At 38.0% G+C, this 57,671-nt stretch carries 59 protein-coding genes (1 of these 59 running past the window's edge); 10 read left to right on the top strand and 49 right to left on the bottom strand.

Features of this window, described 5'->3' with window-relative positions:
* Positions 1-3,215 carry the 3' portion of a DEAD/DEAH box helicase gene (locus G413_RS0106575; RefSeq protein ID WP_022790125.1) on the top strand. It extends 43 nt beyond the left edge of the window, so only the last 3,215 of its 3,258 coding nucleotides appear in the window; its start codon lies off the left edge, out of view; its stop codon occupies positions 3,213-3,215.
* 67 nt (positions 3,216-3,282) lie between these two features.
* Here the strand turns inward: G413_RS0106575 and deoC (G413_RS0106570) are convergent, their stop codons facing one another.
* The 4 genes from deoC (G413_RS0106570) to G413_RS0106555 form a co-directional block, all read right to left on the bottom strand.
* A complete protein-coding gene (gene deoC / locus G413_RS0106570; RefSeq protein ID WP_022790124.1) occupies positions 3,283-4,011 on the bottom strand; it encodes a deoxyribose-phosphate aldolase in 729 nt (242 codons plus the stop codon).
* Positions 4,012-4,117: 106 nt separating this feature from the next.
* A complete protein-coding gene (locus tag G413_RS0106565; protein WP_022790123.1) occupies positions 4,118-4,876 on the bottom strand; it encodes a DeoR/GlpR family DNA-binding transcription regulator in 759 nt (252 codons plus the stop codon).
* A 31-nt stretch (positions 4,877-4,907) separates the two neighbouring features.
* Positions 4,908-6,368 carry a ribosomal protection-like ABC-F family protein gene (gene abc-f, locus G413_RS0106560; RefSeq protein ID WP_022790122.1) on the bottom strand — a complete coding sequence of 487 codons (1,461 nt, stop codon included), beginning with the start codon at positions 6,366-6,368 and terminating at the stop codon, positions 4,908-4,910.
* Positions 6,369-6,594: 226 nt separating this feature from the next.
* Positions 6,595-7,128 carry a biotin transporter BioY gene (locus tag G413_RS0106555; protein WP_022790121.1) on the bottom strand — a complete coding sequence of 178 codons (534 nt, stop codon included), beginning with the start codon at positions 7,126-7,128 and terminating at the stop codon, positions 6,595-6,597.
* Positions 7,129-7,248: 120 nt separating this feature from the next.
* Between G413_RS0106555 and G413_RS0106550 the strand changes: the two genes are divergently transcribed.
* Positions 7,249-8,043 carry a Cof-type HAD-IIB family hydrolase gene (locus G413_RS0106550; RefSeq protein WP_022790120.1) on the top strand — a complete coding sequence of 265 codons (795 nt, stop codon included), beginning with the start codon at positions 7,249-7,251 and terminating at the stop codon, positions 8,041-8,043.
* Between the two features lie 96 nt (positions 8,044-8,139).
* Positions 8,140-8,952, top strand: a complete 813-nt coding sequence (locus G413_RS11155) for a putative ABC transporter permease (protein WP_162138400.1) — start codon at positions 8,140-8,142, stop codon at positions 8,950-8,952.
* A gap of 158 nt (positions 8,953-9,110) precedes the next feature.
* Here G413_RS11155 and rpiA read toward each other — a convergent pair whose 3' ends face one another.
* The 3 genes from rpiA to deoC (G413_RS0106530) are packed head-to-tail and all read right to left on the bottom strand — an operon-like array spanning position 9,111 to position 11,331.
* Positions 9,111-9,776 carry a ribose 5-phosphate isomerase A gene (rpiA, locus tag G413_RS0106540; RefSeq protein WP_022790118.1) on the bottom strand — a complete coding sequence of 222 codons (666 nt, stop codon included), beginning with the start codon at positions 9,774-9,776 and terminating at the stop codon, positions 9,111-9,113.
* 2 nt (positions 9,777-9,778) lie between these two features.
* Positions 9,779-10,645 (bottom strand): SDR family oxidoreductase, encoded by an 867-nt coding sequence (locus G413_RS0106535; RefSeq protein ID WP_022790117.1) that lies wholly within the window; start codon positions 10,643-10,645, stop codon positions 9,779-9,781.
* Complete coding sequence (deoC, locus tag G413_RS0106530; RefSeq protein WP_022790116.1) at positions 10,642-11,331, bottom strand: deoxyribose-phosphate aldolase; 690 nt, start codon at positions 11,329-11,331, stop codon at positions 10,642-10,644. The genes G413_RS0106535 and deoC (G413_RS0106530) overlap by 4 nt, the downstream gene beginning before the upstream one ends.
* 115 nt (positions 11,332-11,446) lie before the next feature.
* Between deoC (G413_RS0106530) and G413_RS0106525 the strand changes: the two genes are divergently transcribed.
* A complete protein-coding gene (locus G413_RS0106525) occupies positions 11,447-12,145 on the top strand; it encodes a GntR family transcriptional regulator (protein ID WP_022790115.1) in 699 nt (232 codons plus the stop codon).
* Positions 12,146-12,240: 95 nt separating this feature from the next.
* On the opposite strand, the gene G413_RS0106520 is transcribed toward G413_RS0106525, so the two are convergent.
* Positions 12,241-13,554 (bottom strand): hemolysin family protein, encoded by a 1,314-nt coding sequence (locus tag G413_RS0106520; RefSeq protein WP_022790114.1) that lies wholly within the window; start codon positions 13,552-13,554, stop codon positions 12,241-12,243.
* A 226-nt stretch (positions 13,555-13,780) separates the two neighbouring features.
* On the opposite strand from G413_RS0106520, the gene G413_RS0106515 reads away from it, so the two are divergent.
* Positions 13,781-14,527 (top strand): TatD family hydrolase, encoded by a 747-nt coding sequence (locus G413_RS0106515; RefSeq protein WP_022790113.1) that lies wholly within the window; start codon positions 13,781-13,783, stop codon positions 14,525-14,527.
* Positions 14,528-14,590: 63 nt separating this feature from the next.
* A complete protein-coding gene (locus G413_RS0106510; protein ID WP_022790112.1) occupies positions 14,591-16,126 on the top strand; it encodes a nitrite/sulfite reductase in 1,536 nt (511 codons plus the stop codon).
* On the opposite strand, the gene G413_RS11765 is transcribed toward G413_RS0106510, so the two are convergent.
* The 17 genes from G413_RS11765 to G413_RS0106425 form a co-directional block, all read right to left on the bottom strand.
* A complete protein-coding gene (locus G413_RS11765) occupies positions 16,106-16,654 on the bottom strand; it encodes a biotin transporter BioY (RefSeq protein ID WP_022790111.1) in 549 nt (182 codons plus the stop codon). The two genes, G413_RS0106510 and G413_RS11765, sit on opposite strands and share 21 nt — an antisense overlap.
* Complete coding sequence (locus G413_RS0106500; protein WP_022790110.1) at positions 16,632-17,684, bottom strand: precorrin-2 dehydrogenase/sirohydrochlorin ferrochelatase family protein; 1,053 nt, start codon at positions 17,682-17,684, stop codon at positions 16,632-16,634. The genes G413_RS11765 and G413_RS0106500 overlap by 23 nt, the downstream gene beginning before the upstream one ends.
* Positions 17,656-19,038: a uroporphyrinogen-III C-methyltransferase gene (gene cobA, locus G413_RS0106495; RefSeq protein WP_022790109.1), complete on the bottom strand. Its 1,383-nt coding sequence runs from the start codon at positions 19,036-19,038 to the stop codon at positions 17,656-17,658. The genes G413_RS0106500 and cobA overlap by 29 nt, the downstream gene beginning before the upstream one ends.
* On the bottom strand, positions 19,035-19,916 hold the full coding sequence (gene hemC / locus G413_RS11145; RefSeq protein ID WP_022790108.1) for a hydroxymethylbilane synthase: 882 nt from the start codon (positions 19,914-19,916) through the stop codon (positions 19,035-19,037). The genes cobA and hemC overlap by 4 nt, the downstream gene beginning before the upstream one ends.
* Before the next feature lie 84 nt (positions 19,917-20,000).
* The gene (locus G413_RS0106485; RefSeq protein WP_022790107.1) at positions 20,001-20,357 is read right to left on the bottom strand and encodes a Spx/MgsR family RNA polymerase-binding regulatory protein; all 357 of its coding nucleotides are present in this window, start codon (positions 20,355-20,357) and stop codon (positions 20,001-20,003) included.
* Positions 20,357-21,310 (bottom strand): ribose-phosphate diphosphokinase, encoded by a 954-nt coding sequence (locus G413_RS0106480; RefSeq protein WP_022790106.1) that lies wholly within the window; start codon positions 21,308-21,310, stop codon positions 20,357-20,359. The genes G413_RS0106485 and G413_RS0106480 overlap by 1 nt, the downstream gene beginning before the upstream one ends.
* Before the next feature lie 57 nt (positions 21,311-21,367).
* Entirely contained in the window at positions 21,368-22,357 is a 990-nt protein-coding gene (locus tag G413_RS0106475; RefSeq protein ID WP_022790105.1) for a bifunctional UDP-N-acetylglucosamine diphosphorylase/glucosamine-1-phosphate N-acetyltransferase GlmU, read from the bottom strand.
* A 94-nt stretch (positions 22,358-22,451) separates the two neighbouring features.
* On the bottom strand, positions 22,452-23,723 hold the full coding sequence (locus G413_RS0106470) for a hypothetical protein (protein WP_022790104.1): 1,272 nt from the start codon (positions 23,721-23,723) through the stop codon (positions 22,452-22,454).
* A 23-nt stretch (positions 23,724-23,746) separates the two neighbouring features.
* Positions 23,747-24,280 carry a ComF family protein gene (locus tag G413_RS0106465; RefSeq protein WP_022790103.1) on the bottom strand — a complete coding sequence of 178 codons (534 nt, stop codon included), beginning with the start codon at positions 24,278-24,280 and terminating at the stop codon, positions 23,747-23,749.
* An 83-nt stretch (positions 24,281-24,363) separates the two neighbouring features.
* Entirely contained in the window at positions 24,364-25,512 is a 1,149-nt protein-coding gene (locus tag G413_RS0106460) for a helicase-related protein (RefSeq protein ID WP_027969096.1), read from the bottom strand.
* Positions 25,513-25,589: 77 nt separating this feature from the next.
* Entirely contained in the window at positions 25,590-26,759 is a 1,170-nt protein-coding gene (locus tag G413_RS0106455) for an aminotransferase class I/II-fold pyridoxal phosphate-dependent enzyme (protein ID WP_022790101.1), read from the bottom strand.
* 56 nt (positions 26,760-26,815) lie between these two features.
* Entirely contained in the window at positions 26,816-27,034 is a 219-nt protein-coding gene (rpmE, locus tag G413_RS0106450; protein ID WP_022790100.1) for a 50S ribosomal protein L31, read from the bottom strand.
* A gap of 98 nt (positions 27,035-27,132) precedes the next feature.
* A complete protein-coding gene (locus G413_RS0106445) occupies positions 27,133-28,023 on the bottom strand; it encodes a DUF362 domain-containing protein (protein WP_022790099.1) in 891 nt (296 codons plus the stop codon).
* A 15-nt stretch (positions 28,024-28,038) separates the two neighbouring features.
* Positions 28,039-29,091 carry an aldo/keto reductase gene (locus tag G413_RS0106440; protein WP_244910589.1) on the bottom strand — a complete coding sequence of 351 codons (1,053 nt, stop codon included), beginning with the start codon at positions 29,089-29,091 and terminating at the stop codon, positions 28,039-28,041.
* 58 nt (positions 29,092-29,149) lie between these two features.
* Positions 29,150-29,626 carry a flavodoxin gene (locus G413_RS0106435; protein WP_022790097.1) on the bottom strand — a complete coding sequence of 159 codons (477 nt, stop codon included), beginning with the start codon at positions 29,624-29,626 and terminating at the stop codon, positions 29,150-29,152.
* 102 nt (positions 29,627-29,728) lie between these two features.
* Positions 29,729-30,580, bottom strand: a complete 852-nt coding sequence (locus G413_RS0106430) for an aldo/keto reductase (protein WP_022790096.1) — start codon at positions 30,578-30,580, stop codon at positions 29,729-29,731.
* Between the two features lie 14 nt (positions 30,581-30,594).
* Positions 30,595-31,446 carry an aldo/keto reductase gene (locus G413_RS0106425; RefSeq protein ID WP_022790095.1) on the bottom strand — a complete coding sequence of 284 codons (852 nt, stop codon included), beginning with the start codon at positions 31,444-31,446 and terminating at the stop codon, positions 30,595-30,597.
* Positions 31,447-31,579: 133 nt separating this feature from the next.
* Here G413_RS0106425 and G413_RS11140 point away from each other — a divergent pair, with 133 nt between their 5' ends.
* The gene (locus G413_RS11140) at positions 31,580-32,422 is read left to right on the top strand and encodes a LysR family transcriptional regulator (protein ID WP_022790094.1); all 843 of its coding nucleotides are present in this window, start codon (positions 31,580-31,582) and stop codon (positions 32,420-32,422) included.
* A gap of 16 nt (positions 32,423-32,438) precedes the next feature.
* On the opposite strand, the gene G413_RS0106415 is transcribed toward G413_RS11140, so the two are convergent.
* The 8 genes from G413_RS0106415 to G413_RS0106380 all read right to left on the bottom strand — a co-directional run bounded on the left by G413_RS0106415 (position 32,439) and on the right by G413_RS0106380 (position 37,730).
* Positions 32,439-32,981 carry a DNA-3-methyladenine glycosylase I gene (locus G413_RS0106415; RefSeq protein WP_022790093.1) on the bottom strand — a complete coding sequence of 181 codons (543 nt, stop codon included), beginning with the start codon at positions 32,979-32,981 and terminating at the stop codon, positions 32,439-32,441.
* Complete coding sequence (locus G413_RS0106410; RefSeq protein ID WP_022790092.1) at positions 32,978-33,508, bottom strand: methylated-DNA--[protein]-cysteine S-methyltransferase; 531 nt, start codon at positions 33,506-33,508, stop codon at positions 32,978-32,980. The genes G413_RS0106415 and G413_RS0106410 overlap by 4 nt, the downstream gene beginning before the upstream one ends.
* A 63-nt stretch (positions 33,509-33,571) precedes the next feature.
* On the bottom strand, positions 33,572-34,081 hold the full coding sequence (locus G413_RS11135) for a dihydrofolate reductase family protein (protein ID WP_244910588.1): 510 nt from the start codon (positions 34,079-34,081) through the stop codon (positions 33,572-33,574).
* On the bottom strand, positions 34,062-35,522 hold the full coding sequence (locus G413_RS0106400) for a C69 family dipeptidase (protein WP_022790091.1): 1,461 nt from the start codon (positions 35,520-35,522) through the stop codon (positions 34,062-34,064). The genes G413_RS11135 and G413_RS0106400 overlap by 20 nt, the downstream gene beginning before the upstream one ends.
* A gap of 12 nt (positions 35,523-35,534) precedes the next feature.
* Positions 35,535-36,227 (bottom strand): DNA/RNA non-specific endonuclease, encoded by a 693-nt coding sequence (locus G413_RS0106395; RefSeq protein WP_022790090.1) that lies wholly within the window; start codon positions 36,225-36,227, stop codon positions 35,535-35,537.
* 9 nt (positions 36,228-36,236) lie between these two features.
* Positions 36,237-37,031: a glycoside hydrolase family 25 protein gene (locus G413_RS11130; protein WP_081637636.1), complete on the bottom strand. Its 795-nt coding sequence runs from the start codon at positions 37,029-37,031 to the stop codon at positions 36,237-36,239.
* 83 nt (positions 37,032-37,114) lie between these two features.
* Positions 37,115-37,549 (bottom strand): transketolase C-terminal domain-containing protein, encoded by a 435-nt coding sequence (locus G413_RS11125; protein ID WP_022790088.1) that lies wholly within the window; start codon positions 37,547-37,549, stop codon positions 37,115-37,117.
* On the bottom strand, positions 37,527-37,730 hold the full coding sequence (locus G413_RS0106380; RefSeq protein WP_081637634.1) for a hypothetical protein: 204 nt from the start codon (positions 37,728-37,730) through the stop codon (positions 37,527-37,529). Before G413_RS0106380 ends, G413_RS11125 begins: the two co-directional genes overlap by 23 nt.
* 20 nt (positions 37,731-37,750) lie before the next feature.
* Between G413_RS0106380 and G413_RS11120 the strand changes: the two genes are divergently transcribed.
* Both G413_RS11120 and G413_RS11115 read left to right on the top strand, forming a co-directional pair.
* A complete protein-coding gene (locus tag G413_RS11120) occupies positions 37,751-38,488 on the top strand; it encodes a hypothetical protein (protein ID WP_022790086.1) in 738 nt (245 codons plus the stop codon).
* Positions 38,475-39,272 (top strand): DeoR/GlpR family DNA-binding transcription regulator, encoded by a 798-nt coding sequence (locus G413_RS11115; protein WP_022790085.1) that lies wholly within the window; start codon positions 38,475-38,477, stop codon positions 39,270-39,272. Before G413_RS11120 ends, G413_RS11115 begins: the two co-directional genes overlap by 14 nt.
* Before the next feature lie 60 nt (positions 39,273-39,332).
* On the opposite strand, the gene G413_RS0106365 is transcribed toward G413_RS11115, so the two are convergent.
* The 16 genes from G413_RS0106365 to G413_RS11110 form a co-directional block, all read right to left on the bottom strand.
* On the bottom strand, positions 39,333-40,418 hold the full coding sequence (locus G413_RS0106365) for an ABC transporter substrate-binding protein (RefSeq protein WP_027969095.1): 1,086 nt from the start codon (positions 40,416-40,418) through the stop codon (positions 39,333-39,335).
* Positions 40,399-41,205, bottom strand: a complete 807-nt coding sequence (locus G413_RS0106360) for an ABC transporter permease (protein WP_027969094.1) — start codon at positions 41,203-41,205, stop codon at positions 40,399-40,401. The genes G413_RS0106365 and G413_RS0106360 overlap by 20 nt, the downstream gene beginning before the upstream one ends.
* On the bottom strand, positions 41,202-42,035 hold the full coding sequence (locus G413_RS0106355; protein WP_022790084.1) for an ABC transporter permease: 834 nt from the start codon (positions 42,033-42,035) through the stop codon (positions 41,202-41,204). Before G413_RS0106355 ends, G413_RS0106360 begins: the two co-directional genes overlap by 4 nt.
* On the bottom strand, positions 42,036-43,616 hold the full coding sequence (locus tag G413_RS0106350) for an ABC transporter ATP-binding protein (RefSeq protein WP_022790083.1): 1,581 nt from the start codon (positions 43,614-43,616) through the stop codon (positions 42,036-42,038).
* A 22-nt stretch (positions 43,617-43,638) separates the two neighbouring features.
* Positions 43,639-44,172, bottom strand: coding sequence for a helix-turn-helix domain-containing protein (locus G413_RS0106345; protein ID WP_022790082.1), 534 nt, complete (start codon positions 44,170-44,172; stop codon positions 43,639-43,641).
* A 399-nt stretch (positions 44,173-44,571) separates the two neighbouring features.
* The gene (locus tag G413_RS0106340; RefSeq protein ID WP_027969093.1) at positions 44,572-45,318 is read right to left on the bottom strand and encodes an SDR family NAD(P)-dependent oxidoreductase; all 747 of its coding nucleotides are present in this window, start codon (positions 45,316-45,318) and stop codon (positions 44,572-44,574) included.
* 21 nt (positions 45,319-45,339) lie between these two features.
* Positions 45,340-45,897, bottom strand: coding sequence for an elongation factor P (gene efp, locus G413_RS0106335; RefSeq protein ID WP_022790080.1), 558 nt, complete (start codon positions 45,895-45,897; stop codon positions 45,340-45,342).
* A 72-nt stretch (positions 45,898-45,969) separates the two neighbouring features.
* Positions 45,970-47,199, bottom strand: a complete 1,230-nt coding sequence (gene pnuC, locus G413_RS0106330) for a nicotinamide riboside transporter PnuC (protein WP_022790079.1) — start codon at positions 47,197-47,199, stop codon at positions 45,970-45,972.
* Positions 47,200-47,348: 149 nt separating this feature from the next.
* Positions 47,349-48,053: a pseudouridine synthase gene (locus G413_RS0106325; RefSeq protein ID WP_022790078.1), complete on the bottom strand. Its 705-nt coding sequence runs from the start codon at positions 48,051-48,053 to the stop codon at positions 47,349-47,351.
* Positions 48,038-49,381, bottom strand: a complete 1,344-nt coding sequence (locus tag G413_RS0106320) for an RsmB/NOP family class I SAM-dependent RNA methyltransferase (protein WP_022790077.1) — start codon at positions 49,379-49,381, stop codon at positions 48,038-48,040. The genes G413_RS0106325 and G413_RS0106320 overlap by 16 nt, the downstream gene beginning before the upstream one ends.
* A gap of 182 nt (positions 49,382-49,563) precedes the next feature.
* Positions 49,564-50,577 carry an alpha-hydroxy-acid oxidizing protein gene (locus G413_RS0106315; protein ID WP_022790076.1) on the bottom strand — a complete coding sequence of 338 codons (1,014 nt, stop codon included), beginning with the start codon at positions 50,575-50,577 and terminating at the stop codon, positions 49,564-49,566.
* Between the two features lie 3 nt (positions 50,578-50,580).
* Positions 50,581-51,063, bottom strand: coding sequence for a GNAT family N-acetyltransferase (locus G413_RS0106310; RefSeq protein WP_022790075.1), 483 nt, complete (start codon positions 51,061-51,063; stop codon positions 50,581-50,583).
* A gap of 196 nt (positions 51,064-51,259) precedes the next feature.
* Positions 51,260-53,125 (bottom strand): DUF2075 domain-containing protein, encoded by a 1,866-nt coding sequence (locus G413_RS0106305; RefSeq protein WP_022790074.1) that lies wholly within the window; start codon positions 53,123-53,125, stop codon positions 51,260-51,262.
* Positions 53,122-53,436: a nucleotide pyrophosphohydrolase gene (locus G413_RS0106300; protein WP_022790073.1), complete on the bottom strand. Its 315-nt coding sequence runs from the start codon at positions 53,434-53,436 to the stop codon at positions 53,122-53,124. The genes G413_RS0106305 and G413_RS0106300 overlap by 4 nt, the downstream gene beginning before the upstream one ends.
* Positions 53,437-53,479: 43 nt before the next feature.
* Positions 53,480-53,872: a (deoxy)nucleoside triphosphate pyrophosphohydrolase gene (locus tag G413_RS0106295; RefSeq protein ID WP_022790072.1), complete on the bottom strand. Its 393-nt coding sequence runs from the start codon at positions 53,870-53,872 to the stop codon at positions 53,480-53,482.
* An 11-nt stretch (positions 53,873-53,883) separates the two neighbouring features.
* A complete protein-coding gene (locus G413_RS11110) occupies positions 53,884-56,733 on the bottom strand; it encodes a DUF3427 domain-containing protein (protein WP_022790071.1) in 2,850 nt (949 codons plus the stop codon).
* Positions 56,734-57,440: 707 nt separating this feature from the next.
* Here G413_RS11110 and G413_RS0106285 point away from each other — a divergent pair.
* On the top strand, positions 57,441-57,671 hold a 231-nt coding region (locus G413_RS0106285), incomplete at its 3' end, for a transposase (protein WP_022789467.1).

Below are 57,671 nucleotides of genomic sequence, written 5' to 3'. Positions count from 1 at the left end.
GCACGTTGGCACTTGCCAGAAAATATTTGAAACAAGGATGTTTAAAACGAATCGTCGTCAATGAAATAGAAAAAAATGCCATCTATAAAGTAGAGGGTACCATACAAGTAAGCGCCTATGAAAATATTTGTCACTTTTTTATCAATGTTCCTTTACATTCTGTATATTCCACGCATTGCGAATGTCCGTGGTATTTTGATGATGAACATATCTGCGCACATATCGGAATGTTAATGATCTATTTGACAAAAGTCGATATTCAAAATTTTCCTTATGCCTCACAAAAAGAGTCATCCCCCGCTTCTCTTTACAATGAAGATTATCTGGCTCGCCGCAAAAGAATAGAAGAAGAACTAAAAAGAATTCAAATGGAAGAATCGTATCAGCGAACACGCGATCTGATTCTCCAACAAAAAGATAACCAGGATCATCTGCTGCAACTCGAGTTGCAGACACAACAATATGATGTGGTTCCGGTGGTTTCCTATTTGGATTTTGATGCCTTTTTATTGAGCTTTACCGTAGGCGCACAAAAACAATATACGATCAAAAACATCCCTGATTTTCTTCATCGGATCGATACCGAACAATATCACAGTTATGGCAAACAGCTAGGCTTTATTCATACAAAAAACGCATTTACACCCCAATCTCAAAAATACATCGATTTTATGCGTATGGCGTATTCTGTACCGGATTATGATCGATATTATTATCGCTACAATAATACACGCTATATTCGTATTCATACTTTACTGCCTGCTTTTTATACAACCTTTAAAGACGATATGCATGTACCCATTCGAGAAGAAGATTTTGTATTGCCGATCCATATTGAAAAAGAAGAAAAGCATTACACCATTTCTTTAGTTTGGGATCAAGAAGAACATATTTTGACCGGCGACCATCAAATATTTGCGCTGCGCGACAGACCTTTTGAGATCATTCATTATACCGTTTGTCCGCAATCTTCGATCATCACATTATTTTGCGCTGTATCTGAAAATCCTCTTCATATTCCATTTGATGAATATCAAGACTTTGAACGCTACCTTTTAAATCCTGCCAAAGAATATTTGAAAATCACAAAAGGACAAGAATGGCTGCCTGTGTCGAACTCTCTTTCTATCCATCATCCCATTGTCTATGGCGATATGGATGAAAATGAGACAGTTTCATTTCACGTCACCGGTAAAGATGAACAGGCAAACACCGTTGAGCTTTTATATAATGATCAAATCAACTATGACTGGACCATCGAATTGATTCAAAAGCTGTTAGAGTCATATGCAACATGGGTGGATAAAGATGCACACACCATCTATATGGGACTAGAAGATGAGCGAACCTTTGACTTTCTTCAACAAGGCATCACACAGCTGCAGAAATATTGTGATGTGTACATCAGCGATGCCTTAAAAAAGTTAGGCAAGCGAACCAAATATAACCTGCAGACCGGTATTCGTATTGACAATGGCTTGTTGGAGATTCAATTAGAATCCACAGATTTTGATGTCAATGAAGTGCCTGCCATCTTACAGGCATATCATCGTAAAAAACGCTACTTTAAACTTAAAAACGGACAGCTTTTACATCTGGAATCCGATCAATTTCAGGAATTAGATGAACTGATGCAAGACTTTGATATTCACGAAGACAAAATCAAAGAGGGAAAACTGCAACTGGAACTCTATCGAACCTTAGGTATGAATGAAAGACTCAATCATGCACAAGCGCTGCAAGTGTACAAAGAGGATTCCTTAACAGATTACATTCAAGGCTTTGAACAGCGAAAATCTAAGATTTCCTGTAATCCACATTATGCTTCTATTTTAAGAGATTATCAAAAAAGAGGAGTCGAATGGCTTTTAATGTTATATCAATACAACTTAAATGGAATTCTTGCCGATGAGATGGGATTAGGAAAGACATTACAGGTCATTGCACTTTTAGATTCCATACAAGACCCAGACAAACACACGTTGATTGTTTGCCCGGCCTCCTTGATGTATAACTGGGAAGATGAAATCCATCGTTTTTCAGAATCTCTTTCCTGCATCAGCATTACCGGCACAAAAGAAGAACGTAAAAAAAGACTGCATGATATTTCCAAACACGACATCCTCATCACATCTTATGACTATTTGCGCAGAGATATCGATGAATATCAGGATCTCACATTTGAATATGTAGTACTGGATGAAGCGCAGAACATCAAAAACCAGAAGACGAAAAATGCGACCAGTGTAAAAAAACTGCATTCACGACACCGATTGGCTTTAAGTGGTACACCGATTGAAAACTCATTAGCTGAGCTTTGGTCCATCTTTGACTTTTTAATGCCTGGCTACTTATTCTCGTACCCTTATTTTAAGACACAATATGAAAGTCCGATCGTGTTAAATCAAAATGAAGACAGCATTCAAAAGCTGCGTTCTTTCGTCTCTCCCTTTATTTTAAGGCGAAACAAAAAAGAAGTGTTGAAAGAATTGCCGGATAAAGTAGATCATCAGTATTTAATTGATTTCTCAAAGGAAGAAGAAAAGCTGTATCTTGCCAACTTAACACAAGCCAGTAAAGAAATGCAGGCGAAAATGAAAGAGCCTCATATCGATCATATTGCGGTATTGGCTGCCTTAACGAAACTGCGACAACTGTGTTGTGATCCAAGACTTTTATATGACAATATCCTAAAGCCATCTTCCAAAGTACAGGCTTGTATGGAATTAGTACAGATTTTAACCGAACACAATAAAAAAGTTTTATTATTTTCTTCTTTTACTTCTTTGATTGACCTGCTGACACAAGAGTTAGAACAAAATCAGATTTCCTACTATATCTTGACAGGCAGTACATCCAAAGAAGAAAGACGAAAGCTGGTTCATGCGTTTCAAACCGATACGACACAAGTTTTCTTGATTTCTTTAAAAGCCGGCGGTACAGGATTAAACCTCACGGCTGCCGAAGCCGTGATTCACATTGATCCCTGGTGGAATCTCTCGGCCCAAAATCAGGCCACAGATAGAGCGCATCGCATTGGGCAAAATGCCAATGTGCAGGTGTATCGACTCATCATGAAGAATTCGATCGAAGAAAAAATTGTCAAAATGCAGGAGCGAAAAAAGGATCTGGCTGATACCTTTATCGAGGGAAACGATGGATCTTTGTCAAAAATGTCTAAAGATGAAATTTTAAGTCTATTTCAAAGAGATTAATGTTTTTAAAACGTACAAAAAAAGATCGAGAAGATTATCAAATTCTCGATCTTTTCATATTTTATCATTAACGTTTTAAATCCAGAACGACCGGTACCGATTTATAGCCGACACCCATACGATCAATACCCATATCGATCAATTGTAAAAAGTGTTCTCTGGTACGAATGCAGCCGCTTCCTTTGACTTTGCATACATCCTGTACCTCTTCCTGCATGATTTTTATAATTTCCGGAGTGGCACCATGTGCTTCAAAGCCAGTCAGGAAGCCTGTACTTGTTTTGACAAAATCCGCATGGGCATCCATGGCACAATGACAAGCCTTACGCACCTGCTCTTCATTTAAGGCATCCGTTTCGAAAATCACCTTCACCGGAATGTCCTTTTCATGGCATACATCAACGACCGCTTTAATATCTTGAGTCACCGCATCATATTTTCCACTGCGAATCCAGCCAAAGTTTGCCACAACATCCAGTTCTCCAATCACATCGGCATAATGATCCACCAAGATCTTAGCCTGTGCCACCTTAGACTCTGTCGAACTTGTCCCAAACGGGAAGTCACAGACCGGACAAAGTTTTGTTTCAGACCCTTCTACATAGGGCTTACAAAGTTCCATGTACCCTGGATTGATACAGATTGTGGCACAGCCCAGCTCAACACCATCCTTTGTCAATTCGACAATCTGATCTTCCGTAAATTCAGGCTTTAAAACTGAATAATCGATGTAGGAAGCCAATTCCTTTAAACTCATTTCACTTGCTTTTTTATTTGGATGTTTCATACGTTTCATGCATTCAAAAAGAATGCTTTCCTCCTGATTTCACTCTAGCATTCTTTTCTTTATTTGTAAATATTTAATGTTTGTTTTTGTATTTATTTTTTCGTTTTTGTTCGTTTTATACCAAAATGTAATTTTCCGGTAAGGTTTCCATATCCAGTTCCTTGCTCTGATCACAAATGATCGCATCAAAATCATCACTATCAATAAAGCTGCAAAAACCTTTAATGGCAATTTTCGAACGATCGATCAATAAATACTTTTGGGCCGATAAAGACATGGCCTTTTGTTTTACAGCCATCGTATCCATCTCTGCTGTATAAACCAGCTTACGATCCAAATCAATACCCGCACAACTCAAAAAAGCCAAATCAAAATTAAATCGATCCAGTTCACTGATCGTAATGGGCCCCACACTCATGGCATATTCAGGAATATAGCGTCCTCCGACCACAAACAATTCCGATTCTGTCCCAGAAAACGCATCCACGATCAAATGAGAATGAGTTACGATCTTAATTTTCTTCTCTTGAATATACGGAAGGATTGGTACGATGCTCGTTCCCCCATCCAAAAAGATACAATCGCCATCTTTGACAAAAGTTGCGGCTTTTTTACATACGATATCTTTTTCATAAAAGAACTCTTTTCTCTCTTTCATTGTTTTTTCATCTTTTGTCGATAAGATCACTTTCGGATGAACACTTTTGGCCCCGCCATGCACTCTTAACAACAGCCCTTGTTTTTCCAGTTCTTCACAATCTCGCCGAATCGTAGTTTCCGTCACCTGCATCGTAACGGATAATTCTTTCGTACTGATAAAACCTTTTTGATTTACGATCTCCACGATCTTTTCAAAGCGTTCACTTGCTAGCATACAACCACCTGTTCTTATTGTACACGAAAGATCAAAGAACTACGACTTTTGTTGCTACATTTTCACGAAACGCTATATCGTGTTCAACGATCAAAATTGTTGCCTGACTGGACAAGATCATTTTTTCAATCTGCATACGTGTATAAATATCAATAAAGTTTAAGGGTTCATCCCATATATAGAGATGCGCTTTTTCACAAAGGCTTCTTGCGAGCATGACTTTTTTCTTCTGCCCATCGGAATACGATTGAATCTCTTGATCAAACTGCCAACGCTCAAATCCCATTTTCCTTAATAAGGTTCGATACAAAGTTTTATCAATTTCATACTGCTTCGCATATTGACTCAATGTTCCCTGTAAAAAAGATGCATCCTGCGATACATAAGATACAATCAAATTCGATGCCCATTGAATCTTGCCACGATGCTCTCTTTTTGGATCCACCAATAGTTTGAGTAAACTGCTCTTTCCGCATCCGTTTTTCCCATCCAAAAATATACGCTGTCCTTTTTCAATCAAAAAGCTTTGTGGCTTTCCGATGACTTTGCCATCATAAAGTGGAGTTACTTCGTCCAACGATATCAGAACTGAAGCAGGATGATTTAAAGGTTTCATCTGTAGGCTTTCCATTTCCTCTACATTTTTTAAAAGATCTTCTTTTTGTTCAATGGCTGCCTGTTGACGCTTTGCGATATTTTTACTTCTTTGCATCATCTTCGCCGATTTATGACCGACAAACCCTTTGTCCGCAGCACCAATCTTGGATGCTTCGATTTTATCCGACCACATCGAAGTTCGTAAAGCAGAAGATTTTAATCGACGAATATCTTTACGCAATCGCTTATCTTCCTGAAGCTCTTTTTCCTGTTGTGTTTCAAATCGGTCAAACCAGGATGAATAATTTCCGGCCTGTACTTCAATCGTCTGACGATTGATCGCAAGAATATGATCGACGCAGCCATCTAAGACCTTTCGATCATGCGATACTAAAATAAATCCTTTTTTTCTTTGCAGATAATGCATCAATACGACTCTGGCTTTGGCATCTAAATGATTGGTGGGTTCATCGATCAATAAAAAATTTCCAGGTTTCAAAAACAAGACCGCCAATAAGACTTTCGTCTGCTCTCCTTGGGATAATGTTGAAAACTCTCTCCACAAAACGTCATCTTCTACCTGCAGATAAGAAAGCTCTCTTTGTATTTGCCAATCTTCGACAAGCGGATAGATAGATCGCACGACATCGATGGTCCATTGTTCTTGATCTGCCACGACAAAAGGGAAATAATCAAAAGATACAGAAGAACGAATCTTTCCTTGGTACGGATATTTTTTCATCAACAACGATAGAAATGTTGTTTTACCGCGTCCATTTCTTCCCACTAGTCCTAACTTCCAATCGGTATCTATAGAAAAACTGACATCATCAAACAACATTTCCTGTTGACTGTCATACGAAAAGCTTAAATGTTCTACCTGAATCATAGACATACTAACATTCCTCCTTTGCACAAAAAAACGGCACTGAAACAGTACCGAATGTTTTTATAAATTTTGTTTTCAATTGGTTTATGCATTGACTATCAGACTAAAAATACACACTTCCATCACAAAAAACGGTTCTGTTTTTGTTTGTTTATCGTAAAGTATCCTCTTGTCTGATCATCTTCATGCTATCACCGGATACAATATAGCACAAGTAAGCCGTAGATACAATCTATAATGCTGAAATATAGAATCGTAGACGACCGGCCAATCGATAAGCCAGAAAAAGTTTAATACAATCCGGAAGAATAAAAGGAACCACACAGGTCATCAAAACACTGCCGATTGTCAAAATCGAGTCTTGTTGCTGACTGACAAGCAAAAACCAGGTTGTCCCAAATCCATAACAAATGACTAGACCCATCAAAGCAAATAAAAGGCTGATCTTCTTACAAGGACTCCATACCCGTTGTGTTCCCCATAAAAGAAGAGCACTCAAAAGAAAGCCGACAATATAGCCGCCCGTTAATCCAAAAATCACGTGTACTCCGCCTTGAAATCCAGAAAACACCGGCATTCCTAATAAACCACACAAAATATAAACAAAGACGTAAATGGAACCTCTTTTGCCACCCCACAAAAAACATAGGAAGAATACCGCAAAGGACTGCATCGTAAAAGGAACAGCTAACGGAATAGAGATCCAGGAACAAATGGATAATAGAGCAATCGATAAGCCACCATAGGTTATTTCTTTAATTGTCATATCATTCTAACCTTTTTTCTTTCCATAAGCTGCATTATATACTATTTGTTTTGAAGTTCAAAATAAAAGAATCTTTCTTGTTAAGATTATAATGTTATAATGTTTAAAGGAGATTAAACTATGGAAAAATTACATCAAAAAATTAAAGCTATATTTTTAGACATTGATGGCACTTTCTTTGATCATGTCACAAATCAAATTTTGCCATCTTCGATGGAAGCCATACAAAAGGCAAAAGAGAATGGATATAAAATCGCATTATGTTCTGGCAGACCGTTGAAAATGGCACAGGAACTTTGCGTATTTAACGATATAGAATGGGATGGGTTTATAGGAAGCGCCGGTAATACTGTGTACGATGAACATTTAAACCTCATTCAAAAAAATGGTTTTACCAATCAAGAGCTGCAAACCATATTTGCGATAGCCCATCAAAAACACCTCTGCCTGTACGTTAACGGAAGTCACGCCTTTTTGACCGAAGACGATTCAAAAGCAAAAGAAGTTCTAGCCCGTTTCCACGTACAGATTCCTAACCAAATTCGCCCCTGGAAACCCGAAGACAACGTTGAAATGACCAGCATGTTTGAAGGCTATGATTATGACTACTCTGACTTTTTATGTATTCCTTCCCTGCGCCTGCAAAAATCATCCGGATGCATCGTCGATTTGATTAAAGAAGGCGTCAATAAATATACCGGCATTCAATCTATGATGCATTATTGGGGCCTACATGAAAATGACTACATGGCTTTTGGTGATTCTTTAAACGATAAAGAAATGCTGCAAAACGCCAAATTAGCCATTGCGATGAGAAATGGGGACACTTCCTTATTTCCATATGCAGATTTCATCTGTGATGCCAGCTATCAGGACAGTATTCAAAAAACCCTACAACAATTTCAGTTCATTTAAGACTTCTATTCAGAGAATGCACCTTTCATGGTACAATAAACATAGTTTTTAAATCGGAAAGGTGCAAATATGACATTATTTTATGAGTTTGTTATTATGGCATTTATTTTTTCTATCCTTGGCTGGATCATGGAAGTTACACTGAAATTCATACAATACCACCGTTTCATTAACCGCGGCTTTTTAATTGGCCCTTATTGCCCCATCTATGGCTTTGGGGTTGTCGGTGTTACGATTCTGGTTGGTGGCTTGATCGGTCGAGAAGGAACCTATGCCGAAACCTTTATGGCAGGTTTTGTGATCTGTGGATTTCTTGAATATATGACTAGTTTCTATATGGAAAAAATGTTCCATGCCCGATGGTGGGATTATTCTTCCAAACCTATGAACCTTAATGGCAGAATATGGATCGGCAATCTAATTTTGTTTGGTTTGGCTTCGTTAATTATCGTAAAATGGATTGCTCCCCATTACTTTGACTTTATAGAAACATGGAACCCTTTCCTTTTAGGCGTATTCGCATGGGCCATCCTTGTTTGTATGCTTTTTGATTATGTAATTTCGCATTTCTTAATGAATATCGTTAAGAAAGAAATTGATACCACCGATGGAGATAATACCGAAGAAATTTCAATACAAGTACATGCATTGCTACAAAACAAGAACTTATTATTACGACGGATTTATCAAGCCTATCCTGAGTTTAAAGTACTTCCTTCCCGCTTGACAAAGAAATATAAGAAACTGAAAAAAGATTACAAAACAGCTCAGAAGGAATGCCGGAATCTATTGCACCAGAAATTCCGTACGAACTTCAATTCTGAGCAATTAAAGCAAGCACAACAAAGATTGGAAGAAGCTTATCAAGAACTCAATCGACTAACCGGACGATTCAAAAAACGTTATTAGGCAGAAAACAATCAAACTAAATGACATCAAAAAAGCTACCTGAGCCTTTATAAAGCCTGGTAGTTTTTTTTGATGAGTCACTAACATTCAGGACAATGTATTGAACTGCCCTTTTTCATACCGATTATAACAAGCCTTTCAAAGCATACAGGCAGAGTTTACTTTCTTAAAAATTCAACCCTATCTTCTCTTGCCAACAAAATACCGGTCACTTCTTTGACAAATAAACTGACTTCTACAACACCTGTTATGGATTTCAATAAATCATACAATGTTTTGGGATCTATATACGATGAAAGATATACATCGATCAAAACATTTCCATGTTCACTGAATAGAAATCCGTCTTTTTTATTTGTTTGGCGATATGCAAAGATAAAATTCAACTCTTTCAATCTTTCACAGATAAAAGAATAAGCTTCTGGTAAAACTTCCAGTACGATTGGATGTGTATATTTTAACGTTTGCGCATATTTGGTTTCATCAACCATCAAGATATATTCCTTAGCCATTGAAGCTGTGATTTTTTCCAGTGTATGAATTCCGCCTCCACTTTTTAGAGCACAAAATTGTGCATCCACTTCATCACATCCGTCAAAGGCCATATCTAGCGAATGAATCCATTGCAGCGGCACAACATCCATGCCTTTTTGCACACACAGCATCGCCGTTTTGGCAGATGGTGTAACAATCTTTAAGTTTCGATTCTTTTCTTTGATTTCTTCAATCAGATACTGGATGGTCTGCCCACCGCCTAAACCGACGATCATCCCCTCTTTGATCAGACTTTGCGCATACCTTGCACACCTTTGTTTAGAATTCATTCTTACTTCCATCCAAAGTCTTTTAGTAATTCATCCACATTGGATTCAAATGTGCCAAATGTAATTCCTTTCGATGCCAGTTTTGATGCATCCAAGCGATAATCTCTAAAACGATCGCTGTATCTTTCCGTATTTGGAAGTATATATTTCTCAATGGCTTCTTGATTGGCTCCTAATTCTTTGGCAACGTAGACGGCGCTTTCATAAGTCGTCTTATCATTGCTGGCGGCAACATGATAAATCCCTGTTTCTAACTCAGAAATTTGTTGAAACTGCTTTGCCAAATACTTGGCATAAGTCATTCCTCGTTTTTCGTTACATGTAAACAAAGTTGGCTTTTGATGCAACAAAGCATTCATAACATTCTTTACAATGCTCGGACTGGCTTTGATTCCATCAAAAGATAATCCCATCATCCATGTATAACGTAAAATAATGTAGTCTTGTAACTGGTCTTGAATCTTTTGTTCACATTCGATTTTGTTTTGTCCATATACCGTTACCGCCTTTAAAGAATCCTCTTCTTTGAAAGGTCCATGTTCTTCTTTCCCATTAAAAGATTGTTCCGTTCCACAAAAGATCAAACGTGCATGATTTCTTTTACAGGCATCAATGATTTTTTGCGTAGATTCCACATTGATACGATGTGCCATTTCTGGATTTTCTTCACATACTGCGGTTGTCGCATTCGCCGCCGTATGAAAACAAATGTCAAAATCCTGTGTTTTCAAAAACGATTCTACACTTTCCGGATTATTTAAATCCGCATCCTTTCTTGTCATGCAGACCCATTCAAAAACATCCTGATTTTCTTTTCGGATATAACTGGCTAAATAACCGTTAGCGCCTGTTACTAAGATTTTTTTCATTTTGTGGCCTCCTCAAATTCTTTTAAGATCTGAATACTGGAACTGGTTCCGATACGCGTAGCGCCGGCATCAATCATAGCCTTACACGTCTTCCAGTCACGAATTCCACCGGCAGCCTTAACCTGCACCGCATCTTGTACTGTATCCTTCATCAGTTTTACATCTTCTACCGTAGCACCGCCTGTACCAAATCCTGTACTTGTCTTAATGAAATCTGGTTTTACTTCTTTGGCAATCTCGCTTAACTTCTGAATCTCTTCTTTCTCTAAATAACAGTTTTCAAAAATGACTTTGATCAATATGTTTTTTTCTTTACAAATTGCCGTCATTTTTTCCATTTCTTCCCGAATATACGCCCAGTTATGCATTTTAGCCTGTCCTACATCAATCACGTAATCGATTTCGTCAGCGCCTTGTTCAATCGCATAGTTGCACTCGAACAGCTTTGTTTCCAATCCGCATTGTCCTAGCGGAAATCCGATAGCGGCTCCTACATGCACATCGGTTCCTTCCAACTCCTTTTTACAGAAAGCTGTCCATGCCGTGTTGATCGCAACCATAGCCGTATTCATAGTTTTGGCCTGCTCGCAAAGCGATTTTAAATCATCGCTGGTGGCATACGCTTTTAAAAACGTATGATCAAATAACTTTGCCAATGATTCTTTTGTCAATTTTGATGAATCCATAAATAGATCCTCCTTCTATGTCAAGGAAAATGTATCATTATGTAAATATTATGTCAATATAAATTGACATAAATTCATAAAATGTTTATATTATGTATAGAAAGAGAGTTTTACTATGTCTGCCATTTATTTACAAATACAAAAAGACCTTTTACAAAAGATTAAAACCGGTGTGTATCCTGTCGGAGACACGATTCCTGCCGAAACCATATTAGCCAAAGAATATCAAGTCAGTCGTCCTACCGTCCGGCAAGCCATTTCGCTTTTAGTCGAACAAGGAATCTTAGAAAGAAAGCGAAAACGCGGAACCATTGTCTGTCCGCCAAAAATTGATCAATCTTTTACACAACGAATCAACAGTTTTGATTCCGAAATGCATCAAAAAGGGCATACCAGCCAAACACAGGTTTTGGCCTTTTATAAAGAACCAGCATCTGATGAAGTCAAACGCGTACTACGTTGTGAATATGTTTTTAAATTGGTTCGCCTTCGTTCTATCGACGATACACCTAATGTATTTGTCACAACCTATATGCCCTATGAATTATTCTCCCATTTTGAAACCATTGATTTCGCCAGAGATTCTTTTTATGAGCAATGTAAAAGAAGCGGACATCCTATTACATCCATTACCCGCCATTTAGAAGTGGCAGCAGCCGATGAAACACTGGCAGATCTGCTCCAAATTCAAGTAGGAAGCCCTTTATTCTATTTTCACTCCTATGGTTATGACGACAAGGGAATCCCCATCGAATATTCCATTTCCAAATACAGAGGCGACACCAATTCTTTTACATTTCATCTAGCACAATAAACCTTATTTTCTGTTTTTCCTTCATCAATTTTGCCATTCAAAAAAACTTCCTGTCTTTCGCAAAATAAATGTGACCGACAGGAAGCTTTATTTCCTTACTCTTCTTCATTGTCTTTTTCAAGAACCTGCACAATAGCTTCTTCTACACGATGATCGTTACCCATCCGTGCTTTGATCATCATATCTTGAGTTTTTATATCGAAACATGTATTCGAATCTGGCAAGGTTCCTCCTAAAGCATCTAAGACATAACCACTGAAAGTATCATACTCTTCATCACTCAGTTGTAATCCCAGGATCTTATTAACGTCTTCCACCATCGCATCGCCTTGAATCCGCCAAGTATGATCTTCTAAAAGAACGATGCCTTCTGACTCATTGGAATGACCTTCTTCTTCCAAATCCTCTACCAGCAGCACCAGCAAATCTTTTAATGTGACAACACCGACAAATCCACCATACTCATCCAACACGATCGCAAAGGTTGTCTTGGTCTGCTTCATCTTCAACAACAAATGATCGGCTTTCATGCCTTCCAGCACAAACAAAGGCTTTAACACCGTCTTTTTCAACACTTCTTCTTTGGTACGATTAGCCATACGTAAATACTTTTTGGCATCCAGTACTCCCATGATTTGATCCTGGCTTTCTTTATATACCGGATAACAGTCATAAGAAGTTTGATTGATTTTTTCATCCCAGACATCTAAATCATCTTCTAAGTCCAGACCTGTTACATCTTTTCGATGGGTACAAATTTCATCCAATGTTACATCATTGAAATCAAAGATATTTTGAATCATCGCATTTTCATCTTGTTCAATCTGCCCCTGCGATAAGCTTTGCGAAACCATCATACGAATTTCTTCTTCCGTCACTTCTTCTTCCTCTTCCGGATCAATTCGGCATAGACGCAACACAAGATTTGTACTGTTGGTCAGCAGCCAAACTAAGGGAGCAAAAGCTTTGGAAATAAAAGAAAGTGTTCCCGATAAAGCATAAGAAACCTTTTCTTTATTCTGCATGGCAATCCGTTTAGGAACCAATTCTCCAAAAACGATTGAGAAAAAAGACATGATTAAAGTGATGACCAATGGACAAAAAGAACGCAGAGTTCCTTCTGAAATCGGTACATTCCAGGAATGAAGCAAATCCACCAAGGGGTCGGCAAAGCTATCTGTCGCATAGGCACTGCCTAAATATCCTGCCAGCGTGATGGCCACCTGAATGGTTGCCAGAAAGCGTGATGGATTTTCGACCAGGCGCATCAATACTTTCGCCTTGCGGTTACCTTCTTCGGCTCTTGCCTGCAAAGTCGCTCCGTTCATAGAAACCACGGCAATCTCTGCACCGGCAAAAACCGCATTAACGCAAATCAATATAATCTGTAACAATAACGCAAAAATCATTACTACTCCTCCAAAAAAGCACAAAAAGACATAATCTGTTTCCAGAATATGTCTTTATCTTCTCTATTTATTCATCCCGCAGCAACTTCGACTCGGGTCTTCTGTGCTATTCATCTTGAGCAAAGTTTATCAAAACTCAAAATTATTGTCAATCATCCTGAAACACTAGACTTGATTTCTTCTTTTATTTTGTTCACAATTATACGTAAAGACAAGGAGAAACACTATGTACACAGACAGTCATGCGCACATCACCTGTGATGATTTATATACTCGAATTGATGAAGTTATACAAAACATGCATACACTCTCTCATTGTATGATCATGTGTACCAATATAGAGGAACTCAAACGAGCATTAAAGCTCAAAGAAAAGGACTCTCGCTTCAAAGTGGCCTTCGGCTGGTTCCCCGGTGATGCCAAAGAAATCGATGCTTCAAAATTAGAACAATTAAAAAATATCGCATATTCGCATCAAATTGATTGTTTAGGTGAAATTGGTTTGGACTATTATTGGGATACTTCTTTCAACGATCTTCAAAAAGAGTTATTTATCCATCAAATTGAAATCGCCAATACTGCCCATCTTCCCATTTCTATCCATATGCGAGAATCAACCAAAGATTGTCTGGATATACTTAGACAATACGCAAAGACAAAAATCATCTTCCATTGTTTCAGCGGCACAAAAGAGACGATGAAAGAATGTCTAAAAATGGATTCTCTGATTTCTTTTGCGGGCCCTTTGACTTTTAAAAATGCCCGCCATGCCCCAGAATGTGTGCAGGCATGTCCTCTAGATCGGTTGTTGACAGAAACGGATTCACCTTATCTGACACCGGTCCCTCATCGGGGAAAACAAAACGAGCCGATGTATGTCAAATATGTCGCCCAAAAGGTGGCCGAACTCAAAGGTCTTCCTGAAGAAGAAGTTTGTACACAGATCGAGAAAAATTTCTTATCACTTTTTTAAGGCACTGCCCCTTAGATCGATTCGTCTATGTTAAAATAGTAATAGTTGAAAAGGGAGGAACATATGGATACTTTACAACAGGAATTACTTCAGGAGCTTCCTGAATTTGAAAAAAAGACACAACTTTTCTACCATAAAGAAATGTCTGTAAAAGATTATAAAGGCTATAGCGGCGGATTTGGTTCCTATGCACAACGAGGCGGCGATGCCTTCATGCTTCGGTTACGTATGAATCAAGGGCGCATTACGAAAGAAAAACTGGCGTTTATCGTATCGCAATGCCAAAAACATCAAGTGCTAAGAACACATTGTACAACGTGTCAGACCGTACAATTTCATGATTTAAAGCCCGAAGCTTTAACAGCTATTATGAAAGAAGCTTTGGAGAATGATATTGTGATTCGTGGCGGCGGTGGGGATTATCCACGTAACGTGATGTGCTCACCTTTATCCGGTGTGGATCCCAAAGAAGCCTTTGATGTCTATCCATATGCGAAGGCGGCCGGAGAATATTTGTTGAAGATCATCAATAAATATTCGCTGCCAAGAAAATTAAAAGTGGCATTTTCCAATTCAGAAACCAATGAAGTTCATGCCAATTTCCGTGATTTAGGTTTTATTGCCAATGATGATCACACTTTCGATGTCTATTGTTGCGGAGGCTTAGGCAACAATCCAAAGATGGGTGTACAAGTTGGAAGCCATATCGATCCAAAAGATATTTTGTATTATGTCAATACGATGGTTTTAATGTTTATGGAACATGGCAATTATACCAATCGTGCCAAGGCTCGCTCACGCTATATGCAGGAAACATTAGGCGTTGAAAGAATTCAAGAAGAATTTAAAGAAAAAGTGGAAATCGCCAAGAAATATCTGAATCATGATGTTGTCATTACTCCTTGTGAAATTCAAAAAACAGGTTCTTTAGTCAATGAACTTCCCAACCGTGTAATCGCACAAAAACAGGAAGGCTTATATGCGGTTTATTATCATCCGATCTGTGGAAACATGTCAGCAGCCAAATGGCAGGAACTTTATGAAATTTTAAAAGATATAGACGAAGTGGAAATTCGTTTAACCCCACAGGAAGATTTGTATATTGTCAACTTAACGATGGAAGAAGCTAAAGTTGTTTTAGAGCACACGCAGGATGGCGCTCAAACCGCCTTTGAAACCAGTGTGTCCTGTATCGGTGCTGCCACATGTCAGGTGGGATTGCGTGATTCCAATCATGTCTTAGAACAGTTGATTCAAGACTTACGCTCCTATCAGTTTAAAGATCATGTACTTCCGCGCATCTACATCTCCGGATGTCCAAGTTCCTGTGGTACAAATCAAGTTGGGGCAATCGGCTTACAGGGATTTACCAAAGTCATCGACAAAAAACCGTATCCTGCCTTCAAAATGAGCCTTCATGGCAATGCTTCAATGACAGATACTCATTTTGGTAAAGATGCCGGTGTCATTTTACAGACCGACATTCTGCCTTTCTTTACAGAGTTAGGACAAATGATCTCACAGGCAAACAGTACATTTGACAAATGGCAAAAAGAAAACGCCGACCAATGGCAGGCGTTACTGGATAAGTACTTGTAAAGCTTTTGAAACACGGCAGGCAAAGAAACAAAGACAGAGATCAGGTAAGATCGATACGATCACTCCATTAAACAAGGAAAGCCATAAGGGAATTCTTGTCTGCATCAAAATCGGAAATGAAAAGTAATGATAAACATTTCCCATCAAATAAAACAGAAACAATCCGATAAGACCAATGAGAAAATATTCTTTCTGGCTTGTTGGATTTTTTCTTTGGCGAAAATAAGAACAAGCCATGCTGCAGAAAAGAAAACCCAGAATAAAACCAAATGTAGGCTTCATCAAATATTGGATGCCGCCGCCGCTGGCAAATACCGGAAGGCCGGCCAATCCAATCAAGATATAGACGCCTATACATAGCGCACTGTAGGAAACCGGTAAACAGAAACCACATACGATGCTGGTAAACAGCTGCATGGTAATATGCATGGAAAAAAAGGGGGTAGGCAAAGTAATTTGTAAATAGGCTGATAGGATCATTAATGCCAGAAATAAAGCTGTGCGACTAAACAGTTGGATTGGTTTCATGAACGATCCTTTCTATTTGTTTTTCCTGATCAAAAGCAGCGATAAAACGATGCTCCGGATACAGTTTTCGCATATACGGTGAATCCAGAATACTCAAAACTACACTGTCTTTTTTCACTTTTTCAGACTGAATATGAAGAATGTAGTCTTGATTTTCTTTTACCAATGTCTGTGGCCGCAAAAAGATGCATTGTTTTGAAAACGAATACGATGTTAAGATCTTTTCAGCCTGATTCACATAGTTTCCTCTTTGCCAGAATATCAGCACAAAATGCATTTGAATGTTTAAATCCTTTAAGATAGCACACCATGTTTCTAAATCCATATTCTTATACTTTTTAGCCAAAAAGAAAGTGGCAATCGCATACGTATTCCATTTCTCTTTTGCCGACTGCACCAGATTCTCACATTGTCTATGTGCTTTTAAAGAAGCATTGCCATGAAGTAAATAAACGATGGCTTGTTCTTGTTTCAACGCTTCCTGTAAAAAGAACAGTTGCTCTTCGGTTACTTTGAGTAAATCCTTACACAATGAATGATCATGCAGCTTATTACGAATCATCCCTAAGATAGAAAGCCTTCTTTGCCAGTCCTGCAAAAGATAGCGATTTGCCGCTGGAAAAGCTCCCTGTGTAGAGCTGGCCAACACCATCTGCGGCAAGCGAAACTGCGTTAGACTAAACGTATCCTGTCCCTGCTCTTTTCGAGCAGCCATCGTCAATACTTTGTACGTTTTGGCCAATTTTAAAAACTCTCGGTTTTCCTGTTCATCATCGGTACAGGCAATAGCCAGTTTGGCTTCTTTTAAAGCCTGATGCAGTTGATCACGATCCACTTTATGCACTGGCAAAGCATCAAATTCTTCTTCATAAGCCAATGCACTGATATAAATGATCGATCCAGCTTCTAAAAACTGTTTTGCCTTACGCAAGGCCAGTTTCCCACCACCTAAAATACAAACAATTTCTTTTTCAAATTCAATATCTAAACAAATACGCATATTATCCCTCAAAATACGATACAATTTCATGCACAATTCCTTCTTTAGAGGAGGGGCAGACATGAATTGATGAGAATCCTAATCGCTCTGCCATCTCTCTGGATTTGTGCCCAAAACAGAAAACCGGTATATTTTTATCGATTCCTTTTTTGTCTAAGATCTTTAAAGCTTGCGGGCAGGTAACCGCAATCGCATCTAGGGGCTGGGCAGGCAGATCAAACTTCATTTCTGCCATTTTGTAACAGCTAAAAGAAGGAAGTTTGGTTTCCACATCTTCGGCCTTGATATAACAAATTTTTTCGGTTTCGTTTATCTGTTCAATCAAGTCTTTATAACAGGAAAACACCTGTTGGCAGAATACCCCTTTTTCTTCTAATTGTTCCTTTGTCTTTTGACCAATACAATAGAATTTTTGTGACAGCGACCGTATATCTATTCTTTCTTCCCGTAAAGCTTTAAAAAAGCCTTTGACGGCATGACGGGAACTGAAAACAAGAACCTCATATTTTTCGGGAGTCCAAGTCTTTTCATATTCATAAACCGGTTGCGCTACTTGTCTTGTATGCGTAAAGATTCCTTTTTTCAACAATAAATCATCAATCGGCCATGGTGTCATATCCACACTGCAAAACAACACTTGTCTGGAATAACAGGTTAGTCTGGATGCATTATTTAAAAGAGCTTGTTCTTTGACAACCTCTCCTATCACGATCAGTAAAGGTGCAGAGCAACGACTTACATCCTGCTGACTCATTTCTTTTAGCGTCGAACAAATCACCTTTTGATTCGGATAGCTTAAATGGGATCCTACAGCAATGGATGTATCCGGATGCATCCCATGTTCCAGACACTTTTGTACTAAATATTTGATCTTATGCGATCCCATAAAAAAGATTTGGGTATTCTTTTCATGGGCAATCGCATCGTAATTCAAATGATCTTTTCCATCTTGATAATGCATCGTATGCACGATAAAACCGGTAGCCGTATGACGCTGTGTCACCGGTATGCCGGCATACCCCAAAGCACCAATCGCACTGCTGATGCCTGGTACATATTGACAGTCACAACCGTGCTCCAACACATAGCGCATTTCTTCGCTGCCTCTGGCAAACAGAAACGGATCGCCGCCCTTTAAACGAACTACTTGTGAATATTCCTGATCCTTTTCCACAAGCAAAGTCAAAATATCTTCCTGTAAAAAAGAAGGATGATGGCCACGTTTTCCTACACAGATACATTCGCATTCTTCCTTGGTATATTCTAAAAATTCAAGATTGACCAAATGATCGTACAATACGCAATCTGCCTGCTCTAAAAGCTTTTTAGCACCGATGGTCAACATATCCGGATGATAACATCCGGCTCCTACAAACCAGATCATCTTCGTTTCTCACCTACTTTTCGATAGATTTTTTCAGCCACCTGATCCAACTCTTTGACAGAATATGTTTCATGAGCAAAGGCTGTATCTTCGATCGTTGTCCCTAAACAAGCATAGACATCGACCGTTTCCTTTTTTATCGTCGCCATACACCCTACCGGATAATGACAGCCAGCTTTACATAAAGCCAGAAATTCTCTTTCAATCTGTACTTCCTGCAGAGCAATCGATGGTTTTACCCATGCATCAAAAAGAGGATAGTCTTCTTTACGAATCTGCACCGCAATCGTTCCCTGCCCGCAGGCCGGTACAATCACATCCGGGGAAATGATCTCATCGATATAGGATTCTAAATGCAGTCTTTTTAAGCCGGCAGCCGCCAACACTAATCCATCGATATTTTCCGTTTGCAGCTTTTCAAGGCGTGTATTCACATTTCCGCGAATCGATATAAACTGAATATCCGGCCGAACACGATGAATACAAGCCATTCTTCGCATACTGCTGGTTGCCAATATCGCATTGGGTTTTAACGTATCTAACGTTTTATGTTCTTTAGTGATCAAACAATCCCTTTTATCTTCAAACACCATAAACGGCAACAACATTAAACGTTCATCCATGACAGAACTGACATCCTTTAAAGAATGAACCGCCATATCAATACTTCCATCCAATAGTGCCTGTTCAATATCCTTAACAAATACGCCAGTTGATCCCATCGCATAGAGCGGTGTTTGGCGATCTTTATCACCTTTAGTCGTCATCATTACAATATCTGTCTTCGCATCCGGTTCTATAGCTTTGATCTGATCGATCACAAGTTTTGTCTGTAAGATCGCAAGCTTTGATTTTCTGGTTCCGATTCGAATTCGCATAAAGACCCCCTTTTGTCCTATCCATTTTATAGTATTCAATAAACAAGAAAAATCCCGAGGATCACACATCTTCGGGATCAGTCTTTAGTCTTTTTCCAAACGAGCATATTCGTCTTCTTTTTTACCGACAATGATCGTATTGCCCTGTATAACGATCGGTCTTTTAACCAACATACCATCGGTTGCCAAAAGCTCCACCAACTGTTGGTCAGAATATGTCTTTCGTTTTTCCTTAAGATTTAATTCTCTATACAACATGCCACTGGTATTAAAGAGTTTGGAAAGCGCAACACCCTGATCAATCCATGACTGAATCTCTTCTTTGGTTGGATTCTCTTCTTTGATGTTACGATACTCGGCATGAATACCAAGCTCTTCCAATGCCTTATACGCTTTCTGGCATGTGGAACATTTAGGATATCCTATAAATAACGTCTTCATTATTCAAAAGCATGTGACAGGGCTACACTTAGCGAAGAGTTAGTTTCCACTGCCTGAATCAAGGCAGCAATCAACGGTGCAATCGACAATACAACTAGGTTCGGAAGATTTTTCTGGTTTTCCGTCTGATCAATGGTATCCGTACAAACAAATTCTTTCAATCCACTGTTTTTCAAGCGTTCTACAGCCGGCCCGGATAAAACACCGTGGCTGCAAGCCGCATACACTTCCTTGGCACCCTGTTTTTTCAACATTTCCACACCGGAAACAAGCGTTCCAGCCGTATCGACCATATCATCGATCAAGATAGCTGTTTTATCTTTGACATCTCCCAACAAATTCATCGCCACTGCCACATTTGGTTTTGGACGACGTTTATCAATGATTGCCACCGGCGCACCTAAAATATCAGCCAAATTACGGGCTCTGACTGTTCCTCCATGATCCGGACTTACGACAACCACTTCACCTAAGCCTTCCTTGTGGTTAAAATAATCACCGATCAATCCCATACTTGTGATATCATCCGCCGGGATATCGAAGAATCCCTGAATCTGATTGGCATGCAGATCAACTGTCACAACACGCGTAGCTCCGGCCCTTTCCAAAAGACTGGCAACCAGCTTTGCCGAAATCGGCTGACGAGGTTTTGCCTTACGATCCTGACGTGCATAACCAAAATAAGGAATGATACAGTTGATGCTGGCGGCACTGGCTCGCTTACAAGCATCGATTCCGATCAAGATTTCCATTAAATTATCATTGACCGGGCAGTTGGTACTCTGGATAAAATAAACGTGTTTTCCACGCACACTTTCTCCCAGTTCCACCAAAACTTCTCCATCCGCAAAGTGATTGACCTTGCTTTTTCCTAATTCCATTCCTAATTCTTCGCAGATATGTTCTGCCAAATTCTTGCTGGATGATAATCCAAATACAATAGTGTTTTCCATGATTGTTCCTTTCCTCTTCCCTGATACTATTTTGTCTGTTTTTGATACGCGATAGTTTTATCCTGAATGAAGGTACGCCATCGGGCCTACACTTTGATTAGCTTCTACCCTGGTGCTGACGACCTTACTGGAATCAATCATGGCATGATTGCCGATGACTGCATCCTTTATATACGAACCCGGAAGAATTTCCACAAAATCTCCGATTTCCGTTTCTCCTAATATTTCTACGTTGGGATGAATGATCACATCGTGTCCGATCTTTACATCTTTTCCGATGACGGTTCTCAGCGGATCTACGATCTGCACGCCTTGCTTCATCCATCCTGTATTGATGTGATTTCGCATCCATACATATGCTTTATTTAACTCTACACAATCGTTGATTCCCATCACTTCATCTCGATCTTCGATCACACACGCATTGACTTTCTTTCCCAGATTCGCCAGAATGCTGACCATATCCGTTAAATAATATTCATTTTGTGCATTGTTTGGTTGAAGATCATCAATATGAGCAAAAAGATCCTCGTTTTTAAAACAATACATGCCTGCATTGATTTCACGAATTTCTCTTTGTTTTGGCGTACAATCTTTTGCCTCTACGATGGATAAGACATTGCCATTTTCATCTCGAACGATACGTCCGTAATGGGCACCATCTTCCAACACAGCACTGAGTAACGTTAACGAGGCATCCTGATTGGCCTGAAACAGTTTTTCCAATGTTTCCGGCTGAATACAAGGGCCATCTCCGTTGATGATCAACGTATCTCCCTTTGCATCTGCCAACTGCTTACACTGCATGATCGCATGGCCGGTACCCAACTGTGGTTCCTGCAAAGCAAATTCACAATCACTGAACGCATCTTGAATGCTTTGTGCCTGATAGCCGACAACAATCAGAATTCTTTCAACATGTACCGCTCTTAGTGCATCGACAATATACCCCAACATTGGTCTGTCAATGATAGGGTGCATGACCTTACTGAGTGTTGACTTCATTCGGGTTCCTTTGCCCGCTGCCATTATAATCGCATTGCGCATGCAATCACCGTCCTTAACGTTTTACCCTTAACATCATAACAAAAATCAATTCACAGTTAAAGAAAAAGAAAGGGTTTTTAAACCCTTTGTAAAATCATGACTCTAACGCATCGATTCGATCTTGTACTTCCTGAATTTGCGAAGTTAACTGATCAATCGTGCTTTGTGCCGAATCCACATCCGACTGTGCCTGTGAAACTTCAGAGGATGCAGAATTCACATGTGACTGAATGGAAGAATAATCCCCAATTCCATTTAATTGCCCCTGCAGATTAGAAATCTCCTGCTGTAAGGAAGCTTGTTTCTTATATGACTGTGTAAGCTCTGTCAATTCCTCTTCTGAAATCTGATCAGCCGGAATATTCTGGAGTTCTTTCATACGTGCTTCCAAAGTACTGAGTTCCGTTTGTTTCTGCTCCAATTGCGCATTTGTATTTTGCCAGGTCGAAAGCTTATTATTCCAGTTATCATAATCATTTTGTGCGCTTGATAAACGAGAATTCGCGTCATTCAAATCCGACTGTGCATCCGATAATTGAGACTGTAAACTTTTTAATTGCGCTTTTAACTCTGCGATTTTGGCATTATTGTTCGAAGAGTCTTTTTTACTGTCCGATTTTGCCTTTGCCAAAAGCTCATCAAAAGTAGAACCGGTGATCTTCTCAAAGTAATCATTTAACTTTTTCTTCTGCTCTTTTGTCAAAGAGTCATAGTCTTCTTCCCAATCTTCAATTCCATCATAATCATCGCCGGTTAAAGAATCCAGCCAATCCACGATCGAATCATAAGCGCGCTCTTGTTTCCTGGTGACTTCTTCGGTCTTATCAACATTATCGAAAAGCCATGAAGACAACTTACCTGTAGCAGCAAGTACTAACGTCACAGCTAGCACAAACACTAATATGCCACCCACTACAATCCCCACAATAGCAGCCGGTGAAAGTCCTTTTTTCTTCGTTGGCCTTTTATGCGGCATAGGCTCTTTTCGATGTGAAGAACCACCATGCGATACAACCTCTCGCCGTAATTTTGGTGGTTTATCCTCATCCAGTAGAGATTGAATCTCATTATCGTTGATCACAACGGTTTTATTGGTATCTGTATCTTCTTCCTCGATCTTTTCCGGATCAAACATAACAGTGGTTCCAGCCGATTCTGTTTTCTTTGGTTCCGGACGCAAAACGATCGTATCATTCGTTTCATTTTGAACCGGTTTTGGCTCTACCGTCTGTCTGGAAGCTCGCTGCATGCGATCCTGTCTTCTTTTCTGTGCGGTAAAACCTTCCATTTTTTCTTCCAGTACTTCTTCTTCCTGAAAAGAATCCAACAGTCTGGAAATTTCGTCTTTCGGTTTTCTTGCGGTCATAACAACTCCCCTTTTGCTTCATTCTACCAAAAGAGGCTCTTTTTTTCTACAATCATTTCTTGATGTTTGGAAAGCCATAACGGATGAGCGGCAATCACAAAAACTTTGTTTGGAGACAATAATTCAATTCCTCTTTGTAAACTGGAGCCGGTCGTACAGACATCATCAACCAGTAAAATTGGCTTATCGGCAAGTGTATATTGTTCTTTTCTGAAAATCACATCGTTCACCTTTTCTCGCTCTTCTTTAGAAAGCTTGCTTTGTTTATGCTCTTTCTTTTTATATAAAGGAGATACGATCGGTACATCATAAAAACCAAAAATATCAGATAATGGATCAAACCCTCTTTGCATACGCTTTTGATCACTGGAACAAAGCGAACAAACCGTGTATTTTTTCATTTTATGTAAATACGGATGAATTGGTTCTAAAAAGACCGGTGCCAACATACGATCACATTGTTCTTTATAACGGAAAAATAGGCGCTCTAAAAAATCATCATATTCATACAATACATGCCATTCCACTTGATTGATTTTATAGATTTTCTTACACATTCGAAATTGTTTGCGACATCTTTTACAAAGACAATAAGAAAGTAAATCTACATTTTGTATGGAGTCTAAAGACTCATTACAAATCAGACAGAAGCGTTCATTTGCTTCAAAATACGAACACACTCTCGTATGGATGAACTGGCGTATTGACATAAGCAAATTCCTTTCCCGGAGGGATCTTTCATAGATCTTCCGATACGGCCGAAAATCTGAATCAAACTGGCCGCGGTATAAACTGCGTGTTGTCCTTCAAACACCGCAACCTGCACACTTGGGATTGTAATTCCTCTTTCTAACAAAGTTGTGCACACTAAAACATCAATTTTCTTTTGTCGGTAATCTTCTAAAATCTGATCTTTATCTTCTGTCTGGGAATGAACTCCCTTCGTCTTAACAAAAAAGTTCAGTAAAATTGTCATCCAAAGGCAATCATTGCGGCGTGGTACAAACACTAAAACTTGTTTATTTTCTTTCTTACAGCCCCTGCAAAAGCAAATAAGGATTAAAACTTGTCTCCATAGGGCTGCCTGGATCACTTTGGGAATAATCAAAGGATGTCCGTGAGGTCGTACAAACAACTCTACCATTTCCATCTTTTTTTGTTGAATCTGAAGTAGTATTTCTTTTGACGGTGTGGCACTGAGATACATTTTCTGTCCTTTACAGGAAAGCTGCACGATCTGTTCTAATAGTTGATTCCCGGCATAAGGAAAGGCATCCACTTCATCCAATATCAACAAATCAAATCCATAAGGGTAACGATATAACTGATGCATCGTACAGACAATCAAATCTCCATCTGTGATGGATGTATAATCCTGTGCCACTTCTACAACAGATAAGCCTTTAAAGGCTTTGCGCAAACGTTGGGCGATTTCTAAAACCACCTGCCTGCGGCTGATCGCAAAGGCTACTTTCTTTCCGAATGCCAGGTAATAACAAATACTTTCAAACGTGATCTCCGTCTTACCGGCACCGGTTGCGGCATATACAAACACATCCTTTCCTTGTTTTAAATACGAAAGTGCCTTAGAAGAAGCCTCTTTTTGTGCATCGGTCAATTCATAATCTAGTTTTGGTTTTTCCTTCCAAACCTTCTTAGATAAAGTACAAGGCAAAATGGAATCCCCTATATTCACTCTGGAAAAAGAAATACATCTTCGACAATAATAAACACCATTGTCATATCCAAATAATCTTGGATCTTCATTCTTACATCTTGGACATCGCATACTATTCATTACGAAAAAAAGTCCAAAAAAGACAAAAAATCATTCAAGAAATTTTTTCTTGAATGACTTCTTTTACTTTATTTAAAGAAATGTGTTTCTTTTAATCGTCTGGCCGCTTCTTTGATGGCACTTTCATCCTGCACCAAAGCTAATCGGACATAGCGTTCTCCCTGCTTACCAAAAGCCTGACCCGGTGTTACGACAATGCCGGTTTTTTCCAACAAGTCTAATACAAAGGCTTTGGAGTCTTCATAATGATCCGGGATTTTTGCCCAGGAAAACATCGTTGCCGGACTTTTAGGAATGGTCCAGCCGACTTCGGTAAATTCTTTGACAAGCACATCTCTTCGATCCTGATAAGCCTGGCATGTAGAATGAATGCCTTGACCACCATGACGTAACGCTTCAATACCGGCAAATTGAACCGGCAAAAAGATACCATAATCCATATTGGATTTTAATGTACTGTAAACTTCGATAATATCTTTGTTACCCACACAAACACCTAAGCGGGCACCAGCCATACCAAATGTTTTAGAGAATGAATTTAATTCAATACCAATCTCTTTGGCACCTTCAAACGATAAAAAGCTTTTACCGATCTTTCCATCAAAGACAAGTTCACTATACGCATTATCATGGAGTATCATGATATCATATTTTTTCGCAAAGGCGATCAGTTCTTCATAGAAAGAATCCGGGGCAATTGCACAAGTAGGATTGTTTGGATACGATACGATCATCATTTTTGCCTTTTGCGCTATTTCTGGATCAATCGCATCAAAATCAATCAAATATCCATTTTCTTCCAATAAAGGCATATACTCCACAGTCGCACCGGCAATCTTAGGTCCATCACTGAAAATAGGATAATAAGGATCTGGCACTAAAACAATATCACCTTGATCACAAGTCGCCAAAAACAAAGTACTCAACGCTTCCTGCGAACCTTGCAGGCAAACCATTTCATTCTGTTCTAATTCTACATCATAACGATTTTTATACCAGTCATGAATGGCCTCTTTCATCTGGGGAAGATCAGTAATGGCATACTTATAATTTTCAGGCACCATCACAGATTCCTGCATGACTTTCATGATCGATGGCTCTGGGGCAATATTGGGCGAACCGATAGAAAAATCAATCGTGTCTTTTCCTGTTTTCTTTGTATAGTCTTGTTTCAAATATTTTAAACCTGTAAAGACAGAAGGCTTAAAAACTTCCATTCGTTTTGATTTGATATGCATATAATTTCTCCTGTATATGAAAAAAACAGCGTTTAACGCTGTTTCTATTGTATCACTTATTGTCCGCTTTTCAGACCATATTTCTTGTTAAATTTCTCAATACGTCCCTGAGCAGCTGCGAAACGCTGACGACCAGTGAAGAATGGGTGACAGTTACTGCAAGTATCTACACGCAATTCGTCTTTTTTGATCGTACTTCCTGTTTCAAATTCTGCGCCGCAAGATGTACAGATACATTTAACACGATGGTATTCCGGATGAATTCCCTTTTTCATGTCGTATCCTCCTTCCGCCTTAAGCTACATTTGAGCTTAAAGTAAGTGCGTAGGCATCATACCATGATACAACTTCAATTTCAAGCAAGTCTTAAAAATTATAGCTCAATCAGCTCATATTTCCTAGAGCCTATACCAAGATCAGCTGCAGCCTCGATCGTATGGATTCCATTGCGACTGTTAACTCGTTCCATGAAATGCTCTTTACCAGGATCCTTTGAATTTATAACCAAGTCAATACAGGCTTGATCGATGGCCACAGGATCATCCGAAGCTAAAATCCCGATATCTTTCATGCATGGATCTTCGGCCACAGCACAACAATCACAATCTACGGATAGATTTTTCATCACATTGATGTAAAGAATGTTGTCTTTAAAATGATTGACTACACTGCTGGCAGCATCCGCCATAGCTTCCGGGAAAGCTATGCTGTCGGCATGTTGATTCCACGTTTCAAAGCGATCTTCGGTTTTGCCTGCGGAATGAATCAAAGCTTTTCCGGCACGAGATGCGCAACCAATGGATAATTGTTTTAAAGCTCCGCCATAACCACCCATAGGATGTCCCTTAAAATGGGCAAGCACTAACATCGAATCATAGTTCTCAATGTTTTTCCCGACTTTATTTTCTTTTAATACTTTTCCATTAGGAATGCTCCATACTACATCCGGCCCCTGGGCATCCATCAAATCTACATCAAAATATTTGTTCCACCCGTGTTCTTCCAATAGCTTCAAATGCGATTCGGTATGATCTCTGACACCACCCGATGCATCACCATAGGCCGTATTACATTCAACAATCGTTCCATGCACTTCTTCAACCATCGGCTTCCAGAATTCAGGGTGTAAAAAGTTTTGATTTCCTTTTTCACCGGAATGCACCTTGACCGCCACTTTGCCGGGAAGTTCTTTTCCTAAGGCATGATACATTTCCACGACTTTTTCCGGTGTGATTTCTTTGGTGAAATATACTTTTGACTTCATATCCTTCTCCTTTCATTACTCATTAAAATAAGAGGCAATCTCTTTCATACGTTGACTTTGTTTCACATGAAAAGGACATCTTTGATCACAATGTCCACATGCGATACAGTCACTTGCCTTCTTATCAAGATTTAAATAATGCTCTTTTGCCATTGGATCGCCAATCTTTGCCAGATCGTAATATTTATTGATCAAGCCAATATTTAATCCTGCCGGACAAGGTTGACAATGATTACAATACACACAAGTTCCTGTTGTCTTTTCCGGGCTTAGCTCTCCTAAAATCGAATAATCTCTAAATGAAGGATCCACATCAAAGAAGTGTAAGATTTCTTCTAAATCTTTGATGTTTCCTATGCCCGGAAGAACTGTTAAAACACCCGGTTTATCCAACGCATATTGGATGCATTGATAAATTGAAAGTTCTTTTTTAAACGGTGAAGTTTTGGCATTTAAAAGCTGTCCGGCCGAAAAAGGCTTCATCACGGAAATTCCGATTCCCTTGGCCTCACAAAGCCGATATAACTCCATTCTTTCCGATGTACTGCCGTTGGCAAATTCACCATACTGCATATCATAACCCGGATTGATAGAAAACATCAGCTGATCCACTAAACCGGTTTCAATAATCTCTTTTGCGAGTTTTGGTGTATGCGAAGAGAGTCCGATATGATGAACAACTCCTTGTTTTTTCATCTTCAACAAATAGTCCAAAACACCGTTTCTTTGATATGCGATCCAATCCGACTGCTCATCTAAACAATGAATGAATCCGTAATCAATGTAATTTGTCTTTAATTCTTTTAACTGCCAATCAATTTGTTCTTTCACTGTATCTAAATTGGTAGTCCAGCTATATTCGCCAGTTTTATAATCGGCGCCAAAATGAATTTGATACAACATTTGATCTCGAACAGAAGAATAAGCTTTCCCAAGATAAGAGAATGTCTTGCCTCCGGCCGTTGCCAAATCCACATAATTGATTCCTTTTTGATAAGCCGTTTCTAAAAGCTGCATAGCTTCTTCTTCACCTGCTTCAAACAGTGGCCCGGTTCCGAGGCCTATCATACTGATTTTATCTTTTGTTCGTTGATTGATTCTATATTCCATTCAATTCACCAGCTTATTAAAGATAGGCTGCTGCCCACTTCGCAAGTTCTGTTCCTGATACACGAGATCCAAAACGTTTTCCTTCTTTTACATCGGCATTCGGTGCTAATTTCTGTAGATTCTGTGAAGAATTTCCCATACCGCTTCCTCCAGATGTCGCAAATGGAACGATCGTCTTGCCACTGAAATCATAGCTTTCCATAAAGGTATCAATAATAGATGGCTCTCTATACCACCAAATTGGGAAACCGATAAAAATCACATCGTATTGATCCATGTTTTGAACTTGGTTTTTAATGGCAGGACGGCTATTTGGATCTTTCATCTCCAAAGAACTTCTGCTTTCAGAGTCGTTCCAGTTTAAATCCGCTCTTGAATATGATTGTTGTGGCTGTATTTCAAAAAGTGACTCTTCCATTTTTTCTGCCAATCGTTTTGAAACCTCTCTTGTGTTACCGCTGGCACTAAAATATACAACTAAGCATTTTGACATTATTACCCCACCTTTTCTATCGTCGTATTAATTCAAATATAAAGTACTACTTAAAGTTAACTTTAGGTCAAGACTTTTTTTCTTTTTTATTTCATCTTTTTATCAGTCTTCAATTTTAAAAGCATTCAATAAAGCTTGTGCTACACCGGGGGCATCTGGATCATGCGAGCCTTTTTTCGTATCTAAAGCACGAATACTTTGCATTTCTTCTGCAGTGAGTTCAAAATCAAAGAGATTCAGATTGCTCTGGATACGACTTATATTGGTTGATTTTGGTAATACAATCGCGCCTTCCTGCAACTCAAAACGCAAAATGATCTGACCTGGATTTTTATGATACTTTTGCGCTAAATTTTCAAAAACAGGATGTGTCAACAAGTCTTTATTTCCATGCCCTAATGGATACCAGGCCTCTAGTCTGACATTGTCTTTTTCCATCAAGGCTCTTAATTCTCTTTGTTGGAAGAAAGGGTTAAATTCCACCTGATTGACAGCCGGCTTTATTTCAAACTGCGGTACAAACTGATTCCAGATTTTTGGTGTCATGTTGCTGACACCGATGGAGCGAAGTTTTCCTTCTTTTTTTGCTTCCTCCATAGCATGCCACGTTTCAATCACATCTCCATACGGTTGATGAATTAAATATAAATCGATATAATCCAGTCCCAATTTTCTTAAAGAGCGATCGATACCTTTCTTTGCGTTTTCATAGCCATGATCTTGCAGCCACAATTTACTGGTCACAAAAATGTCTTTTCGATCGATTCCACTATCACGAATTGCTTTTCCTACATCTTCTTCATTAAAATAAGCCGCTGCCGTATCGATATGACGATAGCCTGCCCGCAATGCCTCTTTCACCATTTCATAAGCTGTTCCATCTCCCGGAACCATAAAAACTCCAAATCCAATCGCAGGAATCTTAGTTCCATCATTTAAAGTTATGCTTGGCATACTGCCCCTCCTCTTTATTCATGAATTTTATGTGTATTTAACATTTTTACCACCGGAATCGAATAATGATCGATGATTTCCGTTTTTCCGATATTTAACTGTCGAATCTCGTTCATATCTCTTTCAGATAATTCAAAATCCCAAATGTCTATATTTTCTCGGATTCGATTTTCATGCACCGATTTCGGAATAACAATTACTCCTCGTTGTATATTCCATCGTAAGACAACCTGTGCTGCACTTTTTCCATATTTTTCACCGATTTCTATCAAAACCGGATGCCGGAATATATTATGACCTCCTTCGGCAAAAGGGCCCCACGCTTCAATTTGAACACCGTATTCCTGTGCAATTTTTATATCTTCTTCGCGCTGGAAGAACGGATGGCATTCAATTTGATTAACAGCCGGTGTTATTTCCATATTCATACAAAGATCCACTAAACGATCTGGATAAAAATTGGCAACACCAATTGCTTTGACTTTCCCTTCTTTATAAGCATCTTCTAAAGCTCTATACGCACCATAATAATCACCGAATGCCTGATGCAGGAGGATAAGATCAATATACTCCAGGCCTAGATTTTCAAGACATGTATCAATGGCTTTTTTCGCATTTTCATAACCATAATCCTGTATCCAAAGCTTCGTGGTCACAAATATTTCTTGTCGTGCTATTTGTGATTTACGAATTGCTTGACCAACCGCCTGTTCATTAAAATAAGCAGCTGCGGTATCTATCAAACGATATCCGTTTTCAAGTGCCTGTAACACGACCTTTTCGCATTCAAGAGGATCCGTAATTTGAAAAACACCAAAACCTTCTAACGGCATTTTATCGCCATTATTCAATGTCACATACTGCATAATACAACCTCCTTATATAACTTGTATGCATGCTTTATATTGAATACAATCAAAATATAATTGAAATTATCTAAAAAATATAATGCTTTTTAAACATTCTGCTATAATTATAAGTAATACTAGGAGAACGATTATGATTGAGATGTATCTACTGGAACAGCTAGTAGCTGTTGCCAAACACAAAACACTTTTGGCCGCTGCTGATGCCTTGCATATCACACAACCGGCGCTAACACGCTCAATGAAGAAGCTGGAACAACTATTTGGATTTGCTCTTTTTGATCATCACGCCAATCGTATCGAAATCAATGAAAACGGTCTATTAGCCAGCGAATACGCAAAACGCATCCTTCAATTAGAACAGGAAATGATCGATCAGGTCACACATTTGGAACAAAGTAAGCACACCATTTTTCTAGAAAGCTGTGCGCCAGCCCCCATGATTTATCTTCAACAGCGCTTAGCTTTGCTTTTTTCTACATATTCTGTACAATCCCATTTAACAAATTCTGAAGGAAAAATCATCGGAGCCTTAAAACAGAACAAATGCCAATTGGCCATTGTATCCGCCCCTGTAAAAGATCCGAATATTATCTCCTCCAAAATATTTACCGAACATTTGTATTTATCGGTGATGCCTGCTCATCCGGCCTCCCAAAAAGAAAAAATCTCCTTTCAGGAGATCGATGGAGAAACATTTCTTCTACATGGTTCGTTGGGAATCTGGAAAGATGTTGTCAATGAAAAACTTTCTCATTCTCGTTTTATCGTGCAAGATCAAATGCAAGATCTCAGTGTGCTTTTGGCAAGTTCTTCTTTGCCTGCTTTTACCACCAATATCAGCTGGAACATATATCCCAGACAAGAAAAGCGCCTGGAAATTCCTATCGTAGACCATGATGCCTCGACCACTTTCTATTTAGCTTATCATCGAAAAGATCAGGATATCTTTAAAGCCCTGCTTCCTGAAACATAAAAAGAACCCGAGGGTTCTATGTCGCATGATAGAGATCACAATTTTCATCATGAGAATAAATGATACCGATTGCCTGTAAATACGAGTAAATGATGGTCGTACCGACAAATTTCATACCTTTTTTCTTGAGATCCGCAGATAAGCAATCAGAAAGCTTTGAACGTGTCAGTCCTACTTCATAAAATGTCTTTCCTTGTGTAAAGATTTTTAAGTAGTTATAAAAGCTACCATACTCTTTTTGTATGGCTTTAAAGATCTTCGCATTTTCCACACTGGCTTTGATTTTTAAACGATTGCGTATGATCCCTTTATTTTGGGCAAGTTCTTGTAGCTTCGTTTCATCATACGAACAAATTTTATTCAAATCAAACTGATTATAAGCCTGACGAAACGCTTCTCGTTTATTCAATACACATTCCCAGGATAGACCGGCCTGAAAGGACTCCAAGATCAACATCTCCAAAAGATATCGCTCATCAAAATTAGGTTGTCCCCATTCTTCGTCATGATAGCGAATATATAAGGGATTATTCAGATTACACCAGCTGCATCGTTTCATAAAGCACTTCCTTTTTTTGGAACAAGAAATTTTGATACATCATGTCCTTCATTTTCTAATAGTTTGATTTTATTGGCCATACCGCCGCTATAGCCCGTAAGACTTCCATTCGAGCCAACCACACGATGGCAGGGAATTACGATGCAGATGGGATTCCAACCAATCGCACCGCCTACCGCCTGAGCTGACATTTTATCCAATCCTTTGATCTTTGCGATATTTTCGGCTATATCTCTATACGTTACTACCTTTCCAAAAGGAATTTGAAATAATTGATCCATGACAAGCTGACGAAACGGTGTTACATGTTCTAACCTATAGGTCGGCAAAAATGATGGTTCTTTGCCCGAAAAATAAATATCCAGCCATTTTTTCGTTTGTTCAAAAATGGGCAATTCTTGATCAATAAAATTCTTTCCATGTTTGACTTCATCTCTAGAGCCTTCAAACCATAACCCGGTTAGATATTGGCCATCACTGGATAAGTAAATTCTGTTAAATGAGCTGTCATAAGTTGTTCTATACATCGTGATTTTCCTTTTTTATTTTGTCTTATAAATTAAATCTGTGATTCCATTATATGAAACTGTTCATATCAACTCTAAAGGCTGGAAACTCTTTTGTTTTTGAAATAGCCGAATCCCATTCCCCAGTAAAACAGGAATCACAGAGATGTGATACACATCAATCATCTGCTGTTCAATTAAAGGTGTGATAATCTGTGCGCCTCCACAAACCCAAATTCCTTTACCTTCTTTTTGTTTTAGGTCATGGAGCAGAGATACAGGATCCTGGCTCACAAAACAAATATTCGATTTGTCTTTTAAAGTGCGATGAGTAATTACATATGTGTCCTGTTTGGCATACGGCCATTGATTAGGTGTAATTTCGGTAATCAATTGATGATATGTGGTATAGCCCATAATAATAGAATCAGTATTTTTTATAAACATATCATAGGAATTCGTAGTACCTTCCTGATTTTCAAAAACCTGCAGCCAATCTATGCATCCATCCTCACTGGCAATATAGCCATCCAGGCTCATGGCAATAAACAGCGTTACTTCTCGTTCCACTTTATTAGGCATCGCTGCGGGCATATGCATTCTTCATGATTGAACTTAATTCAAACAAAACTTTACCTAGAGTTTCATCAGCAGCTTCTTTGACCATATTGGCAATGGCTTGATTGGCTTGTGTACGAATTTCTTTTTTACGCTGTTCTGTTTCTTCTTTTGCCAGCAATGCATCAGTTTGATGAATTATTTCATGCGCTTTGGCAGCCACTTTATTTTGATATCGTTCAATCAAGTTACGAGATTGTTTAAAGCTGGCATCCGCCATCGCGGCAATCAGACGACTTGTCCAATAAAAGTTATCCGTAGAAACCTTGTCGGTAGTATTGGACAGATATTCCGGCACACTATCCACATGAGGATAGAAAGGAATCATCACATTCATGTTGTTAGCCGCAAAGGCAATCCATTCTAAGACTTCTCGATCCGGACGTTGATGAATCAGTCCAAGCACACTGGTACGATTCACACCAATGGAACGATACATACCGGCTTTTGATCGATCCCCATAGCTTTTATATGGATCATAATCCGTTCCCTGAAAAGTCGATGACAACAAATATTTCACATCTTCGATTGTGATCTTTTTCTCGGGAACCATGCACCACGGAATATCATCGGATTCCGGTGTATAGTCTGCCTGTTTGCCTTCCCATTTTTTTGTATGTGGATTTAATGTTTTTTCAATATACCAGGCTCTAGGCGTGTTATATACATGATCGGCATCATCATGAGATCCAAACGCACAGCGTGGATCAAATACATCATTCATCGAAAGATCTAAATGATTTTGTTCCACAAATTCTTTCAGATCACTAGAGCACATACACTCTTTTTGTGCACCATAGGCATCCTTCCAGTCAAAAGAATCAATTCCTAATTGATTAGGCATAGCAACATAAACAGTATCCGGAACTCTGCGAGCCATCCAATGATGTCCGCCAATCGTCTCTAACCACCAGATTTCATCTTTGTCTGAAAAGGCAATTCCATTCATCTCATAGGTACCATATTCTTCTAATAATTTTCCCAGGCGAAGTACACCTTCTCGCGCAGTGTGAATATAGGGTAAAACAAGAGTAACAAGATCTTCTTCTCCAATTCCACCAGGTGTCTGTGTCTTTTCATCATAAACAACCAAAGGATCAGCTCCTAATACACGAGCATTCGAAGTAATCGTTTCCGTAGCCGTCATACCAACACCTGCTTCATTTATACCAAAAGCAGCCCAAACGCCTTCTCCCTCTACCGCATTGGGAGCTGCCGTATATCGCATAGGCTGATCCGGCAATTCAATCTCTACATGCGAGATCACACTTTTATAGGTTTTGGGCTGTTGATCTGGTTCTACAACCACCAGCTTCTTTTCGGTAAATTGTCCGGCTCCGGAATCATCGTTGCGCGCGATGATCGTTGAACCATCAAAACTAGCTTTTTTACCCACTAAAATTGTTGTACAAGACATATCGTTTCCTCCTTATTCTTTCTCGTTTTCTCCGGTCGCATAATCTATCTCTACACCCGGTTGAACATTGTATGCATAAACATTAAATGCCAGGCTTTCGCAATCATCTTCTACCGAACATGCCTGCATATGCACACCACTGGCAACCAGATTTTCACCTTCATAAATCGGTGTCACTTCATAAAGAACATTTTCACCGGTAGCTTTCACATACTCGGCAATCTCGTTCTCAAAAGGAAGCATTCCTTCCGTATTCATATAGCGGGTACCCGTAATCAGGTTTCTCGCATTGGCATTTTCACCGGTTAACTGATATCCAATCAAATGACACCGGTTATACACCCAGCCACCCGGCACGAAATCATAACGTTCATTCTGCCATCCACTTGGTTTGACAGAGCTGATGCTTTCTCGATCTGTCTTTGGCATCGTCTCTTTTCCGACACTGGCTTTCGCCATCGTACACCGTCCTAATTCATCGAGTTGATTATAGGTTTCAAAGGATGTTTGTGCTTCTGTAATCTCATATTCTTCAAAATCTGGTTCATTATCATTAATCGCGACATAAGCATTTTGGCTATATTCCGGAAGTGTATCTAAGGATATTTCATCTTCTTTTAGTGACATATATACGACAAAACACACGATACAAATACATACTACAACACACAAACTCAACAATGCATTTCTATTGCCCTTTTTCATGAAAATCTCCTATTTATTTTTCACCGGCATGATGTTCATATCCACATTGGTCGATATTCCGGGAAGTGTTCCTGTATGAGAATATTGCCAAATCATGAATCGATCCTGCATGGCCGGTTTATCTTGATAAGCCGCATACCAGAGATTTCTGTCCTGAATCCGACTGAAATCAAGTTGATTATAGAACCAGTCTAAGTTTCCATAAATCATGGATTCATACCCATGTTCTTCCATCGCATCACAAAACATCAAGGCTAAATCTGTTTTCTCTTCGATACTCAATGTATTGATTCGACCTTCTTGTTCATCAAAAAATTCCATATCAAAGACAATTGGCAAATCAATGGAATACGAAGAAACTAAAGACAGCACAAAATCGATTTCCTCCTGAAGTTCAATAGTGTTGATGGCACTGGAATACCAATAAACACCCAGTTTCAGGCCTCTATCTTGTGCCTGTTCCATGTTGTATGCGAATGTGGCATCCTCATGAATCTTTCCTTCAATCCCTCCTCGATACCCGACACGTATAAACGCAAAATCGATTCCGGTGTTTGTAACTGCATCCCAGTCAATCGTACCATTGTGCTCACTGACATCAATTCCAATCTCACTTTCATAATCCGGATCGTTATAGAACTTAAAGCCTGTGCTTGCATTTTCAAAACGATCTAAATCATAGTAGGATGAGGGAGTCGTTTCCGCTTGTGAAAAAAGTGAATGAATGACAAAAGTCAGTACACCAAGCAAGACCATCATCAAAATAAATATACGTAACTTTTTAGCTTTTCTTTTCCTTTTCATCGGTTTCTATTATACACCATTCATTTCTACATAAAAAAGCAGCAACGATTCGATATCATCACTGCTTGTTTGAGATGTAATTTTTACTTCATGATTTCTTTGATCTTTTGGGCAATGCTTGAAGCATCCAAATGATAGCGGGCTAATAAGTCTTTTGGTTTGCCGCTTCGTCCAAAACTGTCCTGCATACCCATCATGTACTGACGACATGGTAGTCCATATGGTGCCAGAGTTTCGGCTACTGCTCCGCCCAGGCCGCCGATCACATTGTGTTCCTCGATCGTTACGATCACATCGTGTGTTTTCGCCGTTTCCAGGATCAATTCTTCATCGATTGGCTTGATCGTGGAAATATTGATCAGTGTCGGTTCGATGTCTTTTAGCTGTTCGATAGCTTTTAAAGACTCCTGTACCATCAGTCCTGTCGCAATGATGGCGATCTTGCTTCCTTTTTTGAGTATCTGTCCCTTGCCGTATTCCCACGTATAACTGTCATCATACACATCCTCTACGCCCAATCGTCCCGGTCTTACATAACATGGGCCTTCGACATCCGCACATATTTGCCATCTGATGTCCTACCTTCATTTTGCCATCGCCATGCGTTCTTTTTCCATTACCGGCCCAAAGATCGACGGTAATGTTTGCCTGTGGTGTTTTAAACCAAATTCCGGCACAGCCTAACCACCGCATTTCCACAAGAAGCCCGCAACTTTATTATGGGCATCATTTATATCATCTTTGCCATCTATTCTATCTATATTATCATGACGGCACAAAAGTTCAGTCAAAAATTATTATTTGGCATCCTTTTTATCCTGATATTTTCCATAGCACTTTATGCTGAATATTTACGTCATCTATATCAACATGCGATTCAAACGATTGCCTATGATGTGATGCCGCAAAAAGGGAAAAAAGAATATGATGATCTTTTAAAAAAAGATATATTTAAAGCTTATAATTCTTCTAAGGTGATTTATGATACTTTGTATTATGCCGATATGCTGGAACCCTCTTCGTTGTTGGAAACTATGGAAACTCATTATAAAATGTTTCATCAAAATATAGATAACCTTTTGATCTGGCATTATAACCAGTTATATGCACATTTTCTATTAAAGGATACAAAGATTGTTCAGGAAGAATATACAAAAATCATCCGTATGAAAGATGCCAAAGTAAAAGGGCACAAATTATCACCTTTATATAATTGGGACTTTATTGATGCCCTCTACTTATTTAGTAGAAAAGACTACAAGCAAAGCTTTAACTGCTTTAAAAAGACAAATATACAAAACTTGAACAATCGTGAAAAGCTTCATTATTATTACCAGTTTAGCAATCTTTGCAGAGTCATGCACAATCATTCCATGGAAGAAGAATGTATAAAAAAGATTCGGCAAATCGGAGGAACTTCAAAAATCATCGAGGTGGTAAATCATGAAAATGAGTAAAGAGATCGTCGATGCACGGCGTAAAAAAATCATGGAAAAGATTCAGATACAAGGAAAAGTGAACGTGGAAGAGCTGGCAAAAGAGCTTAATGTAGCACCTTTGACCATACGACGCGATCTGCAATACTGGGAAGATATGGGAGCTGTTATCCGCTATTATGGCGGAGCCAAACTGATTCAATCCTTTGTCAATAACGACCAGATCAAAGACAATAATGAACCTTATAAACATGCAATCGCCAAATATGCGGCAAATCTGGTAGAAGAAGGCGATACGATATTTATCAATACAAGTTCGACTGCACTATTGATGCTTCGGTATATTCATGACAAGCATGTGACCGTCATTACCAATAATGGAAAAGCGTTATTCATCGACTATGATCCAAAAATCACCGTTGTCTTGACCGGTGGAGAAATACGATATCCCAAAGAAAGCATGGTCGGTGATTTTGCCTTAAACAACGTCAACCGCGTTTCTGCTGACAAGAGCTTTTTAGGCTGCAGCGGTATTGATGCCGAAATCGGAATGACAACAGTCATTCTGCCGGAAGTTTCCATCAATGAAGCAATGATCTCTCGATGTACGGGAAAAAAGATTCTATTGGCCGATGCGACCAAAGTTGCCAACATTCACCAGTTCAGCGTTGCCAAAGCAGATGTGTTCGATCTGTTGATCACTGATTTTCGAGTACAGAAAGAACAATTAGAAGATTTTAAATATACATCGTTGGCCATTCAAACCGTACGTCCTTTCTACGGATATCAAAGCGTTGACCAATAAAATAAAAATGCGACTTATGATCCAATCCATCGATCAAGAAAAGTCGCATTTTTTACTATCTTATTGAACGTTGCTGGCGGCAACTTTTACTTTACTGAAAAGTTCGGCAATGATTGTACGCGTTTGTTCATCATATTTGAACACTTCGTCTTTATCATTTCCAGTACGTGGAATATAGGCATTGATACCTTCAAAATCTCCACCTTCACCACTTAATTCATTCATAACTTCTTCATTTGGTGAAGTATATCCAACATAGCTGGAGTTATCCATAGCCGCATCATAATTACATACATAATCAATGAACGCATGGGCTAGTTCCGGATTTTCCGCATTCTTAGGAATAACCATGGCATCACTCCATAAGTTGGTTCCTGTTTCCGGCATATAGAAGCCCATGTCTTCATTTTCTGACATAACATAGGCTGCATCCCCCGAGTAGATCAAGCCTAATGCTTTACGTCCCTGCGCCATATTGTCGATAATTTCATCGGTTACAATTTCCGGTTCCATTGTTTCTACACACTGCACCAGCCAGTCATACGCCTTATTCAATTCATCCTGATTTGTCGTATTCATCGAATAACCTAATGCCTTTAAAGCCATCATAAAACTGTCACGTTCTGAATCGTACAGATAAATGTCACCTTTATATTTTGTATCCAGGAAAATGTTGTATCCTTCTTTTTCCAGATCTTCTTCACTAACCTTTGTTTTATCGTAAACGATACCTACAGTTCCCCAAAAATAAGGAATCGAGTAATCATTATTTGGATCGTAATCCAATCCCATGACACCATCCGATAACTGATCCAGGTTTGTCAGTTTATCCTTATCTAATGGTTGAAGCAGATCTTCCTGAATCAAACGTTCGATCATATAGTCGCTAGGAACCAAAACATCAAAAGATTCCCCATTGGCCACCTTGATATACATCTGTTCATTGGATTCAAAGTAATCCACATTCACAGTGGCACCTGTCTGTTCTTCAAAATCCGAGATTAAATTTTCTCCCATATATTCGCCCCAGTTATACAGATGAAGCTCCTGTCCTTCGAACTCACGTTCCTGCCCGCCGGATCCTGAACATCCGGTCATGCCCAGTGCCAAGGCACCCACTAGGGCACTAGCCAATAATTTTTTCATGTTTTTTCTCCCTTCTCTCCTTAATCATAGGTACTACATTGATAATCACAAGGACTACCGTTATCAATACTACAACCAGTGTAGATATTGCATTGATGCTTGGATTGATGCGCTTGCTCATGGTGTAAACCATAATACTTAAGTTTTTTACGCCTCCACCCGTTACAAAATAGGAAATGATGAAATCATCAAACGACATTGTAAATGCGATCAAAGCTCCCGAAACGATACCCGGCATAATCTGCGGTACAAGCACTTTGATCAACGCCTGCCACGGTGTAGCTCCTAAATCCATAGCCGCATCCGCCAAATTTGGATCTAATGAGCGAATTTTAGGCATGACACTTAAAATCACATATGGCGTACAAAAGGCTATATGCGCTAAAAGCATCGTCATATATCCTTTTTCAACATGGAATGTGATAAACAACAACATAAATCCGATTGCGGTCACGATTTCTGGATTCATGATGGGGAAATCATTCAGCTGTAAGATGATTTTTTGTAGAAACTTTCGGCTTTTTGAAAGTCCGATGGCACTGATGGTTCCTAAAAGCGTTGATACTACTGTTGCTAACAAAGCAATCGTAATCGTTGTATAAAGTGATTCCATCATGTCACGATTTTGTAACATGTGCTCATACCAGCGAAGACTGAAACCTTCAAAATTCGTCAAAGATCGTCCTGAATTGAAAGAAAATACGATCATATATAAAATCGGAACGTAGAAGAACAATAAAGAAAGCACCATCAGCACTTTACCAAAAATGCGTTTTTCTTTTTTCATGCCTTCTTCTGCCTCCCTCCGTTATTATGCTCATCCACACGACGGATCAGATACATACAAAGCATCATGATCACGGCCATGATCATGGAAATAGCACTACCGAAGTTCCACTCACCAACCGTAATAAACTGGTTTTCAATCACATTACCGATCAGGAAGAACTGTCCGCCTCCTAACAGTTTTGGAATAAAGAAGGAACTTACAGCCGGTAAGAATACTAAGGCAATTCCACTGATCACGCCAGAAAGCGACAATGGGAAAGTTACGCGCAAAAACGTCTGCAGCTTATTGGCACCAAGATCAGCACTGGCTTCCAGCAATGAAGAATCCATCTTACAAAGAGAAGTATTGATCTGCAAGATCATAAATGGAATAAAGTTATAAACCATTCCCAGCAGTACAGCCCCTTCTGTATAAAGAAGCTCTGTATCTTGCAATCCAAACAAGTTTTGTAGAATACCCCCTTCCGAAAGAAGCCCAATCCAGGAATAGGTTCGCACCAGCATATTGATCCAGGTTGGTAATGTAATAGCCAGTACCAGGATATTTCGAACCCGATCTGAACTTCGCGCAATAAAATACGCAATCGGATACCCTAACAACACACAAATCACAGTGGTTTTAAACGCAATAACTAAAGATCTCCATAAAATCAATAAAAAGTCATGGTCGGTAAAAAAACGAATAAAATGGTCAAACGTAAAGGTAAAGTTGACAATTTCGTTTCCTTGTGTGGTAAACGCGTAAAACAATATCAACAACATTGGCAACAAAATCATCAAAATAACCCAAACTACATACGGAATGGCCAATTGTGAAAAACGTTTCATTTAAAACTCCATCTTCTCCATAACATGAATATCTTCCGGGAAGAAAGTTAAGCCGACCTCTTTGCCTTCTTCCACAAAATCTGTTGTATGAATCTTAAATTCACGTCCTGTTGTCCAGAATGTAACCTTGTAAATTCCTTCCGTTATCGTTTCCGGATCAAAGTCATAATCTACGCTTAGATCGATGCCTTCTTCTTCATTATCCAGCTTCCATCCCTGTGCATTGGCCCAAGTTTTTAAATCCGTATCCAAGGCCGGCGATTCTAAGATTTCATCTTTTGATTTAAAGAAGTTAAAAGCACTGACAGCTTCATTCGCCTTTTTATTCTCAACAACGCGCTGATCCACAACCCAAATTTTTCTTGTGACCTGCGTTCCGGAGTTAGTAGAGAAGGTAACCGCATATTCTCCGATCTCCTCTTTGAGATCGGTATCAACTTTAATTGAAATATATTCTTCTGTCTCTGGATTCCAAGCCTGCGCATCCGCACGAGCTACAATTTCTTTATCGTCGATATCTTTCATATCTTCCAGATCCAGATAAAAGTCATTGGCGCTGATAGCCTCTTTTCGATCTTCACTATAGATATTTTCATTTTTTCGAACATGCATATTTACCGTAACATGTGTTCCGGGAACAGTCTCCACCATCACTTCATAGTGAACTCCTTTAAAGAGAACACTTTCCACTGTTCCAGTCATTTTACCTTGCTCAGCAGAAACAATGTCAATATCTTCCGGACGGATCACAACATCAACCGGCTCATTTTCCTTGAAACCGACATCCACACAGTCAAATGTTATGTCATCAAATCGAACTTTTTTATCTTCCAGCATACGCCCAGGCACAATATTACTTTCTCCGATAAAGTTAGCTACATATCGATTTACCGGTTCATTGTAGATATCTTGTGGTGTGCCGGCTTGTTGAATCTCCCCGTCTTTCATCACAACGATCTTATCGGACATCGTCAAAGCTTCTTCCTGATCATGTGTTACATAAATAAAGGTGATTCCTACTTCCTGTTGGATACGTTTCAACTCATACTGCATTTCTTTTCGAAGCTTTAGATCTAAGGCTCCTAACGGCTCATCCAACAAAAGAACAGATGGTTCATTGACTAAAGCACGGGCAATCGCAACACGCTGTTGTTGCCCACCGGAAAGCAAAGTAACATTCTTTTTCTCATAACCTTCCAGATTGATCAATTTCAACATTTTCATGACTTTTTGTTCAATAATATCCTTTGACATTTTTTTGATCTTCAAGCCAAAGGCTATATTGTCATATACATTCATATGCGGAAAAAGAGCATATTTTTGAAAAACTGTATTTAATTCTCTTTTATAAGGAGGCAATTTTAAAATATCATGTCCATCAAAGATCACATGGCCTTCTGTCGGTTCCAGAAATCCTCCTAAAATTCTTAATAAGGTTGTCTTTCCGCAACCACTGGGTCCTAACAGTGTCACAAATTCATTCTCATAAATATCCAAATCAATCCCTTTTAAAACGATCTGTCCGTCAAAATCTTTTACGATATTCTGAAATTGGATCAATTTTCTTCTTTCATTCTCCATAATCTGTCAATTCCCCTTTCTGTTAAAACATCGGTGGTGTTGCAATCCACAATAGAACCGCATCTTTTTTGCCTTTGTTTCGAATAAAATGGCTTCGTGCTCCGTTCAGATAAAATGTTTCTTTTGCCTTCATAGAATACACTTTTTTACCGATGACAAGCTCTACCTGCCCATTGAGTACATAGCCAAATTCCTGACCTTCGTTTGCCTTCATAATAAAGGAAGTACATCCAGGATGAATCGTGATGCGTATAGGCTCCATTTCATTTTTCTGTGCATTGGGAACGATCCATTCAACGGTATGCTCATCTCTTTCGTCCACAAAGAAATCATTTTTACCAAAGGTGATTTGTTGTTCCGGTGTAGATTGAAAAAACTCACTTAAATTTGTACCTAGAGCTTCTAATATATCTTCTAAGGTAGAGATACTAGGTGATGTCAAATCTCTTTCTAACTGCGACAAAAATCCTTTGGTCAGTTCACTGCGGGAAGCTAGTTCTTCCAGTGTCAGACCATTACGTGTTCTTAATTCTTTGATTTTGGCACCTATCTTCATGATATCACCTCTTTGTTTTCTGATACTAAACTTTTAGTTTATTTAAAGAAACAAAAATATTATACATGGTTTAAAGAAGGAATCAATACAAAGATGAAAAAAATGCACAAAAAGTGCATTTCTTATGTGATAATTCATTTGTTGGGATCATTTAATGTTTTAATTCGTACATCTATGTATAGTCATCATCAAGTCAACATTTCTATCCCTCGCTCTATGAGAGAGTGCGACGTGGTGTGTTGTTTGTTTAGATTGAATTTAAAAAGAAATAGAAAAAGTTTTTATTCAAAAAGTATTTTCTCAATTTGTTTGAAATTTAACTCAGTTATACTCGAAACATCAAAATTTATAGACAAGAAATCTCAATCATTAAAAAGTTTGATATATCCCATCTTCGTTTTAGCAACTGCCTACCTGGCCGCCATCGATTCGTATGACAGTATTGTTTATATAATCTGCTTCCTCACTGATCAAAAACTTTACAAGATAGGCTACTTCCTTTGGATCTCCATATCGCTTTACCATTATTTTCTCCACTTCTTCCTTTAAAAATTCTTCATCATAGCCATCCAACTCATTTTCTGTTCCGATAAATCCCGGCGCAATACAATTCACATGAATATAGGGAGCAAACTCAAAAGCTAAATTATGCGTTACAGAAATCAAAGCTGCTTTGGAAGCATCATAATCGATACACATCGGATAATATGTATTGATCCCATTTGTAGAAGCAATGTTTATGATCCGACCATACTCCTGATCCAACATATATCGATATACACGTTTGCTGCAGTTAAAAGCACCAACCACATTCACATCCAGTGTTCGACGAAATTCCTCTGCATTCTTCAAATGAAATAAATTAGAAAGATCGATTGCCGCATTATTGATCAGGATATCAACACCGCCCAATTCTTCCTCTATTTTTGTCACCATCTGATCGACCTGTTCCACATCAGAAACATCTGCACAAATTGACATGCAACGCACTCTATAGGTTTGCACGATTTCTTTTTCTAAAGATAGTGCTGCTTTTTTTGAAGTCAGATAATTGATCACGATATCATATTTATTTTTGGCTAATTCCAAGGCGATAGCTCTGCCGATACCACAAGCCCCGCCGGTAATTAAAACAACTTTGTTCATAATGTGAAAAAGAAGAGCCAATTAAGCTCTTCCTGCATACTTCCCATCCGTTGAGAATACAATGATTTTTTCGCCTGGTTCGATGAACTGTGGAACTCGCAATGAAAGTCCTGTATCGGTCACTGCATCTTTGGTCTGGTTAGACGGTGCTCCCTTGATGGCCGCATCTGTTTCAGCTACTGTCAATTCAACTTTTTCCGGAACGGATACAGATAACAAGTCCCCTTCAAAGAACATCAGAGAAACTTCTGCCCCTTCCACGATAAAATATTTATTGAATCCAACCTGATCTTCACTCAGTTCATAAGTATCGTATGTTTCCATATCCATAAAATAGTAAGTATTATCGGCCTGGTAAGAGTACTGTGCTGTCTTCTTAGAAATTTGTGCCTGTTCAAATTTTGTTGAAGCGTTAAAATTTCGTTCTTGTGTATTGCCTGTTTTTAAGTTTTTCATCTTTGTTTTTAAGATGGCAGCTCCCTTTCCCGGTTTTACATGTTGAAAATCTAAAACCTGCCATGGATCTCCATCTACGATCAATGTTAATCCTGTTCTAAAATCTCCTGCAGAAATAGCCATAATTTTCACTCCCATTTCTTATTTTCTACATAGTTTATTGTATCAGTTCTAAATCATATCCTCAAGAATTTATCAGAAGATCGATAGTTTCTCCTGTTCCTGATGGGATTTGATATATTTGCTCCATTTAATATATCCGTATGTTGTATTGGTAAAGTATCCCAGTTTTAGGATCAACAACACGTACTGTCCGGAAATAATGTTGATCACTGCTTCTAAAGCCGCACAAATATACCAGGCAATCCATTGTTCTCTGAATCTGAAAAAGATAAACAATCCATTGGCAATACCCACAGCCGAGGCACAAGCATCAATATAGACAACCGCTGTTTCCAGTGTTTGGTTATGATAGAAATCCGTTGTGATATCCAATCCACTGATAAAGTATCCAATGACTACTGTCCATACGATAATTCCGGCAATCACCAGCACTTCCTGCCATCCTTTTAAGCGGCGAACAACCGTTAATTCACTTTCTTTTTCATCCTTATGCCTTGACCAGTTGATGTAACTGATGATGTCGATCGGCAACCAGAACAACAATGTCGTTGCCAGTGTCGCAAAACGATACATCAAGACTAGAGACATGACAATTTCGGTGATTTCCACTAACACTGAAACCAAGAAATTATACCTGGATTGTTTTGATATTAGAAGTTCACACAAAATATTTAAGAACGTATCTAACAGATACAACAACATGATCAATATTCCATTGATTCCATTTGCACTTTCTTCCGGGAATAACACAGAGAATATGGTAGCCAACACCATGATTGACATAAACCAAGATTTCTCATAGGTCGTAAATTGTCTTGAAAACAACATCATGATCAAAAGAGACAAGACCAGAATGATCGATGCATTGGCAAAGTTAAAGATCGGCATGGACTGATTGGCCATTGTCTGCTCATAAGAATACTGTGCCTCTTGTTGACTGACATCTTCATGATCAAAATAAAGCTTCGTTCCATTAGCACTTTCAAACTCATATGCAGTAATGGTTTCAGAATCTAGCTGCTCATACTCTTCATAAGGTAGCGTAATAACCAATTCTTTATCACCATTTCGATATGTTACATCACACATCGCATTTTCTTCACCATCGTAATCTTCCAGTTCCGTATCACGTGTCATTTGCAAACTTTGAACAAATTGAAGATTGCCTACATTCGAATGCACTTTAGATAATCCTACTCCATACGAAACAATAGACCCTATGATCAATAGAATTAGGACAATTATTTCGAAAGTCTTTAATTTTTTATTTGGTTCTATATTTTTTTGAAAAAACTGAATCATACAAAATCTCCCTCCGTTGAATTCAATAAAAACTCTCCTAAACACAAAATGCGTGGTTATTATAATTGATTTAGGAGATTTTGTAAATTTTTAGAACCCCTATTGGATTTATATAAACATCAAAATTTACATAAACATTAAATAAATATTTAATCGTTGTGTGTTTTTAACAATTCTATCTCCTCCGGTGTAAGCGCTCTAGCTTGGCCAATTTCTAGGTCTTTGAGTTCCAATGGTCCAAAACATACTCTTTGTAAATACGTTACTTCACAACCTACCTTTAGAAACATTCGTTTCACTTGATGGAACTTTCCTTCACTGATTGTCAAATACGCTTTATCTTGATCTAAAACCTCCAATTTAGCAGGCTTGGTAATAAAGTCATCTAAGTCCATAGGTTGAGCAAAGATTTCAACAGCATTTTCCGGCAAGGTTCCTTCAAACTCTGCATAATACTTTTTCAAAACATGCTTTTTGGGAGACAAAAGCTCATGGGTGAGCTGTCCATCGTTACAAACCAACAATAAGCCTTCCGTATCCAGGTCAAGACGACCAACAGGATAGAGATCATTTCGAATACTTGGGATTAATTCCATAACTGTAGGATGCAAAGTATCTTCTGTTGCACTGACATATCCAGCCGGCTTATTTAAAATATAATACTCATAACGAACATAAGAGACGGGTACATCATCCACATAAACCGTTTGGTCTTCTTTAACTTGAAAATCTGCTTTTTTAATGGTTTTACCTTCAATCGTCACCCATCCGTTTTTGATGATGTTTTTAACTTCATTTCGAGTTCCATATCCCATATGGGAAAGAAATTTATCCAGTCTCACTGCCAACGCCATCCTTTCGCATATTTATTTTTTATGATTCCTTTATCTATCTTTCCAAAACCTAATGGATATCCATCTACACAAACTAAAATCCATCCTTTTGATGTAGTATCCTGATCTTTGATATCAATCGTTTCCCCTTTTAAATATTTAATCACTCTTGGATCATCCACAGATAAATCTGCCGTATTCTTAAATTCCTCTTTTTTAAGGGCAAGGGCGAATGCCTGACTTGGTTCAAAATGGTTTTTTTTGATTCCCCCACAAATTAGACCAGAACGTAATAAACGCCACCTTTTCTGTTCAGAAAGCTGTTGAGGACTCCAGATGATCTTATCGTTTTTGATCGAAAAGCACCCTTTAGAGAAATCAAAGGAACACATCTGTAAAAATTCTTTAAAAGATTCCGGTAAGGAAATGTTCTCCTTTTTGCAGATCTTTTTAGTAGCATCCCCCTCTTTTTGTAACAGAGCCACAAAGTGCCCTTCTCCTTTTATTTTATGAGGATAGAGTCGCACACATTCTTCCATGCCAACGCCACTTGCAAAGCCTGGCATTTTAGAAATAGGAACTAGATGCAGATCGGAATGTCGCTGCAATACATCCTGAATGACTTCTTCATTTTCCTTTATTGAGAAAGTGCATGTCGAGTACACGATTTTTCCTCCCGGTTTCAACATGTCTACGGCACAGGAAAGAATGTCTTTTTGAATGGGTGGATAATACGTATCATCTCTTTCTTGCCAGCTGCTGATTAAATGCGGCTCTTTTCGAAACATCCCTTCTCCGCTACACGGTGCATCCACTAAAATCTTATCAAATGTTTCTTTAAATCGTTTTGAAAGATCTACAAGATCTTCGCTACATACCCAAGTATTGTAAGAGCCAGACAATTCAATGTTTTTGATCAATCCCTGACAGCGCGATGTACTGATATCATTGGATAATAATAAACCAGTATTCTGTAATTTAGCTGCCAGCTCTGTACTTTTTCCACCCGGTGCAGCACAAGTATCTAACACATATTCACCTTCTTCTATCGGCAAAACTTGTGCCGGCAACATGGCCGAAGGTTCCTGAAGGTAGTATAAACCGGCATAATAATATGGATGCTTGGCAGGCTTTTGATTGCCTTGATAATAAAAGCCATTATCTGCCCAGGGAATTGGTTTTAATTGAAAAGGAGATATTTTCAAAAAGTCTTCTACACTGATTTTGTTTGTATTGATGCGCAAACCATAATAGCGTTCTTGTTCAAAACTTTGCATATAAGCTTCAAATTCATCTTTAAGAAGCTCTTTCATCTGTTGTATATAGTTTTTCGGTAATTGAATTGACATAACATATCTCCTTTTTTGCACCTCATTATAGCATATACGAATTCATATGTTCTATGAAGAGATATTTATATCTTTTGGGAAAAGATGTCTGTTTATCTTCAGTGAAATTTGCTTCCTACCTTGAATATTGTAAAAAAAAACTATAACGATTGATTCTTCATTTCAAACGTTATAGTTTCTCATTATCGTACCATATCGCGTGTGATTTCCTGAATTGTAGATGCGCCGCACATTTCCATCGTATCTATCAGTTCTTGTTCCAGTTGATCAACAAGTGCCTTGACGCCTTCCTCTTGTGCACCATAAATCATATTCACAAAAGGTCGAGCAATCAAAACACCATCCGCTCCTAGTGCCAGCGCCTTAAAAATATCTTGCCCGTTGCGAATACCTCCATCAACCAGAATGGTCATATCTTTACCTACAGCTTGTACGATTTCTTCTAATACATCGGCCGTAGCTGGCGTATCATCTAAAACACGACCACCGTGATTGCTGACAACGATGCAAGAAGCGCCTGCTTCTTTAGCCTTTAAGGCCCCTTTCACACTCAAAATTCCTTTCACAATAAAAGGTACATTGATTTCCTGCACGATTTCTTTTAATTCTTTTACATTTTTTCTTCCTGCCGGTGGTACAAACCCTTTTAAGAATGGTAAACCGGCTGCATCAATATCCATGGCGATGGCCAAAGCACCGGCTTCTTTAGCCAGCTTTAATTTTTCGACCACCATTTCTTTAGCCCATGGTTTAATAGTAGGAACACCGATTCCATCATTTTCCTTGATGTTTTGGGTTGCTCCGATCATGATCTGATCATCCATTCCATCGCCGGTAAAAGCCATAATTCCGGCATCTTTACAGGCTTTGATCAGCACTTTGTTGTAGGTTTGATCCACATAAGCATCTCCGTAATGCATACTTACAGCACCTACCGGTCCTGCAAACACTGGTAGGCGGAATGTATGGCCAAATAGATTCGTCTGCGTTGATACCGGTGTATTTTCACAAATCGTATCCATCACAAGATGAATATTTTTCCAGGCATCATAATTTCGAATGGCGACCGTACCGCTACCTTTTGCACCGGGCCCCGGTATCGTATTGCGGCAAGCTCTTCCATTACAAACCGGACATGACTTACATAAATCATTCATATTCTCTCTGGATTTTTGTAATATTTGTTCTACCTTCATCTTTTAAAGTCTCCTTATCATTTGATACCACTGCACATCACCATGTACGGAAGAAGATAAGCCTTGATTTTCAAATCCTAAATGTTCATAAAATGGAATTTTTTCTTCTTTACATGTCAATATGATGGCTTTACGTCCTTGTTTTTGCGACTGTTCTATTATATATCGAATCAATAAGGAAGCATATCCTTTTTTACGATAAGCCGGTAATGTGTTGACACCAAAGATCATCTGTATCTTTCCTGATTCATTATGCAGTTCTGCCTTTTCATACATTTCATCCGTTAGCGTTTCTTCATCCGTGCAGAATCCGTCAACAAAGCTGATAATTTCTCCATCTTTTTCTAATAGCCAAAAATGCTCGGGATAATAGGTCAGTCTTTGTTTAAACTGTTCTCTTGTACATGCCTGTTCTGGTGGAAAACACTCGTTTTCAATGGCACTGATTTCTTCAATATCCTGCATGGATGCGGTACGTATATTCATAAGATCCCCCTTCGATAAATAAGCTAAATATATTTATATTCGTGTCAAATAAAAGCTAAAACCTTACTAATTTAAACTAACTAAAAGCAAAATAAACTAAATCATTTTGTTTATCTAAACACTCAAAGTATAGCTTTTTCTCTTATTTTAGTAGAGTTACAAATATAGCCAATTTATATAGAACTCTAATAACTGCCTATTTTCCTGATTTTGCCAATCTCATTTTCAAATACTCTTGTAGCTTTTCATCAACACAGTAAATGTAACACCCCTTTTGCCCACGTGTTAAAAGCGTACGATATGTATTTTTTATAATACGATCTGCAATTTCTTCCGCTTTTTTCGGATTATTCTTATGCATTCCTTTCAAACCTTTAATAGATTGATCCGTTTTCGCCCTTTTTGTGAAATCTGTAATTATTCCATGATCATAACGTAAATCATCCCCAATAATAACTCCAACATAATCAAATTCTAATCCTTGACATGTGTGAATACATCCGATTTCATGAACTGATTCTGGATCAATTGCCCATGTATTTGAAGCTCCCAAATTCCAAGACATTCCAAAATCTTCTATTTGAATATCATAGACATTGGTATTATTTTTACCACTAGATATCCAATTCCAACAATATCCTGCCACCATTCTAGATTTATTATTGGTTTTATTTTTCTCTAAAATCAAATTATATACATCTTGAGGTGTGTCACATATGCGAATATCATAATCCCAATCAAACTCATCGATCGATTCTGTATTGATTTCTAAAACGTTATCGATCCAAGAAAGATAAGAATCACTCCCATTGCACCGAAATTGTGATAATAATGTATCTTCATATATTTCGGCATTAAAATAGTTGCTCCATTTCTTGATTTCATTCGTACTTCCAATATCTTTAGTCGTCACCATCTGAAAATCATCTACAAAGAAAATGCTTGTTTTGGATGCATGAATTATTTCCTTAACTTGATTTTCACCTTTATTTTGAAACATTCCCGACTTTTCATTTAGTCGATGCGCTTCATCTACAATTAAACAATCAAAATCATTGTTTTCCGATTCAGTAAATGAGCCCGATCCTTTAAATAAATTATCTATATACGCTTTTCGATATTTACCATCTGTCAGTTTTTTTCTATAAACTTCTCTTGGTGCTGAATTCTTTGTAATATACATTACATTCTGACTTAAATTCAAAATAGAAACTAATAAATTAATAGCCAAAACAGATTTACCTGTACCAGGTCCCCCATGAATTATATATACTTTTTTCCTTTTTGTTTCTTTTTTCGAAATTTCAATTGCTTTTTCAAAAACCACTTTCTGTTCATCGATTAGAGTAAATTCTTGATTTCCTTTTAACATAGAAGTTAAACTGTCCTGTAAGGACTTACTAGGAATAATTTTTCCATTATCGATATGATATAAAACCTCAGGATTTCCCTTCTTAATATATTTTGCGATAAAAGAAGCTAGTTTATTTGTATCCCCTCGTGTAAATACTGGGGCCTTTTCCATATAATATTCATAACAAGAAGCGGTTAAATCATCTTCTTCTTGCAATCTATAATTGTGCAAATAAGCACATGGCTGTAAAAAAATCTTATATTTTCGCACATCTTCGTTATAGTCTTTTATCAAAGAAACATATGACCAAGCTTGATAAGATGGATGGCTAGTTTCTGTCAATCGCCCTTGTAATGGTGTTTTCACGATTGCATCTTTGGTCTCTACTTTTTCCACATGCTGCCATTGTTTTAGCTCGATTACTACAGCACTTTCTCTATGACATGAGTCTTCGCCGCAAATGATAAAATCTACTCGTTTATTTGAATTTGGAATTCTATATTCTATGGCTATCTTACTGTCTTTTGGAATTCGCTTATCTTCCATCACTTTATACATATATTGCATAGAGTTCATCCAAGATAGAAACTCATTATAGGCAGTTTTTTTGTGTAGCTTTTCTCTAACTTTTTCCTCGATTTTTTCTTCGATTAAATCCAGTCGCACATCATCTAAAAACTGTTGTTTCGTTTCTTGATAAACAATCATAATTCGTTATATTTTTTAGAATTTCCTTTTGCCTTATCGACTGGATATTTTTGCCTATTTTTCTCTAATTTCTCTAATAAAATTTTTTGTAAATCTACACCTAATCGATCTGCCATCAAAATACAATAATTTACTACATCAGCTAACTCTTCACACACGTGTTCTTTATCATATTCAGAATCCCATTGAAAACATTCTAACAACTCTCCTGCTTCAATCGAAATAGATTTCGCCAAGTTTTCTGGAGAGTGAAATTGATCCCAATCTCGTTCTTGGTTGAACTCTAAAATCTCTTTTATCGCCTGTTGCATTTTTATCTCCTTTAAAACCAATGTATCTAATTTCAATATCAAATCATAACAATTCTTCAATCCTATCAATAAGTCCTAAATCTGCAGGAAGCCACTCTACTGAATGTATCGTTTCCTTAGTCAACCATTTCGATGCTTCATGTTCTTTTAGAATTAAATCACCTTTTTTTATTCCGGCCCAAAAACAATGCATCTTTAAATGGAATGTAGGATAGTCATACTCTACAATATCAATTAATTTCCCTACTTCTATTTCTGTATCCAATTCTTCTTGTATTTCTCGAATTAAAGCTTGTTGAGGTGTTTCACCTGATTCTATCTTTCCACCAGGAAATTCCCAACCATCTTTAAACTCACCATAACCACGCTGTGTCGCAAAAATCTTATCTTGATCTCGTATTACAGCTGCCACGACTTCTACTATTTTTCTTTCCATTTTTCCTTCCTTTATGAATTTACAATATAATCATACAAATCTTCTTTTACAGGTGTCTTAAGCTGATACTCTATTTCTACTGCTGTAGAATCAGTATTTGGCATAACAAATTCTTTGTACGAACCTGTAGGGATAATTTTTCCCATATAATAAAATTCTTTCGATATTTTATCATCTTTATTCTTACGAATAAATAATTCCATATCTACTCCCCTTTTTTCGGAGTTTAATGCGGTTTGCACATCATCAGAGCTAACAGTACGATTTGACTTTGAAATCGCAATTAACTTATCCGGAGAGACTAAGTGATCTTCGTACTTTACTGTATCCGCAATCCCTTCTTCTTTATCATAATTGATAAATACAGGATACGTATTTGTATTTTTATCGTACTTATATCCACCAATATTTAACGGAACCTCTCCCTTTTCCCACTCTAAAAGACGACAGACATCTTCATAGGTGTATTTAGAATATAGTTGAAAAGATGTGTTTTCATAACGTCGACTGTATTCCTGATGATTTCTATATAATCCGAATTGTACAACCTCATCGACTTGTTTTTTAAATTCCTTGTTTTCTAACAAGCTAGCAAATACATTTGATATCCGATAATCTTCTCCATCCGATTGAATGAAAATACATTTCGCATATGTCTTTTTCCCGCTTCCTGTCGCAAATTCATTAGTTAATAAATTAATTAAATTTACTTTTGTCTGTTCTGTCATTTCAATTTGATATTGATCTTTTAGTGCCTCTTTTAAATAAGAAAATAAATTTTCCCCTTGATAAATTAAATGATGAATGGCTAATAGCTCATGTGGCCTTTTACCAGAAGCAAATTTTCTGGAGATGAATTCTAAGAACTTTTCTTCTAATAGTGTAAAAGATACCTCATATTGTTTCTCATATTTTTTTAAAAACATATGATAAGAACCCAAATTCTTATTATCAAATATACGTAAAGGATCAATAGACCCAAAAACGTCAAAATCCATTAAATTTGGCATCCTACCCAACTTATACTTTAGTTGTAAATAAGAATCTTTAATCAATCGTACGTCATTAAAGTTTGCGGTATCGATTGAGTCATAAATTCTTTTTTTCGATATTTCATCAAAATGAATTGTAGAGCTTCCCGGAATCATTTTATTTCCTTCCTGTAAATATCTTCGTATCGTATCTTTGTTATAGGAACGATCACCGGATAAGGCAATAGGAATCAAAAAGTTATTTTTATAATTTCCAATAAAATCAATAATCACTACAAACTCTTTATCTTTTGTTTTTCTTAGCCCACGACCTAATTGTTGGACAAAAATAATTGCACTTTGTGTTGGCCGCAACATTAAAACTTGATTAATTTCTGGAATGTCCACTCCTTCATTAAAAATATCAATAGTGAAAATATACTCTAAATAATCTTTTCTTGTATCACTGACTAAACGTTCAATACAATCCTCCCGATGCTCTTGTGAATCAGCCCCAGTCAAAGCAACAGACGGAATACCTCTTTCATTGAATTTTCTAGATAGCTCTTTTGCTTCTTCTTTATTACTACAGAAAATTAGGCCTTTGGGTCGATCACCCGAATAACCATAAAAATTAGCTCGATCAATAATATATTCCACACGAAGATCGCTAACTAGCTTAGAAAACTTCCGATACCCTGTTGTATCATCAAATACCTCACCATCAATTTCTAAATCACGAATTCCAAAATAATGAAACGGGCATAATAGATTATCTTCTAGAGCTTGTTGAAGCCGAATCTCATATAAAATGTTGTGATCAAATAGAGAATAGATATCAAAATCATCCGTTCTTTCAGGACTAGCACTCATTCCAAACCAATATTTAGGCTCAAAATAGTACATAATTTTTTGATAACTCCTGGCACCTGCTCGATGTACTTCATCAATTACGATCACATCAAATGCACCTTTTGAAAAATGGGACAGCGATTCATCTTTAGCCATCATCTGCATCGTTGAGAATAAGAATGTCGCATCGTATTCTTTAGAGTTTCCTGATAAAAGCCCATAGCTTCCATACTCTTTAAATACTTTTTTATAACTCTCCAACGCTTGTTTTGCGATTTGTTCTCTATGAACCAAAAACAAAACTCTTTTAGGCTTTACACTTTGTATCGCAAAAGCTGAAGCGTATGTCTTTCCTGTACCTGTTGCCGAAATTAGTAAACCTCTTTGATCTCCTCTATTATATGAATCTTGTAGATGTTTTATAACTGCCTCTTGCATTAAATTTGGCTTTAACACTTGATATTGCGCTTTTTGAGATAACGAGTTTAAGACACCTTTTAAGAACTTAGTATTACTATAGCGTTCTTGATATGTAGATTTTATCGATGCATACGGTATTGTGTTTTTTGAATTCCACAATTGGTTAAACTCATTAAATAAAGAAGTCTTATACGCATCATCTTGATCAATCACAAGATGGGTGTTCCATTCAATATTTTTTGTAAGTGCATTTAAAGTAAGATTAGAGCTTCCCATTAGAACATGATATTCATTATCAGTATCGAAAATATATCCTTTGGTATGAAAACCTAAATCCTTACCATCACAACAATACATTCTTAAATCAATGTTTGAAAATTGGCTTAATTTATCTAATGCCTTAGGATCACTAAACAATAAATAATCTGTCGTCAAAATATAGCCAGGTATTTGTTTTTGTTCTAAGGTTCGTAGCGTTTCTAATAAAGTAACCAATCCACCATAAGTAATAAAAGCTACACTAATAGAAAAAGAAGTGCATTTAGATAATTCATTTTCAACAGTTGTGAGCACTTTAGTACCTAGCAGTTTATTATTCGATACAAAATATTTTTCCATAATAAATTTCTTTCCGTTTTTATTTGCTTCTTCATTATAGCATTATTATTTATAGATCAAGGAGGAGTTTTTTCAAGAAAGATAGTATCATTTATTAAAATCTGTTTATCGTCTAAAGTATAAAATCCTGTAGGAAGTAAAGGAAACCTATTGCTTTAAATAAAGTAGTCCCTATATAAAGAGATTAAATAAGATATTAAAAATTATATGAAACTAACATTACTAATACATATTAATGACTTGAATACGGCATGTTTGCACTAGGGTTTGTCTTGATCGTCCCTGAAGATTTCTAATATTTTTTATTTCAAATTTATCATCAATGTCTGGACATTAAAAAAACCTCTGGATTCTATATCTTCCAGAGGTTTCACTATTCTTAGAACCCGGTTAAGTTCCCCAACTAACTTTGGATAAATCACAGATCCTAGTTAAATACCCAACTAGTTTGGTAATGCCCCGTTAAAGTTTGGAGAACCTAAAAAAGCCATTTAACTTTACCATTTTTGACATTTTATCGATTTTGGTAACGTTAAACAGCTTTTTAATTTTATATACTATTCGAACTCCTTATTTGTATTATCATTTCTGATATTTGATAGCATAAAATATCTTGTGTAAATTCGTTTTTCTGGAAATATAGAAAAAAAGGTATATCCTTAGTAAAATTAGTTCGACCAAAAACAATTTACGAAAGGAATATACCCATGAACTATTTTACTACATCTTTAATGAAAAACCTATTTTCTAATGACAACAATCTTCCAGCTTTTGAACAGGCTGTAACTGAACTGTTTCGTTCAGAGTTGGAGAAATCTCTCAATGAAATACTCGCATATGAGTTGACGGCTTTTCTTGATTATGAACCATACGCTAGAACCAATAACGAAAATTCTAGAAATGGTTCCTATCAAAGAAAGTTTGATACAAAATATGGA

This window comes from Faecalicoccus pleomorphus DSM 20574 (assembly GCF_000420345.1).
Classification (GTDB): Bacteria; Bacillota_I; Bacilli_A; order Erysipelotrichales; family Erysipelotrichaceae; genus Faecalicoccus; species Faecalicoccus pleomorphus.
This window is presented reverse-complemented; position numbering and strand designations above follow the sequence as displayed.

Bases quoted from the DNA above. Each gene is read 5' to 3' on its own strand.
- deoC (WP_022790124.1), bottom strand. From the start codon at position 4,011: ATGAAACGTATGAAACATCCAAATAAAAAAGCAAGTGAAATGAGTTTA.
- G413_RS0106565 (WP_022790123.1), bottom strand. From the start codon at position 4,876: ATGCTAGCAAGTGAACGCTTTGAAAAGATCGTGGAGATCGTAAATCAA.
- abc-f (WP_022790122.1), bottom strand. From the start codon at position 6,368: ATGTCTATGATTCAGGTAGAACATTTAAGCTTTTCGTATGACAGTCAA.
- G413_RS0106555 (WP_022790121.1), bottom strand. From the start codon at position 7,128: ATGACAATTAAAGAAATAACCTATGGTGGCTTATCGATTGCTCTATTA.
- G413_RS0106550 (WP_022790120.1), top strand. From the start codon at position 7,249: ATGGAAAAATTACATCAAAAAATTAAAGCTATATTTTTAGACATTGAT.
- G413_RS11155 (WP_162138400.1), top strand. From the start codon at position 8,140: ATGGCATTTATTTTTTCTATCCTTGGCTGGATCATGGAAGTTACACTG.
- rpiA (WP_022790118.1), bottom strand. From the start codon at position 9,776: ATGAATTCTAAACAAAGGTGTGCAAGGTATGCGCAAAGTCTGATCAAA.
- G413_RS0106535 (WP_022790117.1), bottom strand. From the start codon at position 10,645: ATGAAAAAAATCTTAGTAACAGGCGCTAACGGTTATTTAGCCAGTTAT.
- deoC (WP_022790116.1), bottom strand. From the start codon at position 11,331: ATGGATTCATCAAAATTGACAAAAGAATCATTGGCAAAGTTATTTGAT.
- G413_RS0106525 (WP_022790115.1), top strand. From the start codon at position 11,447: ATGTCTGCCATTTATTTACAAATACAAAAAGACCTTTTACAAAAGATT.
- G413_RS0106520 (WP_022790114.1), bottom strand. From the start codon at position 13,554: ATGATTTTTGCGTTATTGTTACAGATTATATTGATTTGCGTTAATGCG.
- G413_RS0106515 (WP_022790113.1), top strand. From the start codon at position 13,781: ATGTACACAGACAGTCATGCGCACATCACCTGTGATGATTTATATACT.
- G413_RS0106510 (WP_022790112.1), top strand. From the start codon at position 14,591: ATGGATACTTTACAACAGGAATTACTTCAGGAGCTTCCTGAATTTGAA.
- G413_RS11765 (WP_022790111.1), bottom strand. From the start codon at position 16,654: ATGAAACCAATCCAACTGTTTAGTCGCACAGCTTTATTTCTGGCATTA.
- G413_RS0106500 (WP_022790110.1), bottom strand. From the start codon at position 17,684: ATGAAATTGTATCGTATTTTGAGGGATAATATGCGTATTTGTTTAGAT.
- cobA (WP_022790109.1), bottom strand. From the start codon at position 19,038: ATGATCTGGTTTGTAGGAGCCGGATGTTATCATCCGGATATGTTGACC.
- hemC (WP_022790108.1), bottom strand. From the start codon at position 19,916: ATGCGAATTCGAATCGGAACCAGAAAATCAAAGCTTGCGATCTTACAG.
- G413_RS0106485 (WP_022790107.1), bottom strand. From the start codon at position 20,357: ATGAAGACGTTATTTATAGGATATCCTAAATGTTCCACATGCCAGAAA.
- G413_RS0106480 (WP_022790106.1), bottom strand. From the start codon at position 21,310: ATGGAAAACACTATTGTATTTGGATTATCATCCAGCAAGAATTTGGCA.
- G413_RS0106475 (WP_022790105.1), bottom strand. From the start codon at position 22,357: ATGCGCAATGCGATTATAATGGCAGCGGGCAAAGGAACCCGAATGAAG.
- G413_RS0106470 (WP_022790104.1), bottom strand. From the start codon at position 23,723: ATGACCGCAAGAAAACCGAAAGACGAAATTTCCAGACTGTTGGATTCT.
- G413_RS0106465 (WP_022790103.1), bottom strand. From the start codon at position 24,280: ATGTGTAAGAAAATCTATAAAATCAATCAAGTGGAATGGCATGTATTG.
- G413_RS0106460 (WP_027969096.1), bottom strand. From the start codon at position 25,512: ATGCGATGTCCAAGATGTAAGAATGAAGATCCAAGATTATTTGGATAT.
- G413_RS0106455 (WP_022790101.1), bottom strand. From the start codon at position 26,759: ATGCATATCAAATCAAAACGAATGGAAGTTTTTAAGCCTTCTGTCTTT.
- rpmE (WP_022790100.1), bottom strand. From the start codon at position 27,034: ATGAAAAAGGGAATTCATCCGGAATACCATCGTGTTAAATGTATCTGT.
- G413_RS0106445 (WP_022790099.1), bottom strand. From the start codon at position 28,023: ATGAAGTCAAAAGTATATTTCACCAAAGAAATCACACCGGAAAAAGTC.
- G413_RS0106440 (WP_244910589.1), bottom strand. From the start codon at position 29,091: ATGATAGGCCTCGGAACCGGGCCACTGTTTGAAGCAGGTGAAGAAGAA.
- G413_RS0106435 (WP_022790097.1), bottom strand. From the start codon at position 29,626: ATGTCAAAATGCTTAGTTGTATATTTTAGTGCCAGCGGTAACACAAGA.
- G413_RS0106430 (WP_022790096.1), bottom strand. From the start codon at position 30,580: ATGCCAAGCATAACTTTAAATGATGGAACTAAGATTCCTGCGATTGGA.
- G413_RS0106425 (WP_022790095.1), bottom strand. From the start codon at position 31,446: ATGCAGTATGTGACATTGAATAATGGCGATAAAATGCCGTTAGAAGGT.
- G413_RS11140 (WP_022790094.1), top strand. From the start codon at position 31,580: ATGATTGAGATGTATCTACTGGAACAGCTAGTAGCTGTTGCCAAACAC.
- G413_RS0106415 (WP_022790093.1), bottom strand. From the start codon at position 32,981: ATGAAACGATGCAGCTGGTGTAATCTGAATAATCCCTTATATATTCGC.
- G413_RS0106410 (WP_022790092.1), bottom strand. From the start codon at position 33,508: ATGTATAGAACAACTTATGACAGCTCATTTAACAGAATTTACTTATCC.
- G413_RS11135 (WP_244910588.1), bottom strand. From the start codon at position 34,081: ATGCCCGCAGCGATGCCTAATAAAGTGGAACGAGAAGTAACGCTGTTT.
- G413_RS0106400 (WP_022790091.1), bottom strand. From the start codon at position 35,522: ATGTCTTGTACAACAATTTTAGTGGGTAAAAAAGCTAGTTTTGATGGT.
- G413_RS0106395 (WP_022790090.1), bottom strand. From the start codon at position 36,227: ATGAAAAAGGGCAATAGAAATGCATTGTTGAGTTTGTGTGTTGTAGTA.
- G413_RS11130 (WP_081637636.1), bottom strand. From the start codon at position 37,031: ATGAAAAGGAAAAGAAAAGCTAAAAAGTTACGTATATTTATTTTGATG.
- G413_RS11120 (WP_022790086.1), top strand. From the start codon at position 37,751: ATGGGCATCATTTATATCATCTTTGCCATCTATTCTATCTATATTATC.
- G413_RS11115 (WP_022790085.1), top strand. From the start codon at position 38,475: ATGAAAATGAGTAAAGAGATCGTCGATGCACGGCGTAAAAAAATCATG.
- G413_RS0106365 (WP_027969095.1), bottom strand. From the start codon at position 40,418: ATGAAAAAATTATTGGCTAGTGCCCTAGTGGGTGCCTTGGCACTGGGC.
- G413_RS0106360 (WP_027969094.1), bottom strand. From the start codon at position 41,205: ATGAAAAAAGAAAAACGCATTTTTGGTAAAGTGCTGATGGTGCTTTCT.
- G413_RS0106355 (WP_022790084.1), bottom strand. From the start codon at position 42,035: ATGAAACGTTTTTCACAATTGGCCATTCCGTATGTAGTTTGGGTTATT.
- G413_RS0106350 (WP_022790083.1), bottom strand. From the start codon at position 43,616: ATGGAGAATGAAAGAAGAAAATTGATCCAATTTCAGAATATCGTAAAA.
- G413_RS0106345 (WP_022790082.1), bottom strand. From the start codon at position 44,172: ATGAAGATAGGTGCCAAAATCAAAGAATTAAGAACACGTAATGGTCTG.
- G413_RS0106340 (WP_027969093.1), bottom strand. From the start codon at position 45,318: ATGAACAAAGTTGTTTTAATTACCGGCGGGGCTTGTGGTATCGGCAGA.
- efp (WP_022790080.1), bottom strand. From the start codon at position 45,897: ATGGCTATTTCTGCAGGAGATTTTAGAACAGGATTAACATTGATCGTA.
- pnuC (WP_022790079.1), bottom strand. From the start codon at position 47,199: ATGATTCAGTTTTTTCAAAAAAATATAGAACCAAATAAAAAATTAAAG.
- G413_RS0106325 (WP_022790078.1), bottom strand. From the start codon at position 48,053: ATGGCGTTGGCAGTGAGACTGGATAAATTTCTTTCCCATATGGGATAT.
- G413_RS0106320 (WP_022790077.1), bottom strand. From the start codon at position 49,381: ATGTCAATTCAATTACCGAAAAACTATATACAACAGATGAAAGAGCTT.
- G413_RS0106315 (WP_022790076.1), bottom strand. From the start codon at position 50,577: ATGAAGGTAGAACAAATATTACAAAAATCCAGAGAGAATATGAATGAT.
- G413_RS0106310 (WP_022790075.1), bottom strand. From the start codon at position 51,063: ATGAATATACGTACCGCATCCATGCAGGATATTGAAGAAATCAGTGCC.
- G413_RS0106305 (WP_022790074.1), bottom strand. From the start codon at position 53,125: ATGATTGTTTATCAAGAAACGAAACAACAGTTTTTAGATGATGTGCGA.
- G413_RS0106300 (WP_022790073.1), bottom strand. From the start codon at position 53,436: ATGCAACAGGCGATAAAAGAGATTTTAGAGTTCAACCAAGAACGAGAT.
- G413_RS0106295 (WP_022790072.1), bottom strand. From the start codon at position 53,872: ATGGAAAGAAAAATAGTAGAAGTCGTGGCAGCTGTAATACGAGATCAA.
- G413_RS11110 (WP_022790071.1), bottom strand. From the start codon at position 56,733: ATGGAAAAATATTTTGTATCGAATAATAAACTGCTAGGTACTAAAGTG.